A 57671-nucleotide genomic window follows, 5' to 3' on the forward strand; every position below is an offset into this window, starting at 1 on the left:
TCTCCCTTGTCTCCCCCCTCTCCCTTGTCTCCCTGCTCCCAACTCGTCCCTGCTCCCTCACCTGGCATTACCAATTGTCTTGACAGTTGCCAATTATCCGCACCCCATACCCAGGTTGGTACTGGTTCGATCTCAAAACTTTGTAGTAGTTCGTAGCCAGTTGGTTCGACTGTGCCACCACCCCAAAAATTTGTCGATAGAGCAAAGACTTGAGCAGAAACTTCTAAACTGGCATCTAGATGGGACAGTAAAAGGGTACGCTGACTAGGAGGAGTGAGGGCAGCAATCAACCAGCCGTGATAAATTCGAGTCCGAGCATCCGCTACCGTACCGCAGGCAAAACTACCCAACCCATTCGTCAGCAGCCATTCTCTTGTATCTAGATTGCCCATTGCTACTCAAAATCGTTATGACTATGATATATTTGTTACGTAACGTAAAAATCAACTGTACGGGAAGCCGAGAACTTGCCTATAAGCGTAAGGGTGAATCTCAACTAGCTTTCCCTAAATTTGCCAAATAGTAGACACATCAAAGGAGAATTGGTTAATGCCACTAAGTTACGCAAGTGAAGGATGCCTCCGTGTTGGACAACCTGCTCCAGACTTCACTGCCACAGCAGTAGTAGATCAGGAATTTAAGACTATCAAACTATCTGACTATCGTGGCAAGTATGTCGTACTATTTTTCTACCCTCTAGACTTTACATTCGTTTGTCCCACTGAGATTACTGCCTTCAGCGATCGCTTTGAGGAATTCAAGGCAGTTAATACCGAAGTCCTCGGCGTTTCTGTAGATAGCGAATTCTCCCACCTAGCGTGGATTCAAACAGATCGCAAGTCAGGTGGCGTTGGCGACCTCAACTATCCTCTTGTTTCTGACATCAAGAAAGAGATTAGTGCTGCTTACAATGTCTTAGATCCAGAAGCAGGTGTTGCTCTTCGCGGTCTATTTCTAATTGACAAAGAGGGAGTTATCCAACACGCCACGATTAACAACCTTTCCTTCGGTCGTAGTGTTGAAGAAACTCTACGGACGTTGAAAGCAATTCAGTACGTTCAAAGCCATCCAGATGAAGTTTGTCCTGCTGGTTGGCAGCCTGGGGATAAAACCATGACTCCTGACCCCACAAAATCCAAAGTTTACTTCGCTTCCGTGTAGTCATGACGATGTAGAGACGTTCCGTGGAACGTCTCTATAGAAGCTACAATAATCGACGGCGGAAGGCTGCTGCTTGCAGAGGATCGTGAATCGCGGTAGCTAATATTTCGATTAATTCCGATCGCGAAATTTGTGGTTGCGATTTAATTGTATTTTGGATTAAGAAAGTCGCAATGGGACCGATCGCGGCAGATAAAGCTTGCTCGCATTGATGAATAAAATTTTCTGACAAAGTTTCGTGTTGCCAACTTGTAGCACAAGATGACGATCGCGTTTGCGGTTGCGATCCTGGGATTTGTTGTAATAAGGAGATCGATTGTTGACGCAATTGATTTTGTTGCTGCGGTGATAATATTGGCAGCAAATTTTCTACCCAGTGATGCGGTTGAGAATTTGGAGTTGCCACCTGAGAGAGTAAGGTAGGAGCAATTGGTCCTACCAGTTCCCGCAAAATTTTTTCTAACTGAGCGTATTGCTGTGAAAAATATTCTTTCGCCGGTAATGGTATTGCTGGTGCGGGTGCTGGAGGAGGACTGGCGGCGGCTGCTGGTGGCTGCACTTTGGGCGTAGAGTGGCTGACAGCAGGTTTTTCGATCCGTGGTGGTTTTGGTGGCGATGGAACGAATTTTGTGGCTGTCAACGTCGTTGGAGGGAAAATTTCTATGTCGCCGGCGGTTTCTGACAGCCACAGGTGCAATGGCATTCCCATCCGTTCTAACTTTTGCTGTAATTCATCCATCCATGCTGTTACTGACAAAGGTGAGGATGGTTCCTTTGCTGCCAATGTTTCTAGCAAAGCATGAGTAAATTGCTCTGGCGCGCGATCGGAGGGTGCAGCAGCGATAATACACTGTTTTCCACCACTGAGCTGTAATTCTTCGATCCACTCTTGCAGTGTTGCTGACGATCGCTCTGTACCCAGAAAATCGAGAAGAATAATTTGTCGTGCTGTCGCACTACGGCGTAACTCTTGCTGCAACCAAGAACGACTTAGCCGCAGACTGTCGCCCATAACAAGCCAAGCTTCCCCATCTGCGATCGCCTCCATTCTACCGCGCAAGTATAACAAAACTGTTTCTGGTTCTTGGGAGGAAACGGGCGATCGCAAACAGCTTTGAATGGCATATCTGGCATCCGTCCATGCTTTACCGGACTGGGGAAAATATTCTAGGGCAAAATTTCCAGCTGTTTGTAAAGCTCGACTGAAAGCATAAACGGCATTACTATCGGCAAAACCATCGCATACTAAGGCGCGGCGGCTGTGTTTGACTGGTTGTGGGATGCGTTCGTCTACCTTTAACCCTAAAACGAGTTCTCCTACCCCTTCTACAATTCGCTTCGGAGTTTGTAAAGGGTATTCTGGGTGTAAATCTAGTTCTCCTCGGCTGCGCTTTTGCTGATTCATCAGCCGCAGTTGGTGATTTAACCGATCTATATATTGGATAGTTTGGTGATAAACGTATTTATACAGCCCATCCGCATCAATCACACCTTGAGTGTCGGCGGCTTCCCCCCTTAATCCTTGCATCAGGTAGTAAGTAAATAACCCATGCTTCAGTTCGGGAAATTCCCAAGACCTTTGCTTGCGATCGCAGGACAATAAGGCATAAAAGCCCCGACTTTGAGTTGCTCGTTGCCTCAATACCTCCATCAATTGCTGTGCTGGGTTCAGTTCTGGTTGTTCTATCGTCACTTCACCTTTAGCTCCCCGCAAAGTGAGATCCCCACTATGACAAGCATCGAGCCATAGCATTTGGCGATGAACTTGACTCTTTTGCAATAGCTCTAATACATCTGGCAACTTCAAACCTGTTTGCAGTAGGTTATCTTTCGATGTATCTGCCAAACATAAAACGACTTGCCCCGTCTCCCGATCTAAAACTCCATGACCGGAAAAGTAAAGCAAAATTGTATCTTGAGGTTGAGCCGCTGCGACAATTTGTTCTAAACTCTGCCGCACTGCCTCTAGTGTGGGTGGAAGAGTCGCGAAATCGTGATGCGCGATCGGTTCCTTGCGTGGAAATCCTTGAGTTGCTTCTGCCAGCGCTTCTGTCAAGCCTTGGCAATCAGAGGCAGAATAACTCAGCGAAGGTAGCCGAGCGTCTTGATATTGATTCACTCCCACCAGCAAACTCCATAGCTTGGCTTCCCCTGTTTCCAAGGCATGAGTAGAGCGGCTAGTACTGACACTTAATGGACACATCTTTGGAGCTAAGCTAAGGGGTAGGGACTGGAAACTGAGGGAAGAAGTTTTCACAAGTCTTCCCACTGACCAAATAATTGATAACTTAATATTGGTATAGCTACATCTAAAATGATTCCTTTCTCGGAAATTATTAAGTTGTATTAAGGAATCGAAAATATATCAAATCAGGTTAAGTTAACGCGATCGCGCATAGCTTGCCTCCTATTTTATTTATCAGCTCTAATGCAAATCTTTATGCTGATGCTCAATGCCCCGATCGCTAATTTTTCTGTAGATGCCATGTCGTAGGAAGCGAGCTAGATTCGGAGCCATCTAACTTCTATGATAGGGCGATCGCGCTTTTTTTGCAGTCCTCCACTTACGACTTACGGCTTACAACTTACGACTTAGTTTGACTCTTGGTAAAATTAAGTGCGGAGACGGCAAGTAAAGGGAGCGTGGATGCCTACACTGGGAGTAAATATCGATCATATTGCGACGATTCGACAAGCTCGACGCACGGTAGAGCCAGATCCCGTGGCAGCAGCGGTGCTAGCAGAATTAGCGGGAGCTGACGGGATTACAGTTCACCTGCGCGAAGATCGGCGACACATTCAAGAAAGAGATGTGAGAATATTGCGGCAGACAGTTCGCACGCACCTGAACTTGGAAATGGCAGCGACAGCAGAAATGGTAGCGATCGCTCTAGATGTAAAGCCAGATTACGTTACCCTAGTCCCCGAACGACGAGAAGAGGTGACAACAGAAGGGGGATTAGATATAGCAGGACAACTGAATCGCATGAGCGAGGTAGTAGACAAGCTCCAAACGGCAAATATTCCCGTAAGTTTGTTTATCGATGCCGAAGACGCACAAATCCAAGCTTCTGTCAAGACTAAAGCCAAATTTATCGAACTGCATACGGGACGCTATGCTGAAGCACAATCGGAAGCCAGCCGCCAAGCAGAATTGACAGTGTTAGCCAAAGGCTGCGAACAAGCGATCGCCTCTGAATTGCGAGTTAACGCCGGACACGGTTTAACCTATTGGAATGTTTACCCAATTGCCTGCATTCCTGGGATGGAAGAACTCAACATCGGTCATACAATTATTAGTCGAGCGGCTTTAGTTGGTATGGAACGAGCCGTGCGCGAGATGAAACAGGCTATTAGGGGAGCAGGGAGCAGGGACGAGCTGGGAGCAGGGGAAGAAAGGTAAGGGAGCGAGCGGGAGCTGAGGTAGCAAAACCTCTTACCGCTTGCCTCTCACCTCTCGCCAACTACCAACTACCAACTACCAACTACCAATTACCAATTACCATCAAAACAATGAAAACCTACCACTACGTTTTAGCCAGTCAACGCTTTTTAACTGAAGAAGAACCTTTAGAAGAAGTATTGAAAGAACGGACGCGCGACTACTTAGAAAAGCAAAAAGAAATTGATTTTTGGTTAGTCAAACAACCTGCCTTTCTAGAAGCCCCAGAAATGCAGGAAATTAAAACCAAATGCCCGCAGCCAGCAGCAGCAATTATTTCTACTAATTCTCAGTTTATTACTTGGCTGAAACTGCGATTAGAGTTTGTCATTACCGGGCAATTTCAAGCTCCCTCCGATACTATCCCCGATCCTTTAGCTTCGTTAACAACAGTGTAATCAATTATCAGTTATCAGGAAAGAGTGGTGCGTGGTCACTGGTCACTGGTCACTGATAACTGATTAGCCTCCCGCCGCTAGTACTGGGTAGGTAGGGGTGAATAACAAAGTATTGACAAACCAAGCAATGCATACGCCCAACATAGAACCAACAATGACTTGGAAAGGTGTATGTCCCAATAATTCTTTTAAGCGGTCTTCATTCAGTTCAGGATGTTCGCTGAATAACTCGTCCATCATTTGATTGAGAATGCGGGCTTGTTTGCCTGCGGCTTGACGCACGCCAGCAGCATCGTACATAACAATGATGGCAAAAATAGTCGCGATCGCAAATTCTGGACTGTCCCAACCTGCGGTTTGACCGACACCCGTAGCTAAGGCTGTGACCAATGCAGAATGGGCGCTAGGCATACCGCCAGTAGTCAACAAAACGCGAAAATCCAATTTGTGGTTTTTAAGTAATTCGACTGCCAGTTTTGCTGCTTGAGCAATTAGACAAGCTATGACAGCAACTAGCAGCACGCTGTTATTGAGAATGTCGCCAATGTCCTGCATGAGGTTTGATTGAAAGGATGAGGGATGAAGGTTAATAGTTGATAGTTGTTGGTTGTTAGTTGTTGGTTAACAGTAAACGCTGTGCTACACTCCGTGAAGACAGTGCCTCCTTCTCTGCTCCCGACTCCCGACTCCCCTAATTCTTGCGGTTGGTGATGAAGTCAGCTAGAGCAATGAGTGGTTGTGCTTTCTCGCCAAACGGAGTTAGTTCTTCCTTTGCCGTAGCAATTAATGCTTGTGCTTGGCGGCGGGATTCTTCTATACCCCATAGGCTAGGATATGTGACTTTTTGCGCTTGTAAATCTTTGCCAGCCGTTTTGCCTAATTCCTCTGCTGTCGCCGTAACATCTAAAATATCGTCGATGATTTGAAAGGCAAGTCCGATATTTTGAGCATAGCGCGATAGCCGTTGCAAATCCGATTCTTCTAACCCCGCTAAAACACCCCCACTGACAACACAGGCTTCTAGTAGTGCAGCGGTTTTATGCGTATGAATGAAGTGCAAAGTGTCTGCGGTCACGTCTGACTTACCCTCCGATTCCAAATCTACCACTTGACCCCCAACTAACCCCGCCGCGCCAACAGCATGACCCAACTGAGCGATCGCTCGTAGTACGCGCTCTGGTGGTACATTTTTAGTCTGGGTAGCAATATACTCGAAGGCATAAGCTAACAGACCATCTCCAGCCAGAATTGCAATATCGTCACCATAAACCTTGTGATTTGTCAGTCGTCCGCGTCGGTAATCGTCGTTATCCATAGCTGGTAAGTCATCATGAATCAATGACATCGTATGGATCATTTCTAAGGCACAAGCCGTAGGCATTGCCATTTCTACCGTGCCTCCTGCCATTTCGCAAGTAGCCAAGCAGAGAATCGGACGTAACCGCTTTCCTCCTGCTAAAAGCGAATAGCGCATTGCCTCGTAGATTTTTTCTGGATAAGTGACGATAATCGAACTCTCCAGCGCCGCTTCAACTTCTACTTGGCGTTGTTTCAAGTAAGCTGAGAGGTCAAACGGGGCTTCATTATGAGGCATCTGAAGGTTATCCGCTGCTACCATGCCTTGTTTCCTTTAGGTGCTGTCGTCTCCGTAACAATTTTACGAGAAATTGGCAGTTGTCAGTCGATCGTTATCAGTTATCAGTTATCAGCGAACAGGAGTCAGAAGAAAAGAAAGTCGTTTTGACTTTTGACTTTTAACTTTTGACTTTCTTGTCTCCATTACCCATTAACCTTTTGAGAATAGCTCCAGACTGTATTGTGCAGTAGCATGGCGACTGTCATGGGACCAACACCACCTGGAACTGGGGTCAGCAATTCGGCAACTTCTTGCACTGACTCAAAATCTACGTCTCCAACCAGGCGGCTGTTACCTTCGTAGTCGATAATGCGGTTGATTCCCACGTCTATGACTACAGCGTCAGGTTTGACCATTTGGGCAGTAATCATGTTAGGACGACCGACAGCAGCAATGAGGATATCTGCTGTTTGAGTAATGGCTGCAAGGTTATGCGATCGCGAGTGGGCGATCGTGACTGTTGCATCAGCTTCTAGTAACATCAAAGCTAGGGGCTTTCCAACCAAAATACTCCGCCCCACGACTACGGCTTGTTTACCCTGCAAAGAAATCTGGTATTCCTGTAACATTCGTATTACCCCAGCAGGGGTGCAACTGCGTAAACCCGATTCTCCCCTGACTAACCGTCCCATATTCACTGGATGCAATCCATCTGCGTCTTTATTTGGGTCAATTTGATGCAGTAAAGCGACAGAATCTAAATGGTTGGGTAATGGTAGTTGAACGAGAATCCCATCTACTCTTTCATCCTCATTTAAATCTTGAATCGCTTGCGCGACTTCTGCTTGGGTAGCATCGGCAGGAAAATTCTTTCCAAAAGAAGCAATTCCTACTTTAGTACAAGCCCGCTCTTTATTGCGCACGTAGGCAGCACTAGCAGGATTATCTCCTACCATGAGTACTGCTAGTCCTGGGGGTCGTCCGATTTGCGGTTGTAGTGCTTGAATCTGTGTCGTTAACTCTGTCTGAATCTTTTGGGCTAAAGCTTTGCCATCTAGTATCTTCGCTGTTTTTGCGTTCATCGCCGTTGGGGGAACTTTTTTAAAATGGTTTTGTCAAAAGGCAGTTATAACTGTTTTGACTTATATAGTTTAAGCAATCCGTTATCAGTTATCAGTTGTCAGTGAAGAATGGGGTGTATGGTGTAGGGAAATTCTAGATTTTGGATTTCTCCTCTGCTTCCTTGTCTTCCTTGTCTCCCTTGTCTTTCTTTTATGAATCTTTTCAAAACTGCTATTTACTCGCTGCTCATCCTGGGGCTACTTAGTTGTGGTAGATTGCCCCAGTATGCAATGAATGGTATTGGCTTGATGGGTACAACTGCTTTGAAGATTGGCGAACTCAAGCCAGAAACAGGCAATGGAACTACCGTTCGCCTGCAAGGTAAAGTCGTACAACAAATACCTTTGGCTGGTTGGCGGATGTATCAACTGCAAGACTCAACAGGGAAAATTTGGGTGCTGACAAAAAGAACGAATGTGCGGCTGCAAACACCTGTCTCAATCGAGGGTAAGGTATATTTTCAGAGTATCCCGATCGCAGGGCAAGATTTTGGGGAAATCTATGTAGAGGAACAGCAGGTACAGACTCCCACTCGTTAGGTTAATTATTGCACAATTATGACTCATCAACCCGTTCGCGTGGCGATCGCTATCCTCTATCGTGACGATAAATTTCTCTTCCAATTACGCGACGACATTCCCAATATTGTCTATCCCGCACACTGGGGCTTTTTTGGCGGGCATCTCGACCCAGGCGAAACGCCACATGAGGCTGTAATTCGAGAATTACAGGAAGAAATTGCTTATTTTCCCCCTTCTATATCTGAAGTCGGCTGTTACTCGGATCCTCAAGTAGAGCGCCATGTTTTCCACGCACCACTAACAGTAGATTTAGACCAACTCGTATTAAAGGAAGGTTGGGATATGGCTTTATTAACTCCCGAACAAATTCAACACGGGAGTTGTTATTCAGCCAAAGCCGATCGCATTTTACCTTTAGTCCCTGCGGCAAGACAAATTATTTTAGATTTTTTAGAAGTGGGGACGCTCGCAAAATAAATCAAAATAAATGAACCTAGTGTAGAGATGTGGCAAATTGCATTTCTCCAACAGTTAACTCTTATTTGTAAAAAATACTCCGACGACAACTAGAACCCCACCCAAGACTAAACTAACAGTAATCGGTTCCTGCAATAATAAAGCGGCAAATGCGATCGCAGATACGGGAACTAAGTTAATAAAAATTGAGGCTTTGGCAGCACCAATTGCTGCAACTCCCTCATAGTACCAACTAAAACCAATTGCCGAACCCAAAACCCCCAGATATAAAATTCCCAGCCAAGCAGAAGGAGGAAACTGCATGAAATTTTGAACTATTCCCTCAAATAAGGCTGGAATTAACAGCGCGATCGCGCCTATTATACAAGCATATGTAGTAGCAGCTAAGGGAGACAAAGATTTCATCACTGATTTACCAATCAGAGTATAAGCTACCCAGCTCAGGACGCAGCCAAAAACAAAAAACTCTCCCCAACTGATACTACCTTTAAATATATTTATGACTTGACCTTTGCTAATGACAACTGCTGCACCTGTTAGGGAAGTTATAATTCCTAGTAGTTTTAAACCGTTAAATTTCTCCCTGAAAAATAGAGCAGCACCAAGAGCAATAAAAGTAGGGTTGAGTGCCACAATTAAAGCAGCGCGGCTAGCAGTAACAGTTTGCAAACCGAGAAAGAAGAAGGCATTATAACTAAAAACTCCTGTCAAGCCTAATAAAATAACTGTAAAAATTTGATTTCTTTTGAGTTTAGGTAAGCGTCTCTCAATCTTTTGCGTCAAGATTAACAAATAAATTGAAGCAACTGCAAAGCGAAAAAAAGCGGCTGTAAACGGTTCCATAGTTTGCACGACTATTCTACCAGCCACAAACGTGCCACCCCAAATAATTGCAGTTAAAACTAACTTTATGTAAGTTATCATCAAATAATCTCCTATTCTAGCTAAGAGGTCGTATGCGAATGTAAGGGCGATCGCAGTTTAGAATAAACTAAACAGGATTACTGCACTGTCTGCTGAAACATATTTACTCATCAGGAGTATGGGATGGACGGGAAAAGATTTATCCATTCATTAAGGTTACAAAATTTTCTTTCTTTTGGTAGCGAAGGAGAGGAAATCGAATTACAACCCTTAAATGTTCTTATTGGGGCAAATGCATCTGGCAAGTCAAATCTAATTGAAGCTTTCGGAATTCTCAAAGCTTTACCTACAGATTTACTTGCGTCAATTCGTCGCGGCGGCGGCGTGAGTGAATTTTTATGGAAAGGTAGTGATGATATTCCAACAGCAAGAATAGAAGTAACTGTAGAATACCTTACGAATATTTCATTACAATATAGAATTGTGTTTGGCGCACTCCAGCAAACATTTGAAGTTCTGGAGGAGTTCATCAAAATTCAAGGCGTAGAAATAGAACAACAGGATGTATATCATCACCAACTTAATAAAAACGATTCTTCAACTTTTAGTTTTTATGCACTATCCAATTTAGAAAATAAAACACTTCCTATTTCTTATGGTAAAGTTCAACGACAGCAATCTATTCTATCTCAAAGAAAAGATCCAGATCGAATGCTGGAAATTACATATTTAGGAAATCAGTTTTCTAATATCAGTTTATATCGAGATTGGCATATAGGGCGTAACTCTAAAGCTAGAATGCCTCAACAAACAGATTTACCTGAACATCCCTTGTTAGAGGATGGTAGTAACCTAGGAATATGCTTAAATAATTTACAGCACCAGATTGGCTCTAAGAAAATCATTGATAAGTTAAAGAAATTTTATGAAGAAGCTGAAGAACTAACGACAAAAATTTACGGTGGTACAGTACAAATATATATTCGTGAAGCGGGATTAACTCAACCAATTCCAGCAACACGCCTATCAGATGGTACTTTACATTATTTATTCTTAATGGCTTTACTCCTCGATCCCACTCCACCACCGCTGATATGTATCGAGGAACCAGAAATCGGATTACACCCTGATATGATGTCTACCATCGCTGACATGCTTATCGAAGCATCTCAAAGAACGCAAATAATTGTAACAACTCATTCTGAATCTTTAATTTCCTCACTTCCTCCTGAATCAGTATTGATATGTGAGAAAGACTATCAGGGGACTCACTTACGCCGCTTAGATCCTGTAAAACTCAAAAAGTGGATGGAAGAATATTCACTTGGAGATATTTGGCGTATGGGTGAAATCGGGGGAAATAGATGGTAAAAGAGATTCGTATTTATATAGAAGGAGGTGGAGATGGCAGAAATACAAGAGGGTTACTACGAGAAGGATTCAATAAGTTTTTACAGGAATTAAATCAGCTCGCTAGAAGTAGGAAAATTAAATGGAACATAATCATCTGTGATTCTCGAAATAATACTTTCAGTCAATTTAAATCTGCTTTAAAAGAACACCCAGACGCTTTTAACGTGCTACTCGTTGATGCAGAAGCATCTGTAAAAAAAGCACCTTGGCAGCATTTGAAAGAAAGGGATAATTGAAATAAGCCAGAAGTTGACGATACTTGCTGTCATCTTATGGTACAAATGATGGAAGCTTGGTTTCTTGCTGACATAGAGGCTTTAAAACGATTCTACGGACAAGGCTTTAAAGAAAATGCGATTCCTAAAAATCTAAATGTAGAAAAAATTAACAAAACTGAAATATATTCAGCCTTACAGAAAGCCACAAAAGAAACATCCAAGGGAGAATACGGTAAAATTCAGCATGGTGCAAGGCTTTTAGAACAAATATCTGTAGCTAAAGTCCGCGCCGCCTCCCTCTACTGCGATCGCCTCTTCACCACCTTGACAGTTAAAATAGACGAGGCAAGCGATCGCACTGAGTAACAAAAACAGCGTTAGCGTTCACGTAGCTTGCTTCTCCGAAGGAGTAGTGTAGTGCAGCGTTTAGCGCAAACGTTGTTATCATCTCACATCAACCTACGGTAGAGTCGTAAAAGACTGTAGTACGAGCGATTCATGAAAGTTCCTTCCACTCCAACTGCTGCTGAATCTCAAGCACCCATACAACCTTGTACTGACTGTCGGCAGATAGACAAAAACAAGCTATCGCCAATGTACAAGCATTATGTAGAAGTAAAAGAGAAGCATCCCCATTCTTTATTACTGTATCGGTGTGGAGATTTTTTTGAAACATTCTTTCAGGATGCAGTTATAGTCTCGCGGGAATTGGAACTCGTTCTCACCAGCAAACACGGCGGCGAAATCGGACGGGTGGCGATGACAGGCGTACCGCATCACGCTTGGGAACGATACACAACTCAGTTGATCGAAAAAGGCTATGCTGTCGTTATCTGCGATCAAGTTGAAGATGCAGCGGTTGCACAAGGTTTAGTCAAGCGTGAAGTAACGCGCATCCTGACTCCAGGAACTCTGCTGCAAGATGGAATGCTCAAAGCTAGCCGTAATAATTATCTCGCAGCAATAGCGATCGCGAAAAATCATTGGGGTTTAGTTTACGCAGACATCTCAACGGGAGAATTTTTAGCAACGCAAGGGAGCAATTTAGAACAATTAACTCAAGAAATACTGCGACTACAACCATCGGAAGTTCTCGTTCCCACCAAAGCACCAGACGTAGGAGCATTATTTCGTCCAGGGGAAACATCCGAACACATTCCCGAATGCTTACCACCATCATTTTGTTATTGTTTGCGATCGCAATCTAGTTTTAACACGGGTGAAGCTAGACAAAAGTTAATTCAAAAGTTTAAAGTGCGATCGCTTGAAGGTTTTGGTTGTGAAGATTTACCCCTAGCCGTGAGTGCGGCGGGTGGATTATTAGACTATATCGAAGATACGCAAAAAGAAAGTGACGTTCCCCTACAACAACTACGCACTTATGCAATTACCGACTACTTAATTCTCGATCATCAAACTCGTCGCAACTTGGAAATTACCCAAACTGTGAGAGATGGAACTTTTATCGGTTCACTATTATGGGCTTTGGATAAAACAACTACGGCGATGGGGAGTCGTGCTTTAAAACGATGGTTTTTGCAACCACTATTAGATATTAAAGGCATTCGAGCGCGACAAGATACAATTCAAGAATTAGTAGAAAATAGTTCCTTGCGGCACGATTTGCGGCAGCTTTTACGACAAATTTATGATTTAGAAAGACTCAGCGGTAGGGCTGGTTCGGGAACGGCAAATGCGAGAGACTTAGTAGCATTAGCAGAGTCAATGTTGCGTTTACCAGAATTAGCAAGATTAGTCACAGAAACGCGATCGCCATATCTCCGTACTTTACAAAAATTCCCCTCAGATTTGGAACAACTAGGGCATAAACTTCGTAAATATTTAGTTGAATCTCCCCCCATCTACCTCACAGAAGGAAATTTAATTCGTCCTGGGATTAGTTCCCAACTCGATGAAAGGCGACGATTATTAGAAGAAGATTTGCAGTGGGTGGCTAATTTTGAAATTGATGAAAAAGCCAGAACGGGAATTCCGACATTAAAAGTCGGTCACAACGACACCTTTGGATACTATATCAGCATTTCTCGTGCCAAAGCCGACCAAGTTCCCACTAACTACATTCGCAAGCAAACTCTAAAAAACGAAGAACGCTACTACACGCCAGAACTAAAAGAAAGAGAAGCGCGTATCCTTACGGCTGAAAAAGATTTGTACCAGCTAGAGTACGATATTTTTACCGAACTGCGAACAGAAGTAGGAGAACAAGCCGAGGCAATCCGTAACGTTTCCCGTGCCATAGCCGCAGCCGATGTATTGTGTGGCTTTGCCGAAGTTGCAGTATATCAAGGTTATTGCCGTCCAGAAATTGTCTCAGGACGAGAAATTAACATTGTAGACGGGCGACATCCAGTTGTTGAAAAATCCTTACCTGCGGGATTTTTCGTGCCTAATTCTACTGAACTAGGGAGTCGGGAGTCGCTAGGGGAGGGTTTGGAAACCCGCCCGTACGGGAATCGAGAAGAAGAACAAGGAGACAAGGGGAACAAGGGAAACAAGGGGGACGTAAACCAACTACCAACTACCAATTACCAACTACCAGACTTAATCATCCTTACTGGTCCTAACGCCAGTGGTAAAAGCTGCTACTTACGCCAAGTTGGTTTGATTCAATTAATGGCACAAGTAGGGAGTTTTGTGCCTGCTAAATCGGCAAAATTGGGCATATGCGATCGCATTTTCACCCGCGTTGGTGCAGTTGACGACTTAGCAACGGGGCAATCTACTTTTATGGTAGAGATGAATGAGACAGCAAATATTCTCAACCACGCTTCACCACGATCTTTAGTTTTACTAGATGAAATTGGTAGAGGTACGGCAACGTTTGACGGATTATCGATCGCTTGGGCAGTAGCAGAATATTTAGCCACAGAAATTCGCGCCCGCACAATTTTTGCTACCCACTACCACGAATTGAACGAACTCGCCTCAATTTTATCTAACGTAGCTAACTACCAAGTCACAGTCAAAGAATTACCCGATCGCATTATCTTCTTACACCAAGTCCAACCAGGTGGCGCAGACAAATCCTACGGAATTGAAGCCGGAAGACTGGCAGGTTTACCCCCAGTCGTGATTCAACGCGCAAAACAAGTCATGACGCAAATCGAGCAACACAGTAAAATTGCGATCGGTTTGCGCAAAAGTACACAGTCGTAGGGGCGGGTTCAACAACAAACCTTGCTACGAACAGATATTCTACGTAAACCCGCCCGTACAGACGCAGTTTGCAAGAGGATAGTGTGGTATGGGAGAAAAAGCAGGTAGGGGCGCACAGCCGTGCGCCCTCTTACTCGTTCTCCTAGTCCTCCTTGTCCCCAGTCCCTAGCCCCTACTTCCCCACAATCAAAACTCTCCCCTCATGATCCACTACCCCCGCCGCCCCTACGCCATGCACAATGATGCCGTTACCGATTGTGGCGCTATAATGTTCGTGATGATGCCCGTGAAATATAGATTTCACGCCCATTGCCATAGCTAATTCATCCAACGCTCTAAAACCGTAGCGATGAGAAGACGGGGCTTCGTGCGTCACTAAAATATCAGCCCGTTGAGCGCGCAAAGCTTGATATTGTTGCCAAAATATGCTTACGTGATGTTTACGGGGAATTTTGTCGCGCCAGCGTTCGCCGCGACTGCAAGTAGATAGTAGATCTTGTTGAGTCGAAAATTTAGGTGCGGCTGGAGGCATCCAAATTTTGCCTCGAAACACTCCTCCCAACCCAGCAACGCGCCTCCCGGCAATTTCTACAACTCGTCCGTGAAGATTGCGATCGCCCAACTTAGAATTAAACAAATTATCATACCACTCGTCGCGATCGGCATCGTGATTGCCAGGAATAAACCAGATCTCAGTTTTTGCCGCGATCTCCTCTAGTTCTTCGCAAAGCGATCGCTCCAAGTCAAAATCCCCCAGCAAAATTGCTGCTGCGGGAGAGTAGGTTTCAACTGCCTGAATAATCGGTCGAAAATCCCCGTGTGGATCGCCACTAAACAACAGCATGACTTGATGGGGGTTAGGGATGATTGATTCGCCACTCGGAAAAATTTACATTTCTCCATCTTCATAGCTGCCAAGGATTACACTTTATTGCAAAGTGCAAAAGATGGCAAACATATAATGATAATTTCTATTCTGGATATACAGCTTGCCAGCTGAAATAAGGAGAACACAGTTAGCTATGCAATCAGAGGGACTCACAAGCGATTGGGTGCGGGAAGATCTAAGCGAGTACGTTGCCCATCTCCAACTGCATATGGCGCTACAAGCTCGCAATCTCGTGCCTTCTTTAACCCAAACAGTGGTTGATAGTCGCGAACAATTACTCCAGCAAACTCAAGCAACTATTGAAAAATTAGCTTCTCGCCAAATTCTCTGACTAAACTCTTAGATCGGAGAATTTCTCGCGCAAAACACAGCTCTAAAATCTGCAATTCATCAACACATAAAGTTAACAATCGGTAATTGAGATACTCAACCGAGCATTTCAATTACCGATTGTAGTTTGGCACTAAAGACACTTCATACCCCAACATCGGATAAGAACGGTGCTTAAACAATAGTGAAATTTTTTGAGATATTCGGTGAGTCCACGCTGAACTAAAGCGCAAATTTCCTGCTATGCTCGACGGCGATCGCGAGAAAACCGTTAAGATAATGGCAGCACTTCCATTTTTGTTACTCAAAGCTACCTAGTAGCACACCCAACCATGCCTTCAGTGCTTCCCCAAGACTCTAACGTTGTCATTCGTCCCTTCCAATACCGAGATTTGGAAGCAATAGAGCGGCTTTACCAAGAGTCGGTTGAAACGGATAATCCAGATGCTGTCGCCGAGCTGCAAAAGCAATTGCATTGGCTGCACAGTTGGTATTGGTTGCTGAAGTTCTTTCGCCTGTTTCCTAATCCCCTTCAATACCGATTCTGCCTTCATGTCGCGGAGCAACATCGCCAAGTTCAAGGCATGATTCAAGTCTGTCCCTTCAACCGCACTCGCAGTACGTGGAGAGTAGAGCGAGTCGCTGTCACTCCCCAAGTCCGCGCTCAAGGAATAGGCTCTCAACTGCTACGCCACTGTTTCGAGTCAATTCGAGAAGCTCGAACATGGCTGTTAGAAGTCAATGTCAATGACAAGGAAGCACTAGCACTCTATCGCCAAAATGGGTTTCAAACTCTGGCGCAACTTACCTATTGGGAGATTGCTCCCGCTCTGTTACAAGAACTGGCGTTAGGCGAACCAGATTTACCTAACTTATTACCGATCGGTAATGCCGATGCTCAACTGCTCTATCAACTCGATACAGCCTCCATGCCTCCTTTGGTGCGGCAAGTCTTCGATCGCAATGCCGACGACTTCAAAACAAGTTTGTTCGGTGGGTTGATCGAAGGCATTAAACAATGGTTAAGCAAAACGGAAGTTGTCAGCGGCTATGTATTTGAACCGCAGCGCAAAGCTGCGATCGGCTATTTTCAAGTCCATTTGTGCCGTCGCGGTTGCCAGCCGCACGAGGCAACGCTGACCGTTCATCCCGCCTATACTTGGCTTTATCCCGAACTGCTAACTCAACTTGCCCGCATCGCTCAAGATTTTCCTCCCCAAGCCTTGCGTCTGGCTTCAGCAGATTACCAACCAGAACGAGAAGAGTATTTACAACAAATTGGTGCAGACCGCATCGAACACACGCTGATGATGTCTCGTTCTGTCTGGCACAAGCTACGGGAATCAAAACTCGTTTCTTTGGAAGGGATGCAATGGCACGAAGTGCTGCAAGGACTGCAACCAGCCCGTAAACCCGTCCCTGGAGGGATGTCATGGGCAGGACAAGGCAAGCCAGCACCAGAAACCATCCAGCCTAGCAAGCCACCATCCAAGACGGGACAGCAAAATTCACCCACAGAACAAATTAAATACGCCAGCCAGCGGGCTGACGAGATTGTCCAACCAACTGAATCTACTTCACCCAAAACAGAACGAGAGCGTGACTGAACAAATGCGATCGCCGTCCACTACTGTGGTTAAAACGCCTAAAGCATTTGTTTCCGCTTTGGGTCTAGATCTCGGTCGCAAGCGGATTGGAGTAGCTGGTTGCGACGGTACGGGTCTGATTGCGACAGGTCTGATGACGATCGAGCGTAAATCTTTTGCTGAGGACTTAGCCCAACTACAGTCCCTCGTCCAATCGCGCCGCGTGCAAACAATAGTAGCTGGACTACCGTACTCTATGGACGGTAGTTTGGGTTTTCAAGCTCGACAAGTCCAAAAAGTGGCGAAGAGAATCGCCAAAGCGCTCGACCTCCCCTTAGTATTTGTAGACGAGCGACTGACATCTTTTCAAGCAGAACAATTCATGCACGCCGAAAATATCTCCCCCTCGCGACACAAAGCTCTGATCGATCGCAAAGCAGCTGCCATAATTCTGCAACAATGGTTAGATACAAGAAGAAGTGAGCAGGGAGCGCACGAGCGATCGAGCAGTGAGCAGTGACCAGTGACCAGGAACAGTTATCAGACACGCACCACGCCTGAGCGCACCACACACCACTTTTTTGCCAACAACCAACAATTAGCAACTGATGACTCTTCCCATGTCCTCAGCTTTAAGCTAATCTAAAGTTTTCCGTCAGCTATTATGGCTATGTTTTCATCGGCATTTGAAGAAAATAACGAATATTCCAATTCGAGTTCCGTCACGCTCAAAGACGAAGCAGGGCGAAGCTTAGAATGTTACGTAGAGCGATCGCTGTTGGTCGAAGACAAAGAATATCTCTTACTCCTACCCGCAGATGCAGCAGTAGAAATTTTTGCTTGGCAAAGTCATGATAGCGACGAGGAAGAAGCAGTTCCCGTAGAAGATGACGAAACCATCAATAGTATTTTTCCTACTGCTGAAGCCGTTCTCGCCGAGCAAAATCTAGTCCTCAAGCGGACAGCCTATGCTTTAACCGTAGCAGGGGAATTACCTCCAGTGGAAGAATCAGAATTGTTTACGCTGGAAATTGAAGATGACACCAGCGATATAGAACCAGAGCAACTGCAACTGCTAGCTAGTTTCTACCACGAAGACCAAGAGTACTCTGTTTATACGCCCCTCGACCCCTTGTTATTCTTTGCGCGATTGAATAGCTCCGGCAATCCAGAGCTACTGTCTCCAGAAGAGTTTCAAAAGTTACAACCGCTACTAGCAGAGCAGCTGATTGACGAAATGGAAGAATAGCGTAAACTACTGCCTTTAGATAGTAGTTGTCGATACCTATGGGCATATAGTAGTGCAAAAACTATTGAAGTGGCGCATAATTTGGGCTTTAATCCCCTTGACTCTAGGAATAGGCGCTTGGTCGAGCTGGAATTGGTGGCAGCACTCCAGCGCCCCGTCTCAACCTTTAGAGACAGCAAATGCTACGCAAGTGCAGTTTCGCGTTCCTCCAGGCACAGCTAGCCAGCAAATCGGCAAGCAGCTAGAGGCAGAAGGACTAATTCGCTCTAGTCAAGCATGGAATTTATGGGCAAGGTGGCTGCACTGGCGAAATCCCAATGGGGGATTTCAAGCAGGGACATATCAAATCTCTCCCAGTCAGTCTTTAGAAGAAGTGGCAAATAAGATCTGGCACGGTCAGGTAGTGCAGCAGAGCTTCACGATTCCTGAAGGCTGGTCTTTGCGGCAAATGGCGGCTTATTTTGAACAACAGGGATATTTCCCTGCTAGCGAGTTTCTCAATGCCGCCAGTCAAATTAAACGCGATCGCTTTTCCTGGCTACCTGCTGATATTCCCCATCTCGAAGGTTATTTATACCCCGACACGTACAAGATTGGTAGTGGTTCCGTTACGCCAACTCAGGTGGTGAACCAAATGCTGCAACGCTTCGAGCAAGTCGCTTTACCTTTATACGAACAAGGCAAAGATCGGACTGATTTCGACCTGAAGCAGTGGGTGACATTAGCTAGTATTGTCGAAAAAGAAGCTGTTATCCCTCAAGAGCGATCGCGAATTGCAGGCGTATTTGTCAAGCGATTGCAAAAAGGTTATACACTAGGCTCCGATCCTACGGTAGAGTATGCCCTCAACCTGCGCCAAACAGCAGACCAGCCCCTGACTTACGCTCAAGTTAATACCCCTTCGCCATACAATACCTATCGCAATCCAGGACTACCACCTACACCCATCGCTAGCCCTGGCATAGCCAGTCTCAAAGCTGCACTCGATCCCGAATCAACGCCCTATCTCTACTTTGTTGCCCGTTACGACGGCTCTCATGTTTTCAGCCGCACCCTAGCGGAACATAACGCCGCTCAAGCCGCCATCCGCAGGCAGCGGCAAAAAGGCTAGACAGTTATCAGTTATCAGTTGTCAGCGAAGTAGTGCGTGGTGTGGGCTGTGGGTTGTGGGGTGTAGGGAAATTCTGGATTTTGGATTTCTCCTCTGCTTCCTCTGCTCCCCTGCTTCCTTGTCTCCCTTGCCTCCCCCCTCTCCCTTGTCTTCTTTACCCCTCACTCCTCACTCCTCACCCTCTACATAAACGTCACATCCCCGTGTAAAATTCTGTAATGGGAGCGAGGTTGAATCATCATTCAATGAGCTAAACCCCAAGAGTGAAAAAGTGTTTGAAATGAGTGGGGATCTCACCTGACGAAAAACGCATTATAAGCAATTGTTCGCATTTGTTGCCCGCACAAACAAATGTACTCTTGGTAATGAAAGCTAATATTCGCTTGATTGTCACTTGTCTTCACTAGCATTTTTATTGGTTAGATACAGACTTAAAAATTGAGGTTGATCGATGAAGTATCGCGCGCTAATTGTTGCCTTCCTAGCTTTGTGTCTAGGATTTCTTACTGCCTGTAGCGAACCCTCACAAGTAGCAAGCAGAGAACTACTCACATACGAGCAAATTAGAGGCACTGGTCTAGCTAATAAGTGTCCTCAACTGTCCGAAACATCTCGCGGATCGATCGCGATCGATCCGAATCAATCCTACAGAATGGTAGAACTGTGTTTAGAGCCAACATCATTCTTCATCAAAGAAGAACCAGTTAATAAGCGTCAAGAAGCAGAATATATTGCTGGAAAACTGTTGACTCGCTACACTTCGACCATCGACCAGGTACAGGGCGATCTTAAAGTCAATCCTGACAAAAGCTTGACTTTCGTTGAAAAAGATGGTCTTGATTTCCAAGCGATTACCGTACAATTACCAGGTGGTGAAAGAGTACCTTTCTTATTCACAATTAAAAACTTGGTGGCACAAACTCAGCCCGGGTTGACCAGTATTAACACCTCCACTGACTTTGAAGGTAAATTTAACGTCCCATCTTACCGGACTGCTAACTTCCTCGACCCCAAAGGACGAGGCGTAACCACGGGGTATGACAATGCGGTAGCTCTACCTGCATCAGCAGACAAGCAAGGGTATGCCAATGTCAAGAGTGCAGGAATTGAAAACGGGTCAATTTCTCTCCAAGTTGCTAAAGTTGATAACGCCACAGGAGAGGTAGCTGGTACTTTCGAGAGCATCCAACCTTCTGATACGGATATGGGTGCGAAGGAAGCTTTAGATGTAAAGGTTCGCGGTCTATTCTACGCTCGGATCGAACCACAAGCGTAAATTGTTAGACAATTGAATCGGATGCAAGACCTGTAGGGGCGTACTGCTATTGTGCGCCCCTACAAGCGTATTGTATCGAGGAGAAGCGCTATGAAAAGCACAAGCAGGTACGTTATCAATAACTGAACTTATCGGTAACTTAGAAGTGTCGATAAAAACTGCATGTTAAAAACTGTATGGGGGCGTTCAGCCCCTTTTTTTGCATATATTGCTAGCTACTTTATGTAGTTTTTTTTAGGAGGTTATCAGTAGAGCAAAAGTTACGTTAAACAAAGATCAGTGGAATTTCGGTAGCTGCGATTGTGCAAAAGTTAATACCCTGGATTGTTGTCAACCCCTTATTCGTAATCTGTCTAGCGACCTAAAATTAAGCTTTTTTTCGACCGCACAAACAATTTTTCCCTGAATCTCCATTTATGAGTCATTCCAGTTTTTTCTAGCCTTTTCTACAACTTTGCTCCCTTGAGTATTTGTGGCAAAATGCGATGCCGAGTCATAAAACTTGCAGCAGTAGCTTCCGTAATATCGCTTAACAATAAATAAATTATGGTTCTTACTTATACTTTAACGAGTCCCGAACTTAAACGCGAGAGCGCTCAACTGCTACGAGAATATCAACAGTCTCGCTCCGCAGCGATCCGCAATCAACTGGTGACACTGAATCTAGGATTGGTGAGAAAAGAAGCCCACTTTTGGAGCAATCAATGCACGGAAAGTTATGAAGACTTACTGCAAGTCGGTTGTATGGGATTAATTAGGGCAATTGAGAGATTTGACTTATCTAAAGGTCATGCCTTCAGTTCGTTTGCCATTCCCTACATTCGGGGTGAAATTCAACATTATCTGCGCGATAAAGGGGTATTAGTGCGGATGCCGAGACGCTGGCTGGCGCTTCAGCAACAGGCAATGACATTTTCTCAAGAGTGGCGCACGCAACACAATCGCCAGCCCACGGATGCTGAAATCGCCGCCGAGCTGGAAATTTCTATTACGGAATGGCAAGAAATTAAACTAGCATGGACAAATCGCTCCCCTTTAAGTTTGGATACTCCGGTGCAGGATGAAGAAGGAGCAATGTCTCTTGGTGAAATGGTTCCCGATCAACAATATCGTAGCTTTCAACTAGCCCAGGAAGACCAACTGCGCCTACAACAAGCCCTAGTAGAGTTAGAGCAGCGCACTCACGAAGTCTTAAAATTTGTTTTTTTCTATGACTTAACTCAAAAAGAAGTGGCAGAACGATTAGGTATCAGTGTTGTCACTGTTTCCCGTTGTGTTAAAAAAGGACTTGCTACCTTGAAAAGATCGATGGCAGGCAACGATGAATAATTAGTTTTGATAATCAACTGATAGGTACTGACAGTAAATAATTCTGAAAAATTTTTAGTTAAATTAAAAACCTGGCTCGAATTTGCTGCCATTGAGATTGAGGTAAATAAGCAATAAGGACGTGTTTGGTGTCATTCAACGCACTATCTAAATCATAAATAAAGGGTAAGGAAGGGGTATGCATCGACTTTCAACGACCGCTGTAGCAGGAATGCTAGCTTTGACAATAGCCGGATGTAGTTCGGGAGGTGAGGAAACCAGTAGTACCAACGTCCAACCAACGGCTGCCACTCAAGCCTCTGATTCTAGCCCAGAGCCGTCTCAGACACAGAGCCAGCCTATTATCGTGGCACAAAAACCAGATAACGCCCAAAAACTAGAGAAAAAACCAGACCAATCACCGCAGCCAGACCCAAAAGCTAGCCAAAAAACGCCGCCAATAGCTACACCAACAGATGGATTGATTCAGCCAACCAATTCAGACCGGCGCACTCAACAAGTCCAAAAAGGTCGTCCAGACCCGTTTGCCGAACTGTACGATGCGCAGCCAAAAGTAGCAGCAGCGCCAAAACCCCCGAAACCGCCATCAATTCCTGCTACACCAGTCCTAAAGCCAGCTCCATTACCTCCTCCAATGCCAGTCGCGCCGCCACAACCAGATTTAGCTAGGGGTACGACTGTTTTAGGTGTCATTGAAGTAGGCAATCAGTTTCAAGCAATCGTTCAAGTGCCAAATGAGGCAACCAGCCGTTATGTCAGCGAAGGGCAACGGCTAGCTGACGGACAAGTGACGGTGAAAAGAATTGAAATGTACCCAGGCTCCGAGCCAGTGGTAGTTTTAGAACAATTCGGTCAAGAGGTGTCGAGAGTAGTCGGACAAGAACCAGCTCAAGCAAATACTGGCACAACTCCAGGCTCACCCGGGAAAACCTCGTCTTCTATTTCCGTACCATCACTACCCTCTAGCGGTGTTATTCCTAGTGCAGGCGGACAAAATGCATTACCTCCATCTCCGCCAACGATGGAGAATTCAACACCAAATCAGCCGTTACCAGAAACTCCATCTCCAGAAGAACTGAAAAATCGGTTGAGAACCTCTCCGTTACCAACTGACGACCCAAACGCGCAGTCTTCCAGCGAGTCAGTGCCAGCAGTGCAGACAAAAACCTTTTTGCCAACCGTTCAACCTTCAACGGCATTTCCAGAAGAGGCACAGCCTACAGAGGCAAAGAGCGAGGTAAATAGCGAGAAAGCATCCCCACAGCCGGATAATACCCCAAATACCCCAGAAGCAAAACCTGCTCATGACTCGCTGCCGGGAGTAGAAGGTGACAATATTAGTCAATTGCAATCTTCTACCAAACTGCCATCAGCCCAACAATCTAAGCAGCGCTTGGTAGCTATATTGACTCGATCGCAAACTAATCGCACCACAACAGCGATACAATCAAACAGCAAGGCGAGAATATATCGCCAAGAATTGATCGACCGATTGCTGAAAAGCAAATAGCGGCTTGTCTCTCATAGCTCAATGTCAAGATGCAAACACAGCAGGATAGTAAGTTAAGATATGAAATCTGTTTTCCTGGCTTGCCTTTAGCAGTCTATAGGGAAGTTGCTGCCCATTTACGTCAAGTGGAAGGGGTAGAAACAGGTCTGTATCCGGCAACGAACCAGCAATTTGACTACAATCAAAGTCAAGTAGGCGGATTGTGGATTCAGTACGCTCCTACTGCTAGCTCGGCAAGTCGAGAATTAGTAGACCGGATTTTGGCTTACTATCAGGCTCGGTACGAGCAGGGAGTCGGGAGTCGGGAGTCGGAAGTCGGGAGTAGTTAATTTCCAAATCGTCTGTCATCCTGAACTAGATTGCATACTTTACAGAGATTATCGATCGCTGATGGGAGAAATTCAGGCACTACGTGGGACGCGAGACATTCTGCCCGATGAGGTTGTCTTTTGGCAACGGGTAGAAGCAACGGCGCGGCATATTTTAAGTAAAGCCGCCTACCGAGAAATTCGTACGCCGATTTTCGAGCAGACGACGTTGTTTGAACGGGGAATTGGTGAAGCTACAGATGTAGTGGGTAAAGAAATGTATACTTTTGTGGATCGGGGCGATCGCTCGATTACCCTGCGTCCAGAAGGTACGGCTGGAGTTGTCCGCGCTTTAATCGAACATGGGCTATACGCTCAAGGCGGCGTGCAGCGTCTGTGGTATACAGGTCCGATGTTTCGCTACGAGCGCCCTCAAGCTGGTAGACAGCGGCAATTTCACCAATTAGGTGTAGAGGTTATCGGTAGTGCCGATCCGAGGGCAGATGCAGAAGTTATTGCGATCGCTACAGAGATTTTACAAAATCTAGGGCTGAAAAACCTGCATCTCGACCTTAATTCAGTTGGGAACAAAACAGATCGGCACAATTATCGTCAAGCACTAGTAGACTATTTCACGCCCTACAAAGGCGAATTAGATCCAGATTCCCAAGATCGCTTGACCCGCAACCCCTTACGAATTCTAGATAGTAAGGACGAGCGCACTAAAGAGATCGCTCAAAACGCTCCTAGCATTTTAGATTATCTTGGCTCTGAGTCGCAGCAACACTTCGAGCAGGTACAGCAATTACTGAGCGATTTAGGCATTAAATACCAACTCAATCCCAAGTTAGTCAGAGGATTAGACTACTACACCCACACAGCTTTTGAAGTTATCTCCGATGACTTGGGAGCGCAAGCAACAGTGTGTGGTGGTGGGCGTTACGATGGGTTAGTCACAGAATTAGGTGGACCCGATACGCCTGCGGTAGGATGGGCAATTGGTCTAGAACGATTGATTATTTTATTACAACAATTGCAAACGCCCCCAGTTTCGGAATTAGATTTCTACGTAGTTTCACGGGGCGATCGCGCTGAGGCGCAAGCACTGATACTAGCACAGAAATTACGCCAAGCAGGGTTTAGCGTCGAATTAGACCTCAGCGGTAGTGCCTTTAAAAAGCAATTTGCCCGTGCTGATAAAAGCGGCACGGTGGCTTGTCTAATTTTGGGCGATGAGGAAGCAGCCAACCAAACTGTCAAACTCAAGTGGATGGCAACTAAAGAGCAAACTGCGATCGCCCAAACTGAGCTTATGACAATGATAGATAGACTACGCGCAGACATTCAATCTTTTAGAGCCGAACGCTAACCGTTGACGGAATAACCGATCTAGCTGGCTAACGAGCGCCAAACTCCAACTACAGCACAGAGGTTGGGCAAGTTTCTGCTGTATAACTTTACACTCTTTTCACTGAACTTTCAAATAACCTTCACATAATCTTAGGTTAAATTTAGGTTAAAATTTTTAAAATATTTCATTATGAGGTTTCATAACTAATTTATGAAACCTCATTGCGTAATTACAAGCATTTTTCTATTTAAAACATAGAAAATCATTTGGAGAATTTGACGTGATAAAACGCAGTCCAGTGCGGGAAGATTTGCCGCAAACTCTCTTATTCGAGCTAACGCCACAGCATACCTTAAAATTTTTGTTAGTGGCGATTACTATACTTGCTATTGCTAGCTTGAGCGTGCAATTTGGACTTTATTATTTACCAGAATATCCCGCCAAGAAGATTTTATCAGGTTTGTTTTTTGTAGACCATGAATCTAATATTCCGACACTGTATTCTGTCTTAACCTTACTTTCTTGCTCTCTTATTTTAGGATTTATTACTAATGCCAAGAGAGCCAATCGAGGAGCATATATTAATTATTGGATGACCTTATCAATCATATTTTTATTTTTAGCTATTGATGAGTTCGCTAGTCTACACGAAAAATTAATTGAGCCATTGCAGATAAGATTAAACGCAAGTGGGTTTCTTCACTCTACCTGGGTTATTCCTGGTGCAGCTTTTGTTGTGATTTGTTTGCTTATTTTTACACGATTCCTCAGCCATCTTCCTACCCAGACTCGTCGCTTATTTCTCTTAGCTGGCAGCTTGTACGTTAGCGGTACGCTGGGAATAGAGATGATAGGAGGCTACTATTCTAGTCTAATGAATGATAGAAATGATATTATTTATACTGTTATTGTTACAGTTGAAGAAAGTTTGGAAATGTTAGGTGTAGCAGTGTTTATTTACTCGTTACTTCACTACATAAGTTACTATATGAAAGGTACAGGCTTACGTATAAATATTGTGACATCTGAAAAAAAGCGCCGTAGTATTTAGCTGTTTGCTATACCAAGGCATCGAACAATTTAATTTAAAACAATTATCTAGCTCAACTTTGCCAATCACAAAGTTGGGCTTTTTTCATGCTGTATTATTGTGTTTAATCAATCTTTATTAGTTTATTTGTACTATTTGCATGTCTTTCTGGCGATCGCATTCAAGTCTAAAAACTAGTAACGAGTCTTTTGTTGTCTGCGTCTAAGTATATTTTCTTAAAGAAGTATAAATTTGTTGTTTTTTACCTTTACTTTTACTTAATCATCTGTTAACTATAAATTAATTAAAAAATAAATTTTTAATAAATTGATGACATAAGGCAGAGCTAGCAGTCTTTTGCCTAATAAATTGACTTGGATGTGAGAAAAATTAATGACCAAAAATGTAGAGCTAAAACCGTCGGTTACAAAACCTTTGGGACAGTATCTAGTTGAAGCTGGAATTATCACTTCAGATCAATTAGAAACTGCACTGGCAGAGCAACAACAGACAGAAAAACGTATAGGAGAAATTTTATCAGTTCGAGGTTGGGTAAAACAGGAAACTATTGAATACGTGATGAAAAATATTGTTTTACCAGAGCGCGAGATAGACGAGCAGAAATTACCAAACGAAACCTTATTTCGCTCGAACAGTCGATTTGCTACCAGTCAGAATATTTATCTTTCTCCTCAAAAGATTGTTCGATTTTTGCTCATTTTAGTATTTAGCATAATTTTTGTCTGTGTTTTAGTTCAAGCTAGTACTTACCTTTTACCCAGCTATCCGTTACAGGATACTTTAGTTTCTCTATTTAATATAGATGGCGAACAAAACGTACCTGCATTCTTCTCGTGGTCGCTCTTGCTATTTTGTGCTTTACTGTTAGGGGCGATCGCGTACAGCAAAAAAGCCAATCGAGAACCCTACGCTTCTCACTGGACGGCACTAGCAATTATTTTTTTCTATTTGTATATAGATGAGGCAATTGGAATTCACGAAAGAATTGGTCTGATCGTCAGGGATAAATTCAATCCGAGCGGTTTTTTCTATTTTGCCTGGACGATACCTGGTAGCATTCTTACAATTATCTGCTTTCTGGCATTTCTGCGCTTCATTAATTCTCTTCCTTCTAAGATAAAGTATTTATTTCTATTAGCTGGAAGCATGTACGTTGGCGGAGCATTGTTGGTAGAAATGTGTAACGGATACTATAGATCCTTGTATGGCGATAGCCCGATTTATTACGCTCTGACCGCTGTAGAAGAAGGCATGGAAATGCTAGGAATTGTTACTTTTATCTATGGACTAATGACATATATTAGTTCATCTATGAAAGGCATACATCTTTCAGTTAGGATTCCGGCTAAGAAAGTCAAAAATTAAAAGTCAAAAGTCAAAACAAGAGTTTTTGAGTTGAGTTCGTGTTTTGGTATGGAGCAAATTCGCTTTAGGTAGAAAACAAATTCCTTGTGCCTTTTTCAATTCCTCAGATTAAATCAAAACTAGATTATCGCGGTGAATTACGTTTGCTGCACCAGCATAGCCTAAAATTGTGGCAATTTCTCTCGAGTGTCGCCCGCGAATGTTTTGCAGTTCGCTACTGCTATAGTTGACAATACCTCTAGCAACTTCTTTGCCAAAGCGATCGCAAATTTGAACGGCATCTTGACTGTCAAATTCGCCTTCAATGGTAGTAATGCCAGCCGCTAGTAAAGATTTTCCCTGCTGGCAAATTGCCTTAACCGCACCATCATCTAAGTAAAGCTTACCCGTAGGAATTAAACCATAAGCAATCCAGCGTTTACGAGCGTTAGTCGGTTGAAGTTGAGGCGCGAACTGAGTTCCTAAAGGCTCTCCCTGGATAATTTTTTCAATATTATGTGGAAATCGCCCTTCAGTAATGACAGTACGGACACCAGCCGCAGTAGCAATTCGTGCCGCTGCAATCTTCGTCACCATGCCACCCGTTCCCCATTGGGAACCAGGAGAACCTACTTGTACTTGTAATTGGGCTAGTTGTTCCATGTGCGTTACCAACGCAATTGGCTGAGCATCGGGAAACGATCGCGGATCGGCAGAATAGAGACGGTCTACATCTGTCAGTAAAAATAGCCAATCTGCCTCAACCAAACTGGCAACTAGGGCAGAGAGAGTATCGTTATCGCCAAATTTTAGTTCTTGAACTGCTACCGTGTCATTCTCATTCACAATTGGAATCACGCCAATTTCCAACAAGGCTTGAAATGTGTTGTATGCATTGACATAGCGACTGCGTTCTCCAACATCGCTACGGGTCAGCAGCACTTGAGCGATTGGCTGTTGCAGAGTTGTAAAAAAATCGTCGTATACGCGCATCAACCGTCCCTGTCCGACAGCCGCTACTGCCTGTTTCATTGCCATCGTGCGGGGGCGCTCTGTCAGCCCCAATCGAGCGCAACCGATCCCTACAGCTCCAGAAGACACTAAAATCACCCGATGCCCCTGACGACGGAGATGAGAGAGAGTTTCTGCTAAAGTCGCGATCGTGGAGAGAGCTAGTAAACCTGTCTGCGATTGCGTCAGACTAGAAGTGCCAATTTTGACAACAATGGTTTGAGTTCGCAACATCTTTAAAGGGCTTAGGGGAGAAGAGAGCTGAGGGAGCAAGACAAGTCGCAAGTCAAAATTAACTGGTCACTGGTCACTGGTCACTGGTCACTGCTCGTGCGCTCCCTGCTCCCTGCTCCCTAACAACTAAACAATCATAAAGCACCAGTCTTCTTAGAGAAGAAGGCTGGCGCTTCATGGGGTTATGACTGATGATTTATGGCTGGGGTCTTTATAAGCGCAACCCCTTATTAACTTTTAGTATAATCTCAGACATTTTGCTCAGCTCCACTCTCTTTAATAATTTCTTAATGTTTGTTTTTCCAAAGATTTACTGATTTTTGTTAATTTTTGTGTGCTTGGGGATCAGGGAGGCTCCGAGAGCTTGAGAAACTAAGACTTCTAAGCCACGAATGGGGTAAGCACGGACGGCTTCACCAGGATCGACATACGGTTCGACCAAAATTGTGAACATACCTAAGCGATTGCCAGCGATCACATCAGTAAAGAGGCGATCGCCTACCATTGCTACCTGTTCCGCTGGTAAGTTCATTGCCTCTACCGCTAGCCTCAGCTTTCGTCGAGAGGGTTTGACAGCGCCGAGAATGTAAGGTAAATCCAAAGACCTAGCAATACCACCAATGCGAGTATCGCTAAGGTTATTACTAACTAACCATAGCTTGACAAATTGTCTTGTTTGTGCAACCCACGCTTGCAGAGCGGCTGACGCTGTTGTGGCTTTAATTGGTACTAGGGTTTCATCCACATCTAATACCAAGCCTTTGAGTTGGTATTGCTGAATCATGTCTGGGGTCAAATTCAGCACAGATCCTTCTAGGATTAAATCGGGTTGTAGTAGTTCGTTCCAAGACATGAAGATAAGCTAGGGGTAGGAAAGGGTTAGGGGTGAAAGACGTTAATTGTCAGTAGCTAATTGTCAACTGGAGAACCGAACTATCAACCATCAACTATTAACACTCCCATCATCTTCTCATCAGCTATTAACTAATAACAGCTGAGAGCGAAATCTAAACGATCGTCAATTAGCGATCGCTAAGCGCAATTGCTCGAATAGTCGAGCAACCTTATCTAAATCTTTATCTCCTGGAGAACGTTCTACGCCACTGGATAAGTCAATGCCATGAGGACGAAGTTGAGTTAAAGCAGCCAGAATATTATCTGGAGTGAGTCCGGCGGCGAGAAACCAAGGACAACTCGGTTGAAATTGTTGTAAGGCATTCCAATCTAGCGTTTTTCCCGTACCACCTAACTGCTGAGGATCGTATGCATCGAGTAGGAGAGCATCTACATACGTGGTGTAATTAGCTGCTTGCTCCAGTGCTTCTGTATTTTTGATTCTCAATGCTTTGACAATCTCTACATCGGGCAGCAAGGATCTTAACTGATGGCAAAAAGCGGGTGTTTCGTCTCCGTGTAACTGTACCCCTGTCAATTTCGTGGCTGCGACAATTTGGCTAATGTCTTTTATGGTGGTGTTGGCAAAAACACCGATCCGGTCTACCGTAGCTGGTAGCTGCGCGATCGCGGCTCGAATTTGGGTGGGATTGACATAGCGAGGCGTGTTGGGAACGCAGATAAACCCTAAAGCAGTTGCGCCAAGAGAGGCGATCGCTTTTCCCTGTTCTGGTTTCGTAATGCCGCAAATTTTGATTCGCATACAAGCCAAGTTTGTGTAGAAAATTAAAGCTAATGTTAACTATTAAAACAAATACTATCTCCTGGCAAAGCAATTTTGATAATCCTGAAATTGCGCTCCATAGTTCGATGTAGGAGAAAAAACCTTGATTAATACAATTTTACTAGCTGCCACACAACCAACTGTTCCCAACACTATCAGCTGGAGTCCGCAAGTAGCACTGATTATCAGTGCTAGCTCCTTATTAATACTGCTAATCGCTAGCCGCAGTATCAAATATCCTCAAGTCGGCGCTAAGTTACCCGTAAACTTACCAGTATTGGGCAGTCCCAGCGTTGGTACATTTGTTGCATCAATGGCATTTGGTCACGTCGTCGGAGCCGGAATCGTCCTCGGACTATCCAACCTCGGTTGGTTGAGCTAGATTTTTGCGGGAGCAGTTATCAGTGACCAGTGACCAGTGACCAGCAACCAGTAAATTCTAACTTCTGACTCCTGACTTTTGGCTCCTGACTCCTACTGACAACTGATAACTGATAACTGACATTAACTCCTAAGACAGATAAAATTTCTTGGCAAAGTCACTTTGATGGAGTGTAGCCAAGCCCTATCGATCTTAGGAGTTAAAGCTTTGTTGGAATCACTCTTGCTTGCAGCAGCCGAAGTTCAACCAACTGTTCCCGATACAGTCAAGTGGAGTTGGACTGGATCGGCAGTCATTGTTGCTACTTGTTTAGTTTTTCTGTTGATTATTCCCCGCACGATTCGCTATCCTCACGTTGGCACTAAGTTTCCTTTAGGACCATTTGCCGGAATTTTCAATAATCCCAGTATTGGTTCTTTCCTTGCTGCCATGAGTGCAGGGCATGTCATCGGCATTCCATTAGTGCTGAGTTTAAATATCTTGGGCATTATCAAGTAGATCGATGAATACGGTTATCCGTAACTAAAAGCAATACACCGAGCATAGGTAGGCAAATTGCCCGCGCAAAGACGCAGATGCACTAAGAATTATTTGCGTCTTTGCTTTTGTATATATAACTTTGAGTATTTCTACAATTGCAGTTGTACGGTTAGCGCGAATTCAATTAAACCTAGTGCGATCGCCAAATCTTTTATCCTAGAAAATATAGGGGCTAGTAAGATTTGTAATTTTTGAGATCGCATCGCAATCCGGCAATCGAATCTTATTTAAGCCATAACCTATAGTTCAGATGGATAGAAATTTGGTTTAGGAAAATCCCATGCAAACAGGTTGGCGAATTGGAGCTTTATGGGGCATTCCACTATTTTTAGACCCCTTGTGGTTTGTTATTTTAACTTTTGTTGCCCTCAATTTTGGGTTGAGTTATTCACCTTGGGGAAATATCTTAGCTGGAAGTGCGGGTTTAACGATCGCACTGCTGTTATTTGGTTCGGTCTTGCTGCACGAACTCGGTCATAGCTTAGTGGCGCGATCGCAAGGAATTAAGGTTAATTCTATTACTTTATTCCTTTTTGGTGGAATTGCTTCGATTGAAGAAGAATCGAAAACCCCAGGCGAAGCATTACAAGTGGCGATCGCCGGACCTTTAGTGAGTATTGGTTTGTTTGGTATTCTTGCTCTGATCGGCTTGGTTTTGCCTGCGTCGAGTTTGGCTAATGTCATGGTGACAGACTTAGCCAGAGTGAATTTAATTTTGGCGCTGTTTAATTTAATTCCTGGCTTACCTTTAGATGGAGGACAGGTATTAAAAGCAGCAGTGTGGAAGGTAACGGGGAATCGTTTTCAAGCGGTGCGTTGGGCGGCAAGAACTGGACAATTTTTGGGTTGGTCGGCGATCGCGACTGGTGCGGCAATAGAATTCTTTACGGGTGAATTAGTCAGCGGTCTGTGGTTGGTGCTGCTGGGATGGTTTGGTATTCGCCATGCTAGTGCATACGAGCGCATCACGAAACTACAAGAAGCCTTGCTGCAACTGCACGCTACCGATGCTATGTCCCGCGATTTTCGCGTCGTAGATGCCGATATGAGCTTGCGGGCTTTTGCCGACCTTTATCTGCTCGAAACATCCGCCCCACAAACTTATTTTGCCGCATCCGATGGGCGGTATCGTGGAATGGTATCGATTGACGATTTGCGCCTTGTCGAACGCAGTCAGTGGGAAACGCAAACTTTACACAGCATCGCTCATCCCCTCACTGAAATCCCCCACGTTGAGGAATCGACATCTTTAGTTGAAGTCATCAACCAGATGGAAAGCCAGCAACTACCCCGTCTAACCGTACTTTCTCCAGCTGGAGCTATAGCGGGAACGATAGATCGAGGCGATATTATCAAAGCGATCGCACCTAAACTTAACCTACGGATTTCCGAAGTAGAAATCAAGCGGATCAAGGAAGAAGGTAGCTATCCATCGGGGTTGCAATTGGGGTTGGTAGCAAAGTCTACTAAAGTGTAGCGATCGCGTATTCTAAGAGAGGTGAATATGGCAGCAACCGCTACTGATGACAGAATGGGCAAAGTTACAACTACAATTACCGTCACTAATCGGATCGATCAAATCTTAGCTGAAAGAGGATTTGTTCCCCTCGAACAAGTCCGTTCGGTAACGTTAAAAGATGTTTTGGTCGATATGGGCGCAACTAGACTCTGCCTACCTGCGAATATTATCAACGATTTGGGTTTAGTGCTTCAGGGAGAAGTAGACGTAAAAATTGCTACGGGAGTGCAAAAACTGCGTATTTTTAGAGAAATTAACCTCACTGTTGAAGGTAGAGAAGGTACGTACAATTGCATGGAATTACCATCTGGTGCAGATCCTTTGTTAGGTTTGCTGCCTTTAGAAGACTTGGGCTTAGAACCGGATTTACAAAATCAAAGATTGCGAGTTTTACCTGTTGAGGGAAAGGATACATATTTAACAGTTTTGTAAGTCATTTATCTCAGTAGAGACGTTACATGTAATGCCTCTACACTAGTAAACAATTATCTATTACCAATTTCTAATCTTTGCTGTAATATAAACTCTGCGATCGCCAAATCCATTGGTGTCGTCAATTTTAAATTTGTCTCTTCGCCCTCAACAATGTGTACGGGTAAGCCACACTTTTCAAACAAAGCTGCATCGTCTGTAACTTCCCAACCTTGCTCCAGACCTTTTGCGTGACACTGCTTCAATAATTGCACGTCAAAAGCCTGTGGAGTTTGCGCCGCCCAAAGCTGGCTGCGGTCTGGTGTATCTTGAATGAATCCAGCATCATCGACGACTTTAATCGTGTCTTTGACTGGGATTGCGGCAATTAAGCCTTGGATGGGGGAGTCGGGAGTCGAGAGTCGGGAGTCAGAAAATTTTGAATTCGGAATTCGGAATTCGGAATTCCGAATTCCTACCGCGCAGCGATCGAATAATTCTGGTGTAGCGAGACATCTTGCACCATCGTGGATGAGGACTTGTTTAGCGTCTGCTGGCAAAGCCTGTAAGCCATTGTAAACAGACTCTTGGCGGGTGGTTCCCCCTTGAATGAATTCCACAGGTTTATTCAGGGATAAACCCCCCAGGATCTCCTTCAAATCTACCCAATCGGCGGGTTGAGAGATAATGCCGATCCAACTAATTTCATGAGATGCTTCGGCTGCGCGTAGCGTCCAAGCGATTAGAGGTTGCGATCGCAGCGTCAACAGCAGCTTATTGCGATCGCTGCCCATTCTTCGTCCCATTCCGGCGGCTGGAATTAATAAATACACAGTTTCTTAAGAAAGTGGTGAGTGGTGCGTGGTGAAGCGGGCGGAAGCGGAGGTTTCCTCCGCAATGAAGCCGCGTCGTGATGCGTGAAAAGAGCTTGCTATTTCCTGTTGCCTGTTTCCTGTCCCTTGTTCCCTATTTCCTGTGAACTGAAAAAATGTACGCTTTTATCGTTTCGCATAAGTATATGTTCCCCTAAAATAGGAGCGAGTAAGCGTAGAACAGTAAATATGCGAATAGTAGCCCTAGTCCCTGGCGGGATTGGCGACCAAATTCTATTCTTTCCCACCCTGGACGATCTGAAGCGAAATTATCCCGACGCTGAAATCGATGTGGTGGCAGAGCCTGGCTCTTTGGGAGCGTACCGAATCTGTAAGTCCGTGTCCAACGTGCTAAAGTTCGACTTTAAAGACCGTAACAGTTTGACCGAATGGGTCGATCTAATCGGTAATATCCGCGATCGCGAATACGATATCGCGATTTGTGCCGGAAAGCGCCCTTTTGTAGGCATGGCGCTCTGGCTGAGTGGCGTTGCAGTGCGAGTCAGCTACCAGGGGGGAGGAAATCTGTTTCTGACGAACTCCGTCCCCCTCAAAACCGAGCAGTATGTCGCGGCAATGTATCACGATCTGCTCAAAGGATTGGGGATTTCTACCCCCTGTCCCGATTTAACGATTAACGTCCCCAAATCAGACCTAGAATGGGCAGACAAAGAGCAGCAACGACTGGGAATCAAAGATAGCGGTTACATATTAATTCACGGCGGCTCTAGCCAACTTGCGGCTGCGAAAACCAGCATCCAAACCTACCCCGTCCAAAGTTGGCGACAAGTGATTCAAAATTTGCAACAGCGTCAGCCGGATCTACCAATTGCGATCCTAGTGCAAACAGCAGAGGACGAGCAGTTGGTGCGATCGCTACAGGAAGCATTTCCCGATCTGAAGGTGACAAATCCCCCAGATATTGGGAAAACAGCAGCGATCGTTGCTGCTGCCAATTTATTGCTATGTACTGACAGCGCGCCCATGCATCTAGCAGTAGCAGTGCAAACCTATACGATTGCGTTGTTTGGAGCTACAGATCCCAAGAAGTTAATCCCACCGAGCGATCGCTGTATCGCCATCAAATCTCCTACAGGCAAACTCTCAGACATCGCACCGCAAACTGTTTTAGAACGAGTTTGGGGCGGCTGATTTAGGCAGGGAGCAGGGAGACAAGGGGGACAAGAGAGACAAGGGAGAACTCGCTCTTCCCCGCGACCGAAGGGAGTGGGGATTAGGGGGCGAAGGGGGACAAGGGAGACAAGTGGCAAGTCGCAATTCAAAATTTCCTGACTCCTGTACGGGCGGGTTCAATTATACTCTCTGTTTAGCACGGAGTTTTTTGGTAAACCTGCCCCTACAACGTCTGACTCCTTACAAATAACCAATGACAAATGACAAATGACTATTCATAACATTCCAAACAAGTCATCGTCTAAGTCGTAGCCTAGCATTTGACCCATAGATTTCAACCGTGCCGTGCTGGGGATCCCCATTTGTTGTAGCCAGTCATGCAGAACAAATACTTTTTGCATGAGGAAAATTTCTAGGGCTTCGGGATTGAATTGAATTCCTTCTTGGCGATGGAACTGATGGGGAACCAGCATAGCAGTGTAGCGGGACAGTTCGCCTGCTTTCCAATCTAAGAGAAAAGGTAGCCAGGGATAGCGACTGTCAAGGCGAATAAACCACATCCGTACTTCGGGAATTTCAGACAGTTCCCGTGGATCGTCTGAGGGACGAGGATAATCGATCTCGAAGCGAAGTTGCTGCTCGTAAGTGGCGATCGCCGATTTTTCTTGCGATATATTTTCGATCGTCTTGGCAGCTGGCAATACATCTAAGCTGTTGAAGTTGTCAGCCTTGAGAGAAATAGTGATAGTCATGGCGAAGTCAAAAGTCAAAAATCAGGAGTCGTAGGGGCAGGTTGATTTGTGCTGACTGTAGCTAGACGAGTATGTTATTAGTCAAACCCGCCCGTACAGAAGTCAGAAACCGGATAAAACGCTGCAAAGAATCTAGAGAGGCTTTACAACGTTTGCGCATGACATTCGCGCTGTTGATAATTTGTGCCTTGTGCCAGCAGTTTACGACCTTCATTCTCTCAAAATAGCGATCGCCTGCCGTAACAATTTTGGTAAATGCTAGATATACCTACAAAATCGTTGATTTATGCAGGAAGTTTTGCGAATCCAACTGCTAGCAACTGTATAGGTAGATGGTGGTGCGATCGCTCGGATAATCTATTTTTTAGGACAAATCTTGACTACAAGACTAATCTATGAATATTCAAAAGTCTAATTTCTCGATGAGAATTTGGTGGAAATTAGCTGGTTTGGCGGGAGTTGCTGGAGTTTTTGCCCTAGTTGCTGCTCCTGTGGCTGCCAGATTTTATCCTCGTTACGCGCTATTTCAACCTTCTGCTTATAGTAGCTATCCCTATCGCAGTTTTAAGAGCAGTATTGCCGATACTCTGTCCAAAGAAGCTAAATTTGCCAATCTCGTTGATGAGCTAAAAGAAGCTGGTTTACTGGATACTTTAAAGCAATCGGGACCATTCACGATTTTTGCTCCTACTGATGATGCTTTTAATGCCTTGCCTAAAGACATCTTTCGGCGTTATAGCCAGCCAGAAAATCGGAAGAAAGTACTGCAATATCACGTCGTCTCAGGTCATGTTACCCCCGATCGCGTCGATAGTGGTGCGATCGCCACAGTTGAAGGCAATGCTGTCAAAATTGCGATCGCTTCTGATGGAACGGTGAAGCTCAACGATGCTAATGGCAAGCACCCCTCGATTGTCACTCAAAATGGCGTGATTATTGAGGTCGATCGGGTCCTGCTACCACCTGATTTTTAGGTAATACACTTGTAGGGGCGCAATTCGGAGGGGACGCAATTCGTAGGGGCGCACAGCTGTGCGCCCCTACGTGTATTTTATCTACTGCCAATTACCGACTAAAACAAACGGACTCCAAAAGTGAGGATGGCTGTACCGCTTGTCTTGCAGCAGCGATAGTTGCGCCTGACGCATTGCTTCGGCGCGACTACCGATTTTTGTCTTCCTGGTTTGTTCGATCTGGCGATAAAATTCGCCCATAAACTTAGCAGTGCTTTCATCCTGTACCGCCCACAGCGTTGCTAGCGTACTCCTTGCCCCTGCTCTTACTGCAACTCCTGCGAGTCCCAAAGTCGCTCTTTTATCCCCGCTGGCTGTTTCGCAGGCACTTAGCACTAATAATTCAATCGGTTCGCGTCCTATTGGATTATCTTGCAGTAAATTACCTAGCTGTTTGACGTTAATTCGGTGATCCCAGGCAAGGATAAAAGTATCGTCAGCTACAGAACTAAACTGGGCGTGAGTCGCCAGGTGGACTATGGGAAACCGAAAATCGCTAATTGCCTGCTTAATTTGGTTACTGGTAAATTGTTCGTTGAGAAATTCCTGGGCTGCTAACCCTAGTTTTTGAATCTGGGCAAGTTCTACTTGCACGTTGTTCAGTGGTTCAAAACCTTGGTGAGGAGCAAAGTTAGGACGAATTTTGCTAATTCCTGCTGCTAAAGCTTTCGGCTCGACATCTGCAATCGGTTTGGGATCGAGTAGTTGTAAGCCTGGAGTTAAGCCCAAGGCATATTTTTCAATGAGATATTTATTGCTGCGGCGATCGCGCAAAATAGCCATTGGGATGTTTCGCAAATCTCCGTCGAGGACGAAAACTAAGGTTTTAACCTGAGATTTGGCTAACTCTGTTTCTAGGGGTTGAATCAGCCAATCGTACAGTTGTTGGTATTGGGGTAAAAATTCCTGTACGACGCTCTGAGGCTCGATCAGCGATTGCTGTACGCTTTCTATGGTGTTGGCTAGCTGTGCAGGCGGAATTTTTTGCGTATGCAGGCTGGGATCTCGATTGGGTAAGCTCAGCAGTACTTCTAGCCGATCTGGGAAAATAATCGGATAAATTACTGCTGCTTTGGGATCGATACGATCGATCTGTTGGGGATTTGCTTCGACACAGGCTTCGCGGAAAAAATTGTTAAGTTCTGCCAGTTGTAGAGATTCGATCGCATTTCGTGCTTGGGTAAGATATTTCGTGCCATCCTTTGGCTTGCCCGTTTTTTCTAAGCTAGAGGCATATTCTAAATCGAGTTCTACCAACTGACGATAGACTGGTTCGACGCTCTCGCGAAACGAAAACTGGACTTCTGGGTTAATGGCGACGAGATCGCTACGTATTGATTGCAAGGCATCGTAGGCTTTAGTATAAGCCGCGATCGCCTCTGGAATATTGCCATTTGCTCTATGGATGCGTCCTAATTGCCAAAACATTTGGTAGGCAATATCTGGGGTTTCAAAATTGGTGGCGATACTGAGGGCTTGTCGAGTATACTGCTCGGCTAGTGATAAATTCTGTTTTCCTGCCAGTTCGTGCAATTCACCTCGATACCCCAAAGCGTAGGCTTGAGCGCGTTTATCTCCTAAAGTTGTAGCTTGTGCGGTTGCTTGGATTAAAAGTTGCTCGATTTGCTCAAATGTTGGTAGTTGTATTTTTGCATTTCCTGACTTTTGGATGGGCAGGTTTAGCTGGATTATTGGTTTGTTTCCAGACATATCTGATAAACCCGCCCCTACAAAGGCTAACTTAATTAAACTTTGGGCAAAATTCAGCTGTTGATAAACACCTGTATGACTGGGGGTTAAAGTAGTTAGTTGGGGAAAGAGCGATCGCCATAATTGAGCAGCGCGATCGAAGTCCTGAAGTTTTAACAATAAAGTCAATTGATTTAGCTGTGCTTGCTGACGCAGGGTTGACGAGGAAGTTAGCCTGATGACTTCATCGTAAGCAGTTAATGCTTTTTCTTGGTTGCTCTCGCGTTTGCGGCGAACTCTTTCTGTTTCTGATAAAGTTTGTGCTGTATTACCAATGCTGAGATGAGTTGCAGCTACTTCTGCGGAAGAATTCAATTTTTGCGCTAGTTCTAAACTCGTTTCTAAAAATATTAGCGATCGCTCTGGCTGGGCGATCGAGCGAAGTAATTCGCCTAAACTTCGCAATCCGACTATTTGAGTTAGAGTCGGTGTTTTTGTCGCTACGGCTTGTAGTTTATTTGTTAATTCTTCTGAAGATATCAAACTTATGTCTTGACAATTATCAGCTTTTATATTCACATTTACTACTTCTAATAAAGTCTTGCAAGCACGGGAATAAAGTCCTAAATCTTGCATCGCTTGAGCTTGGTTAATTTTGCTTTGAGCTGCTAGACTTGATTCAATTTGCTCGTAAATTTTCGTTGCAGCTTGCCAAGTTGACAAAGCATCTGTTGCTTGCCCCATCTCCCTTTGCAAATTTCCGTGAATGTCTAAAGTTTGAGCCAGATTTTTTTGTTCTTCTTTACTTTGAGATTGATTTTTTAAGAGAGCTAAACTGTTAGCGATCGCTTTTTTTGCTAGTTCCCATTGTCCTAATTTTTGGTGAGCTAAAGATAGATTGCTCAGCGCCATTGCCTGATTTAAGCTATCTTTTTGAGCTACAAATGCACTGATAGCTTGCTTCCATGCATCTACTGCTTCTTGATATCTTTCACTCTGATATAATTTGGCTGCATTATTAGTAAGTTGCGTAGTAGTTTGTTGAGCTTGGATAACAGAATTCGATAAATTTGAAGCAATAACAGGTGTAACTGTTGCCGACAAAAAAAATAGTAACACTACCAGAAATAACTTCAATCTAATAGCCCCCCTTTTTAAGGGGGGTTGGGGGGATCTGCGAAGACTGGCAAACAATCGGGGCGAATCAAATTCGCGTCTACACAAACCAAGTCCGCCTGCGCGGACTAAGAAAAAAACTAGACGCAATGTGCAACTTTCACTTTTTCCTCCCTTAAAAAGGGAGGCTAGGGGGGATCTCTTCATGAGTAGCGTAGTTCTGCGATCCCCCAACCCCCTTAAAAAGGGGAGCCACTTGCATGGGCGGGTTTCCCGACTTGAGCAAAGTGGCGTGGCTAAGAAAAAAATCGTACATCGCATAAATAGAATTTTAAATAACCCGCGCAGGTGGGTTTTGCCCGCATAGCTACAATTTCCGATCGCCCAGCTCTTTTTCTTGTCCATATTTAATTTGAAAAATTCCCAAATTTTGACTTTTGACTTTCAACTTTTTAAATCATCTTGCCGTACAAGTAGCAGGATTTTGCCTAGAACGCTCAACGCCTTTATTCGTAGGATCGTAAGTTGTGAGCATCACCTCACCTTTGTTGTTGAACACCCATCCTTGAGCAGGTACGATTTCTTGAGTATTAGAATTTACGGATGGTAAGTTAATATTTGTTGTCGCAGTATTAGCTTTACTAGGAACAGGTGAAACTATACCAACTCGCACGTTATCGCTGCTGAGGGTTTGGTTGGGACTAGGTGGCAATCCTCCCCGTCCTGTCACGGTAAATTCACTTCCTACACCGCGCTGGCAGGGGTTCTGAGCAATTTGTGTCGAAGGATCGACTACATTTTCCGGCAATTCAATCAACCCGCGACTAGGATCTACATCTGGAGTATTGAGATCGACAGTACCGCTGAAATCCGTTCCTAGTGTGGAAGAAGCAGTAATATCGCTCTCTGGAGTTGGTTGTTCTCGAAACCTAATGCCAAAAATACCATCAGCAGCAATACTTACTCTGCCACCAAAGCTTTCTTCAGCATTAGCAGTGATGTTACTATCTTCTCTGGGCAAAGCAACGAGATTTCCAGTATTAATCGTGATATTTCCTCCAGTAACATCACCTTGGGCATTGGTCGTGATGTTACTTTGGCGGCGTAAGATTAGATCGCGCGATTCCAGCTCGATATTACCTTGACCACCTTGAGTATCAGCAGCAATTAATGCTTGGTTATCCAATCGGATATCTTTAGCAATAGTTAATTTTATGTTGCCTGCTTGATAGTTCTCTACATTGCTATTGGTATTGAGTTGACCACCATTTATCAAAGATAGAGAATCAGCAGTGAGTCTGATACTTCCTGCATTTCCTCGTCCACGGGTACTAGCATTGATTTGCCCGCCATCAGTCACTGTGAGCAAGCCAGCGATAAATTCAATGCTGCCACCGTTGCCCTGCGCTCCGTTTTCTACAGTACTGAAAATGCCGCTACCGATACCACTGTTGCTGATTCCAGCAATCGTCACAGTATCTCGAATATCGAGCTTGACATTTCCTGCGTTGCCGTTACCACCAGGCTGTGTGCGAGAGGCATCACGAATGAAGGTGTTGAGCGAACCGCCATTTGTCAACGAGAGTGACCTAGCGGCAATGTTAATATCCCCGCCTTTGCCTACACCTCCTGCTTCTACAGTACTGAAGGCAGCACTGGGAAAATTACCTGTTCTATCCGTACCATCGAAGGAAACGGTGTCGCGAGCAGTAATCTTAATGTTTCCTGCATTTCCCTGTCCAAAGGTGCTAGCACTTATCGATCCGCCACCAATCGCCGTAAGTGACCCAGTAAAAATCGTGATGTCTCCACCATTACCCTGTCCTCCAACTTCTACATTGCTTCTAACAAAACTGTGGTCGAGAGAGACTAGATTACCAGCAGAAATCGTCACATTTCCTGCATTTCCTCGTCCAAATGTATTGGTTATTACACTAGCGCCATCACTCACGAAGAGGTTACGAGCATTGAGAGTAATATCACCACCCTGACCAGTTCCTACAAACTCAACTCCTTGTATGTTGCCTCTGCCTACAGAAGTACTGGCGAAACTTCCTTGCCCATCAAAAGAGACATCGGCATTAGCAGCTTCAATACTGATATTACCTGAATCTCCTGATGTATAAGTAATAGCCTGCAAATTTGAGTTACTACTTACGGAAATGGAATCAGTTGCTTTGATTTGAATATTTCCGGCATTCCCTTGTCCTAGAGTGGAAGTAGTGATTAAAGCAGAGTTAGATAACGAAAGAGAGCGCGTATCGATAATAATGTCATTGGCACTGCCTCTAGCAGATTGTCCTACAGCACTAGCAATTCCCCTACCAAGTCCTGCTAAACCTTCTAGAGAAACGCGATCGCTGGCTGTAATAACCACCTTACCAGCATTTCCTTGTCCAAACGTAGAGGAGCCAATCGCAAAATTGCCTCTTCCTTCAAGGATTTCTGTGGTGATGATGACATTGCCTGCATTTCCGATTGCTGTATCTCCTACTAGTTGCCCACCTACCGAGTTGAGAATCGTACTAGGTGAAGGTGAATTGGCTTCTCCAGCAATTCTTACTCTATTGGTTGCATTAATTGTAATATCCCCTGCTTGAGCGCTAATTGCCCCTTAATTTGGCAGGATTCCAGCGAATAAGCCACTTCCTGAAAATATATCTAGGTTGCGGGCATTAACTGCGATACTACCTTCCCCAACACCATTGACACTGACAAAAGCATTATTAGTCAGCGATACATCTCCTCGCGCTACACTATTGGGAAAACTCAAGCTACTGTCATTATTTATTCCAACCGTTCCTGTTGCTGAGAGTCCCCCTAACTCAATTCGTCCTCCTGGTGCTGCTAGAAATCCGCTATCAAGGGTAACGTCACCGCCTATCAGTGCTAGAGTTCTTCCTGGGACTACCTGAAGTCCAACTAGATTAGTATTAACATCCCGCGTTACGTTAATACTCCCAGGATTATCTCGAAATCGTAGCCCAGTGGGAATATTTACAGTCAACAACGGTGGCGCAGCCCGATCGCTAGCACTAAATTCAAAATTATTGTCAAATACTAAACTATCTGCCGTACTCGCAAAAAACGATCCCCTTAAATCCAAACTGGCATTGCGTCCGAAGAAAATTCCATTGGGATTAATCAAAAATAAATTGGCATTACCTAATACTCCCAACCTACCCAAAATATTTGAGGGATTTGCCCCTGTAACGCGACTGAAAATGTTGGCAATACCATCAGGATTAGCAAAATAAGCTCCTCTTCCCTCATCTATATTAAACTCGCGAAAACTGTGAAAAAGATTGGAGCCGCGAGTCGCACCACCATTAATCAAATCGACTCCATCAACGATATCAGGCACTACTTGAGAGTTTTCCGTTCCTAAAGTATTATCCGGTTCGATCTGGGCTTTGACGCTAGCCAGCGGAAATAAACTAACCAAACTCGCAATCAAAAACGAATAGAAAAAGAGCGATCGCCACACTAATTTCATAATTAAAAAGGACTGTAATTTACCGAGAAATACCAACCATTGTCTTGCCAAGTGCGATTTCGCGAATCAACATCCGTCAGCGGAATACCATAATCCAAACGAGCATTCAAGCGATCGCCCATTTGCCATTGCAAACCCAAACCAACACCCACCAAACTATTAGGATCGGGATCGGGATTGTCAGAACCATTCCAACCCAAACCAAAATCAACAAAAGGAACAACCTGCAAAACTCCTTCAATATCTTTTGCTCGTAGCACTGGCAATCTCACTTCTGCCGAAGTAAACCAGCCATTATCAGTCAACAACTGGTCTTGCCGATAGCCTCGAACGCTCTGAAAACCACCAATGCCAATCTGTTCCAACGGTACGAGGGTTTCAGAAGCAAATTGTAGGTCGGAACGCAAGACAAACAACATATCTGGTGCTAACTGTCGCACGTACTGCCCTTGTCCTCGCCAAGAGAAAAATCGACTATCGGGCGGATCGCTGTTAATCGTTGCATCAAACAGCCCCACCCCTAAACTGAACTGAGAACGTAGGGCAAAAACTTGTTGAGGGCTGCGTTGGGTATATTCCTGAAAAAACCGAATTGCAGATACCTTGGTTTCCCCATCCTCATCGGCTCCAGGCGAAATCGGAATCTCTTCCCCACCAATTTTGGTCTGACTCTGCTGGCGAGATAAAGTTAAACCTAATGCTAGCTCTCGCGTTGGCGTTTGAATAATCGGTTGGCGAGAACTCAGTTCCAAGTAAAACGAGTCTCCCGTAATATCAATCCGGTCGAAAGGCGGCTCGACAACATTGGTATCGATAAACCCACTCGCTAGGGTAAACGTCCCATTTCGAGGATTAAAGGGTACTGTATAACTCAGGTCGAAAGCATTACTACCCTCAGTGTTGGTGTATTTCAAATTCAAGCCATCTCCAATCCCAAATAAGTTAGCTTGCCTGAAATCGATTCCCCGCCGAAAACTACCCACACTGGGAACGCGACCGTTATCGGCAAATAATTCCGTCCGCAAAGAATCTGCTTCTGTCACCCTAACTTCCAACAAGCTTGTTTCTGGACGCGAACCAGCCGACAATTCCGCTGACAGATTTTGAATCAGGGGGTTGAGCTGCAATAGTTGCAGTGCTTCCAACAGTTTGAATCGGTTCAAAGGTTTAGTAGTTGCGATCGCTAATCGACTGCGAACATACTTGGGATTCAGTCGCCGCGTCCCCGTGACGCGAATGTCTTCCAGTCCACCTTCAACAATCTGCACTTTGACCGTTGCTGCTTTCGAACGACCCAAAAATCCTAGTTAATAAAGGCAAAGTCTTATATAAGCTAGGCGGAGATGCATATAAACGAGCATTAGACATTTATACAAAAGTCTTAAAAATTAATCCAAATAATGTGGAAGCTTGGAGTGGAAAAGGTTTAGTCCATCTAGGCTTAAATCAATCTCAGCAAGCTTCAGAATCTTTTGAAAAAGTTAAGCAACTTAGACCTAGCGATCCAAGTATTTGGCAGCAAATAGGTTTGACAGTCGAACAGATGAAAGGAGGGCAATCTGCCAGACCGTATTTTGAAGAAGCGTTGTCATCCTATGACGATCTTCTGGCGAGAAAACCGAGAGATATAATTAGTTGGACTGACAGAGGAACTGTTTTACTAAAATTAAATCGTCCTCAAGAAGCGCTTGATTCTTATCAAAAAGCAATAGATATCGATGTCAATTTCTATGAAGCCTTAATGGGCAAAGCTAATACGCTAGTTTTATTAGGAGAAAACAATTATTTAGATGCGCTAATAGCATACAATCAAGCAAGTAAAATTCGTCCTAAAGATTATCAGGTTTGGTACAATCGTGGGATGCTGCTATCGCAACATTTAAAGCGCCAAGGAGAAGCGATCGAATCTTTTGACCAAGCCATACAACTCAGAGATAACTTTCATCCCGCTTGGCTAGGAAAAGGTATCGCGTTAACAGAAATAGCACGCCATCAGCCAGCCCTCGAAGCCTTTGACCAAGCAATTAAACGGCAACCACAAGATCCTTTTATTTGGGCGAATCGAGGAGATACTTTAACAGAACTAAAAAGATATCGGGAAGCACGGGATTCCTATCAACAAGCGATCGATTTAGGATTTCCCCGTGCAGAATTAGAAACTCAGTTAGCAAATGCTCAAAAACTAGCAGCAGACTGATGAGAATTCGGAATTCGGAATAAATGCTGACGCTACACTACATGAATGGAATTCGGAATTGAAGACACACTAACAACCAACTACCAATTACCGCTCACTTACTAAACTCCTGGTAAGCAGCACGCGAGACCTGCCGGATCAATTCTTTTGCTTGCACGTTATTGTGGGGGCGCTTGACCATAGCAACGGCAACATAGCGTTTACCGCTGAGCAGATCGACTAAACCGACATCCCCTACCATTGAACCAATATCTCCAGTTTTGTGAGCAATTGTCGCCCCTGGTCCCAATCCTTTTGGTAATAGCGTAGCTGTCTGCGTGCGGCGCATAATATTGAGTAGGCGATCGCGCGATTTGACGGAAATTAGATCTCCTTTTTGCACTGCTACCATCAATTGAGCTAAATCTTTAGGACTGGTCGTGTTTGTCCCTTCCAGGTCTGGTAACAAGTTCCGCAATTCTGTTACGGTTAAACCCCAGTTTTTGAACCGCTGATTCAAAGCTGCAATGCCACCCAAACGCTCTATGAGTAAATTAGTTGCCGTGTTATCGCTGACAATAATCATTTGAGTTGCCGTTTCTAAGGCAGTAAACTGACTACCCAACGGCTTGTATTGAAAGCCTCCCGCACCACCACCAACTAATTCTTTTTTTAAAGTTAACTTTTCGTCTAATCGAATCTTGCCCGCGTCTACATCTTGAAAAAAAGCAACCAAGATGGGAAATTTGATCGTACTTGCAGCCGCAAAAGTTGTATCTCCATTCCAATTTAGATAAGTGCCTGTCTCGGTATCGATAAAAAACATGCCAGGAAACAACTGAGTGTTGTTCGCTGCCAATTGTTGCATCAGCGTTTTTAGTGCTGTAATTTCTTGGGTTGGCTGAAGTGGTGCAGCATGGGCAATAGTTTCTCTGGCTTGTAGCTGCGGCATAACTTCCATCGCCGTAATTGGTATTTCTTCAGAGGTGATGCGTGTGGTAGGGTCTAAAGCCGATAGCACCGTACCCGCGATCGCGCTGATGCCAATTCCCAGAATTAACAACCGCAAGGCGTATACAATCAATTTATTGTGACGCTGCGGGTGTTGTCTTTGCTTACTCTGTTTTCTAGTTGGTGTTGGCAGTGTCTCGCCAGTAACTCTTCTGCTACCATTATCTCCAGAAGAAGTCACTGTTTGGCTACGGTTTTTCCTATCGCTGTTTCTAGATTCCCCAGAGACTATACGAGCGTCTTGTGGTGAGAAACGCCCACGTGGATTGCGCATCTTAGCCTGTTCGCGCTGCTGCGAACTACTTAGACCTTTTTTATGCCCAGCGTTTGACCGCTTACCTGAATTTGACGACCCGCTTTCTAATACCATTGACTTACAGAAGACAACAAGGGCGAACTGGACTTGAACAATAACCTAACACTGCTTGCATGAGTTGTAAAAGCAAGTAGTATTGGGTCAAAGTTTATCTCAACCAATTTGTAATGGCGATAAATCTTCAGATGAAATATAGCCTAGAAAAGCACTAATAAGCGATCGCTATCACCGATCGCTTCCGAATTCCGACTTCCGCGCTTCCGAATTCTTCATAGCCCACTCCATCTGAGTTAATATCCCCCGCAACATTGATACTTCAGTATTTTCTAACTGAGTGCGGTTAAATAGTTGACGAAATTTTTCCATGCGGCTAGTAGCAGTATGGGGGTAAAGATAGCCAATTTTGAGTAGTAGCGCTTCAAGTTGTTGGTAAAACCCTTCTAAAGCTTCTACAGAGGCGTAGTCAACCGCGATCGCGCTCTTTTCATCGTTGACTCCTAGTTGGCTGTATTTCGCCAGTTCGTAACAGCAAATCGCCACAGCTTGAGCTAAATTCAATGAAGGATAGGCAGGGTTGGAGGGAATGCGGATAAAGCGCTGAGCGTAGTACATTTCCTCATTACTCAATCCTCGCGACTCGGGACCAAAGATCAAGGCTGTTGCTTGTTCTGAGGTTGAAATTAACCAAGGTAAAGCCTCTTGCGGCTGCTCTAATTGGATGTCTAAGGTGCGAGGACGAGCAGTCGTAGCGATCGCCCTCGTACACCCCTGCAAGGCTGCTGGTAGCGTTTCGACAACTTGGGCGGCTTGCAAGAGATCGAATGCATGGACTGCCATTTGTTGTGCTTCCAGCGACAGCGGATCGCACTGGGGATTGACTAACACCAATTGCTGCAAACCCATATTTTTCATCACCCGGGCGATCGCTCCCACATTCAGCGAACCTGCTGGTTCCACCAGCACGATTCTTACCGCTGCCAAGGGGTAGGCGGGGGCTGCAAGCCCATTTTTACTGTAAGAGGGGGAAGTAGACTCATTCACAATTCCGTAAAATTTAGTTACTCTCTCAACAACTGTATATGGCACGCACTCGATCTAAATCTGACCTACCAACAAAAATTTGTCCAGTGTGTCAACGCCCCTTCACCTGGCGGAAAAAATGGGCAGACTGTTGGGATGATGTGAAATATTGTTCCGAACGCTGTCGCCGTCGCCGTTCTTCAGTGTAGAGACGTTACACGTAACGTCTCTACAAGGCGATCGCGCGATCGAAAATAAAAAACCGCCAGGAGATGGCGGTTGTTGAGCAATCGGAGGGTTTTCAACAGCTTACCGATTCAGATTGTAGAGATTTGTAATGTTGTTTACACCAAATACGATTTCTGCCCTCGATTCACCATCGAGTGTCAATATTTAATAGTTTTTTCATCAACTGGCATGAGACAGTCTGCTATTTTTCCAGAACCAGTAATCTCACCAGTCAAATTCCTTGTAAAGAAAGGATCGAATCCAAAAGCAGCAAGTCAAATTATTCTGTTTGCTTTTCTTTTGGAAACAATTTTCCTGACTGCTCTCCTAGCCAAGGATAACGCCGATGACTATTAATTCGATTTTTTTGTTTGGCGATCGCGATCTGTGCTGTTGCCTGTCATGCCAACATGTCATACAAGTTCTTCCCATGATGCTTGTTGACTGACTGCGTGGACAGTCGGTGTTCCGGCGTATGGGAGTCAATCCAGTTGCGTTGCGCTTTCGCCTCCTGCTCCACTCTTGCAAGATACTGTTCGTCGCCTAGATCGCTCGCATAGTGCATGGCGGCTGTTAGCATATGGTAAGCAGCTTCATAATGATTGCTCGTTAAAGCTTGGTTGCTGAGCGCCATTAAGCTTTCGTAGATCTCGTCAGTTTCTCTAAATTGTCGATCTTGCATTTGTCGTTTCCACTTCCATGCAGGCTAGGCTGGTATGTCCCACTACCTGTAGCCGATCGCGCCGATCTTACTAAAATAATAGCTTGTTGCTTACACTTGTTGCTTACACTTGAGCAATCATCTTGAGCTGTAGAAGAATGCACTTACTTGTTTTTCTGGGCGTTCTTAGCTTGCTCCAAAGCAATTTCTTTAACCGTTTGATAAGAATTTACATTCGCTGCCCCTTCAATAGCTTTCACAGCTAAGTCTTGTACTTGTTTGGAAGTTGCCTCTAATTGTTTAGCAAGGCTTTGAATCCGCGCTTCTTGATTTTGAATAGTTTGTTCTAAAGAGTGGACGCGCTGTTCGTAAAATCGCTTTTGTCCTTCGACTTCTTTAGCATATAAATCCGATTTAATCTTTGCCTGATAGTGAGCGATGCCTTTTCCTTCTTCTGTTGCCTTTTTCAGTGCCGCTTCTTTTTCTTTAGGAAAGACTTCCACTTTAGCTTTTGCTTCTGCAAACTGCTTTTCGCGTTCCGCGATCGCTTTTTCTCTTTCCGTCCATTGTTTCTCTTGGGTTTGCTGAAACTCCTCTAATTCTCGATAAATATTTTTTTGAGTTTGTTCGTATTCTTCTACCGCTAATTTACGCTGCAATTCTAAATTATATTTATACTCCGCAGTCTCTCTTTGACGAGTTTTTGCTTGAGCTTCATTTCGTTCTTTAATCTTGACTTTATATTCTTCTTGCTCTTTATTCCATGCCTTAACTTTTGTTTCTACTTCCTGCTCTAAAGTTTCTCGTCTCTGACTAAACTCCTCGCTAAAAGTTTTTGAATTGTCTTCATAGCTCTTAATCAAGCTATCTAAAGTTGTGTCATCGATCTTTTTTAGACTATGTAGAATTTGTAATTGTTCTGTCTCAGTTGCCACATTACGACGAATCTCTTGTAATTTGGAAGCTTCTGTAGTAAGCTGCTCTGATAATTCGCTGACAGCACTACCAACTCCTAGCTGAATTTTGCCTAAGTTATCAATAATAGAATTCATTCTTTGTTGCACGGTTGCAGATTGATTCATATCTAGTTTTGGCTCGGATATTGGTTTTGCTTGAACTACGAGAGTTTCCTTAGCTAATTTATCGAGTTGAGATTTCAGAATGGTTTTTTCTTTCGACATTTCCTCATAAGCCGCTAGGATCTCAGCTTTCGTACTCTTTTCACTTAGTTTTCTTACTACCATAAATAATCTCCTTTTCTGTTTTTAGTTATCAGCGAACAGGGAGCAGGGGAAGAAAGAGGATTCCTGACTTGTCTCCCTTATATCTTCATTCTTCCCCTAACCTCTAGTTCCATTTTGAAAGGCTCTCAATGCTAATTCTTGAGCTTGTTGCTGTGCGGCTTGCATTTGCGCTGTTAAGTTTTCAATTTGCTCTATTTGTCTAGTAATAACTTGCTCTAAAGACTGCACTTGTAATTCGTAACTCTGTTTTGCTGCTTGCCATTCTTTCTCAAATAGATCGGCTTTAACTTTTGCATCCTGGTTGACATCTTTAATCGCTTCTTCTCTAGCTTTTTTAACTGCTTCTTCTAATTCTGTAGGGAAAGCAGCAATTTGTTTTGTATATTCTCCCAGCAATGACTGTTGTTCGGTCAAAATTTTTCCCGTTCTGCCCAATCTTTTTCTTTAGCTTGCGTTGCTTCTTCTATTTCTCTTTCAAGTGTACGCTTTTTCAGTTGGTAAGTATCAGCGTTAATTTTTTGTGTCTGTGCGAGTCGATATTGATACTCTTCTACTTCTCGCTGTCGTTCTTTAACTAACAATTCATTTTGATATTGTAGGTTTGTTTCAAACTCTACTTGCTCTTGCTGCCCAATTTTTCGTGTTTGCGTTATTTCTTTTTCTAAGTTTTCCTGCTGAGTTGTTGCGCCTTGCTCAATTAATTTTAATTTTTCTTGATGCTCTTGATTTAAAATGTACAGAGTATCAGCAACAATTCTAATTTGTTGTAATTCTTGTAAATTTTGAGTCTCTACTTCGATAGCACGCTTGAGTTCGTCTAACTTAGAAGTTTCTTTAGATAATTTCTCTGATAGTCCGTTAACAATTCCGCCAAACTCTAGTTGCAGTTCGGCTAAGCCTTTCACGATGTTATCTACTGTATAGCTAGCAGCAGTTTGAAGAATTTGTTTATTCTTTTCCTTGTCCGCCTCCTCTTGTTTAGTAGCAATTTTTAATGACATATCCTTTCTATCAGCCAGAATGCGTTGAAATGTTAACAAACGATCTGTACTGTCTTTAGCTACGAATCGATTCATATTGCAACTCCTGCAACTAAATTTAAGAGAGATTTAAGTTAAAACGAATACTCGTGGCTATACCCTAAGATATAGATCCTAAGCTAGCCTTCCTTGAGGCGATCGCAAAGCAGTAAAATTGCTGAAATGACCGTAGAAAATGGCAGATAGCGCTTAGCAATTAGCCCAAAGCTACACACTAACCGCAATCCATCTGTTTATAGTACAAGTGTACTGTAAAAAATATATCTGAGTGAATGCAGACTGTCAAGATCTGGATTTCTCTAAATTTCCAGAAATTTGCAGTTGAAAGGATTTCGGATGTCTTCCGATTAGATAATAATGGTGCAAGAACAGATCGATAAAAACGATGTTTACTCGCGAATTGACCAACAGTTCCCCCAAGGTGGAAATCGGGCACATGAGCCGCATTCTGGTGGTAGAAGACGAAAACCTGATTCGGGAAATGCTCGTGATGGCTTTGGAGGCAGAAGGTTTTGCGATCGCTACTGCTGCTGACGGACGTACAGCTTTGACCTTACTTCAGAGTAGCGAACCTACCTTCGGAGATTTTCCCTTCGATCTGGTGATTTTAGATCTAATGCTGCCTCAGATCAATGGTTTAGATATCTGTCGCTTGCTCCGCCACCAAGGAAATCAAGTACCAATCTTGATTTTGAGCGCCAAAGGCAGCGAAACCGATCGCGTCTTGGGTTTGGAAGTTGGCGCAGACGACTATCTGACAAAGCCTTTTAGTATGCGGGAGTTAGTCGCGCGGTGTCGTGCTTTGTTACGCCGCCAGCGCATAGGCGTATTACCACAAGTCCCGATTCTACAATTTAAAGATGTCACCCTTTATCCGCAAGAGTGCCGCGTAACCGTCAGAGCGCAAGAAGTCAACCTTTCCCCTAAAGAATTCCGCTTGCTAGAACTCTTCATGACTTATCCGCGCCGCGTCTGGTCGCGAGAGCAATTGCTCGACCAAGTCTGGGGAGCAGATTTTGTTGGAGACAGCAAAACTGTAGACGTTCACATTCGTTGGTTGCGGGAAAAACTCGAAAAAGACCCCAGCCACCCAGAATATTTGGTAACGGTGCGCGGGTTTGGCTATCGATTTGGATAGGTTGATGGTTGTTGGTTAACAGTTGATAGTAGGCGCTGACGCTACACTGCGTGAAGACAGTTGACCGCTCTTGCTCCCTCAACTCCCTCAGCAACCTTGCGCTCCCTCAGCTCTCTTTTCCCTGCTCCCTGCTCCCTAGTAAGAAGGGTTAAAGTGATAGTTAACCCACTTTTGATCCTGAACCTTTCTGATGGTACTGCTGGCGTTTTTGCTGGGACTAGGGATAGGAATTTGCTTGTGGTTGTGGCAGTATACCCAATTACAAGCTAGATTGCGGCGTTTACTGCGAACAGTATCTAATGATAGTGAGATGGCAACTTCCCTGGGAGCTATCCCTCGGTTGCGGCACGAAATTGTTTCGGCGCGACAGCAACGGGAAGAGTTGCAAGCTAAACTGCAAACCTGGGAGCAGTTGATGCAAGTCGCTCCTGTAGGATACTTGCAAGTAGACGAAGAAAATCAGTTGTTGTGGTGCAACCAACAGGCACAGCAATTGCTAGGCTTGCAAAAATGGGAACCAGGACAGGTGCGCTTACTATTGGAGTGGGTGCGTTCCTATGAATTGGATCAGTTAATCGAGCAAACGCGAGAAAGACAGCAGCCGCAGGTTAAAGAGTGGTTGTTTCATCGAACGAGTGCAGATGCAGCAGCGCTGAGTGAATTGAGAGCGCTGACAGTGAACGCAGCCACCTTACCTCTGCAAAACGGACAGGTGGGCGTATTTTTGGAAAATCGCCAGCCATTGCTCGATTTAGCGCGGACTCGCGATCGCTGGGTTTCCGATTTAGCACACGAACTCAAAACGCCATTGACTTCAATTTTATTGGTGGTAGAAAACTTACAGCAACAACTCGAACCACCATATAAACTTTGGGTCGATCGCCTCTTACCAGAAGTGGAAAGATTGATTAGTTTAGTGCAAAATTGGTTGGAATTAAGCCAACTAGAGTTAGATCCCAGCCGTCAGCTCAAGCGCGAACCAGTGGAATTGCGATCGCTGATTGATTCCGTATGCCACACTATAGAACCTTTAACACAGCGACAGCAGCTCCGTTTATCCTATTCCGGTGCAGAAACTTTGTGGATCGAGGCAGACAAGTCTCGCTTAACGCAAGTGTTATTAAATTTACTCGATAACAGTATCAAATATAGCCCTTTTCAAAGCACGATTTGGGTTAATGTCGAACTAATTAATTCAGAAACTAAATCTAATTACGTGCAGATAAATATTATTGACTCCGGTTGTGGCTTTCCAGCAACAGATTTACCTTACGTATTTGAACGCCTTTATCGTGGGGATCTAGCCAGAGCTAGACAAACAACACCCGACTCAAAGAAAATTTCTCCTTTTACAACTCACGGTAGTGGTTTGGGCTTAGCGATCGTCAAACAAATTGTTTCGGCACATGGTGGCACAGTAAAAGCCATGAACCATCCTGAAACTAAAGGTGCTTGGCTGCAAATTGAGTTGCCAACTCAATGACAGAGCAGATGCTTATAATAGTAAATGTAGATGCTTATATATAGTGAATATAGTTAGTAATTTACGTCACAATCTGCTTTTCCTGCCAGTGACAGATACAGTTAACAAGATTTATAACTAATAATAAAATCCTACCTTTATACTACGGTGTCAGAATTGCTCAACGTAGATGCTGTTCCTTTCCAACCTCACCAACCTAGCCGCACTCACTTTGAGCGTCGCCTCAAACGTCTAGAGCGAGATATTTTGCGCATGGGAGCTTTGGTAGAAAACTCATTTCGCCTCAGTCATCAAGCACTGTTTGCCCGAAACCTATCAGCAGCAGAGGAACTACCACTGCTCGACAAGCAAATCGATCAATTTTATCGCCACGTTGAGATTGAGTGTGCGGCGCTACTAACTTTAGAAGCACCAGTAGCAAAGGATTTGCGCTTACTAAGTGCCTTTATGCAGCTGGTGCGAGACCTAGAAAGAATTGGAGATTATGCTGAGGACTTAGGAGAAATTGCGATTAAGCTATTTCCCTATCCCCCTCATCAATGCATCCCTCAGATCGAGATTATGTCTCACCACGCCCAAGCTATGTTAGCGGCTAGCTTGATGGCGCTAGCGGATCTAGATGCACAAGCAGGGTTAGCAGTCAAGCAATTAGACGACGTTGTAGACGACTCATACGAAAATCTTTATCACACTTTAGCAACAGAAAGAGATATCCAAGGAGTTTTAGAACCTTGGTTGTTATTAGCTTTGGTAATTCGCCACTTAGAAAGGATGGCAGATCACGCTACCAACGTCGGTCAGCGAGTCGCTTACATCGTTACCGGACAACGCTCTTAGCAGTGACCAGTAACTAGTGGCGGTGGAACCAGTGGCTGGTGGCTGGTGAATAGATGCTTACTGACTTCCGACTTCTGTACGGGCGGGTGCGCGCAAATAGATAGACAACTGCGACTGTAAATCTTTGGTCAAAACCCGCCCCTACGACTTACAACTGACAATTCACTTTTTAATGAAAACTTACTGACTTCTTAAACTAAGCGTTTTAATATCTAGCTAACAAGTAGTAATAATAAAAGTTTAGTAATAGAGACGTTTAGTCATAAAGCTTAGTGGTGAGATGTTGTAGGTAAGAGCGAGCATGTGACTGATGAAGCTCAAGTGCCAGAATGCCCTAATGTCTTTGCTAGGGAAAGCGAGTGCGGTTGCACTTGAAAATATGGCTTCAGAAGTGCCAAGTTTCACACTGTCGTTTTTCCCATTGTTGTTTTGGCGATGGTTTAGGCAAAGGCAAGCGCGATCGCAAATCTTACCCGATCTACTACTTAATAATATTTTGATTTGTCTCAACGCGATCGCCATTTGGGATCGCACAGTCAGTCTTTGCTATAGCTATAAATCCCCTCTGTCGCATAACACAACAGGGTCAAGCCACAGAAATTTCCTCACTAACTTTAGAAGGATGATAGCAATTCTCGATTGCGTGCGTGACATTTGTAAGGGCGCACGGCTGTGCGCCCCTACAGATCGTCTGTTTTACCCAATTGAAAACCGCTATGAAGCAGTGGAGAGCTATTTTCTCTCCCCCTTGTCTCCCTTGTCTCAATTTTGAATTTTGAATTCTCACTGTCCCCTTTGTCCTCTCGTCTTATGGCAATCTCTACTACAACTCCTAGCCTTGTTCCTCAGTCATCCCAACGACTCTTTGCCCGCCACGACCTGATTCCCTCTCGTCCAAATATTTTATGGCGGATTGAGCGCGGAGCCGTGCGCACTGTTACTTGGAGCGAAAGCGGCACGTTAATTACTCTGGGTTACTGGGGTGCAGGAGATCTAGTCGGTCAACCTTTATCGCGAGTCGTTCCCTACCAAATTGAGTGTTTGACCAGTGTTGAAACAACTATAATTCCATCTGAGTTATGGCATTTGACTGTAGAGGCAATGATGTCTCACGTTTGCCAAACAGAGGAATTGCTGAGCATTATTCACCGCAAACCCGTTTCGCTTAGATTGTGGCAGTTTTTAATCTGGCTAGGTCAAAAATTCGGTCGCGATGTCGATCTGGGAAGATTAATAGACGTTGCTGTTACCCATCAAGAAATAGCCGAAGTTATAAATACGACTAGGGTATCGGTAACGCGGATGTTACAGCAATTCGAGGAAGAAGGGCTGTTAACAAGACACCAACGACGCATTATTCTGCGTTTACCAATAGGAAAGGCAAAAGTCTAATTCCGGTTCTCATCCGCTTCTAATTTAGTCTACTAGGAGGCGATCGCAGTGAAATTACGGTGAATTTACGATAGTGCATACACGGTTCCAATTTGAGTGAATTGGTGAGAATATTATAGATAGCCAAGAGCGATCGATAGCTGAAATCTCTCTTGAGTTGACAACAGCAACTATGCATTGGTGTGAGTGAGAAGATATATGTCGAAACTTATTTGGAATACTCTCAAACTAAGTCCCATTTTACTAACAGCAACCCTGTTTGTAGCAACTCGGACTCAAGCTGCTGAACCCCTACCTTTGGAAGAAGTACAGCAAACATCTGTTACCCAGTTATCTGAAGAGAAAGCTCCAGAAACTCTAGCCCAAGTCACGTCCGTTTCTCAGCTGTCTGACGTACAGCCTACCGACTGGGCTTTTCAAGCCTTGCAGTCTTTAGTCGAGCGCTACGGTTGTATTGCTGGTTATCCCGATGGAACATATCGTGGCAACCGCGCCTTGACCCGTTATGAGTTTGCCGCAGGTTTAAACGCTTGTTTAGACCGCGTGAACGAACTGATTGCCACCGCTTCTGCCGATATGGTCAACAAAGAAGACCTGGCAACGTTACAGCGGTTGCAGGAAGAATTTTCGGCGGAACTAGCTACCCTGCGCGGTCGCGTTGATGCTCTAGAAGCACGGACGGCAGAACTAGAAGCAAATCAGTTCTCTACCACAACCAAACTGAGTGGGGAAGTGATTGTTGCCGTTTCTGACGTATTCGGTGGTAACGAGCTAGCTGCATCTGGAAGTGGCGAACCTACAGGTGATGACAACGATGTCAACACTGTTTTGGCAGACCGCGCTCGTCTGACTTTCAACACCAGCTTCACCGGAAAAGACGAGTTGAGAACCCGTCTGCAAGCTCGCAACGTTGTACCATTTGGCACGGGTCTGACGGGTACGAATATGACTCGTCTGGGCTTCGATGGCGATGAAGGTAACGACGTTCAAATTGACGATTTCTATTACAAGTTCCCGCTTGGCGAAATTGCTGATATTAAAGTTGACTTTGACAATGGGGAATTCAACGATAACGTCTTCACCTTCAACCCTCTACTAGAAAGCAGCGGTCGCGGTGCTATTTCTCGGTTCGGACGTTTCAACCCCATTTATCGTGCGGGTGATGGTGCTGGTTTAACTATCAACTTAAATCCCAAAGGTGTAATTAGCGCTTCTGCAAGCTATCTAGCTCGGAATGCTAACGATCCGACAAATTCTTTTGGTTTGTTTAACGGTGATTATGCCGCTCTGGGACAGATTGCCTTCCGTCCTAGTGATAACATTGCGATCGGTGCGACCTACGTTCACACCTACGACAACTCCACCGTAAGCGATATTACGGCGACTAACGGTATTAGCGTTTCTGGCGCAACTGGCAGTGTCTTTTCTAACAACCCCTTCAGCGGTGCGTCAACATCCACCAACCAGTACGCCTTACAAGCTAGCTTTAAGTTGGGTGGCTTCACTCTTGGCGGTTGGGGCGGTTATACGGTAGCGCTCAATGAAGACAGCCCTTCACAAACTGCTGATATTTGG

At 44.6% G+C, this 57671-nt stretch carries 54 protein-coding genes and 4 pseudogenes (1 of these 58 running past the window's edge); 36 read left to right on the plus strand and 22 right to left on the minus strand.

Translation table 11 applies throughout. The features are described 5' to 3' along the window. The coding region (locus DSM107010_RS03680) for a glycogen debranching enzyme N-terminal domain-containing protein (protein WP_199755386.1) at window positions 1–392 on the minus strand (392 nt) is incomplete at its 3' end. Between the two features lie 157 nt (window positions 393–549). On the opposite strand from DSM107010_RS03680, the gene DSM107010_RS03685 reads away from it, so the two are divergent. Next, window positions 550–1161 (plus strand): peroxiredoxin, encoded by a 612-nt coding sequence (locus tag DSM107010_RS03685; protein WP_015153457.1) that lies wholly within the window; start codon window positions 550–552, stop codon window positions 1159–1161. A 43-nt stretch (window positions 1162–1204) separates the two neighbouring features. Here the strand turns inward: DSM107010_RS03685 and DSM107010_RS03690 are convergent, their stop codons facing one another. Beyond that, window positions 1205–3364: a caspase family protein gene (locus tag DSM107010_RS03690; RefSeq protein ID WP_127022397.1), complete on the minus strand. Its 2160-nt coding sequence runs from the start codon at window positions 3362–3364 to the stop codon at window positions 1205–1207. A gap of 444 nt (window positions 3365–3808) precedes the next feature. On the opposite strand from DSM107010_RS03690, the gene DSM107010_RS03695 reads away from it, so the two are divergent. Beyond that, on the plus strand, window positions 3809–4564 hold the full coding sequence (locus DSM107010_RS03695; protein WP_106167548.1) for a pyridoxine 5'-phosphate synthase: 756 nt from the start codon (window positions 3809–3811) through the stop codon (window positions 4562–4564). 110 nt (window positions 4565–4674) lie between these two features. Beyond that, a complete protein-coding gene (locus DSM107010_RS03700) occupies window positions 4675–5001 on the plus strand; it encodes an MgPME-cyclase complex family protein (RefSeq protein WP_015153460.1) in 327 nt (108 codons plus the stop codon). A 63-nt stretch (window positions 5002–5064) separates the two neighbouring features. Here DSM107010_RS03700 and DSM107010_RS03705 read toward each other — a convergent pair whose 3' ends face one another. The 3 genes from DSM107010_RS03705 to folD form a co-directional block, all read right to left on the minus strand. Beyond that, the gene (locus DSM107010_RS03705; RefSeq protein ID WP_015153461.1) at window positions 5065–5556 is read right to left on the minus strand and encodes a divergent PAP2 family protein; all 492 of its coding nucleotides are present in this window, start codon (window positions 5554–5556) and stop codon (window positions 5065–5067) included. A gap of 136 nt (window positions 5557–5692) precedes the next feature. After that, the gene (crtE, locus tag DSM107010_RS03710) at window positions 5693–6619 is read right to left on the minus strand and encodes a geranylgeranyl diphosphate synthase CrtE (RefSeq protein ID WP_106167549.1); all 927 of its coding nucleotides are present in this window, start codon (window positions 6617–6619) and stop codon (window positions 5693–5695) included. 161 nt (window positions 6620–6780) lie between these two features. Further along, window positions 6781–7659 carry a bifunctional methylenetetrahydrofolate dehydrogenase/methenyltetrahydrofolate cyclohydrolase FolD gene (folD, locus tag DSM107010_RS03715; RefSeq protein ID WP_015153463.1) on the minus strand — a complete coding sequence of 293 codons (879 nt, stop codon included), beginning with the start codon at window positions 7657–7659 and terminating at the stop codon, window positions 6781–6783. Window positions 7660–7929: 270 nt separating this feature from the next. Between folD and DSM107010_RS03720 the strand changes: the two genes are divergently transcribed. Next, complete coding sequence (locus tag DSM107010_RS03720; RefSeq protein ID WP_106167550.1) at window positions 7930–8238, plus strand: hypothetical protein; 309 nt, start codon at window positions 7930–7932, stop codon at window positions 8236–8238. 18 nt (window positions 8239–8256) lie between these two features. Continuing rightward, on the plus strand, window positions 8257–8697 hold the full coding sequence (locus DSM107010_RS03725; protein ID WP_106167551.1) for an NUDIX hydrolase: 441 nt from the start codon (window positions 8257–8259) through the stop codon (window positions 8695–8697). A gap of 54 nt (window positions 8698–8751) precedes the next feature. Here the strand turns inward: DSM107010_RS03725 and DSM107010_RS03730 are convergent, their stop codons facing one another. Next, window positions 8752–9621, minus strand: coding sequence for a DMT family transporter (locus DSM107010_RS03730; RefSeq protein WP_106167552.1), 870 nt, complete (start codon window positions 9619–9621; stop codon window positions 8752–8754). Between the two features lie 123 nt (window positions 9622–9744). On the opposite strand from DSM107010_RS03730, the gene DSM107010_RS03735 reads away from it, so the two are divergent. From DSM107010_RS03735 to mutS, 4 genes and pseudogenes are all read left to right on the plus strand, one after another. After that, a complete protein-coding gene (locus tag DSM107010_RS03735; protein WP_106167553.1) occupies window positions 9745–10932 on the plus strand; it encodes an AAA family ATPase in 1188 nt (395 codons plus the stop codon). After that, window positions 10926–11210 (plus strand): hypothetical protein, encoded by a 285-nt coding sequence (locus DSM107010_RS39350; RefSeq protein ID WP_199755387.1) that lies wholly within the window; start codon window positions 10926–10928, stop codon window positions 11208–11210. Before DSM107010_RS03735 ends, DSM107010_RS39350 begins: the two co-directional genes overlap by 7 nt. Window positions 11211–11231: 21 nt before the next feature. Continuing rightward, window positions 11232–11558: pseudogene (locus DSM107010_RS39355) on the plus strand (DUF4276 family protein); the annotation flags it as partial. A 132-nt stretch (window positions 11559–11690) separates the two neighbouring features. Beyond that, window positions 11691–14369, plus strand: coding sequence for a DNA mismatch repair protein MutS (gene mutS, locus DSM107010_RS03745; RefSeq protein WP_127022403.1), 2679 nt, complete (start codon window positions 11691–11693; stop codon window positions 14367–14369). Between the two features lie 172 nt (window positions 14370–14541). Here the strand turns inward: mutS and DSM107010_RS03750 are convergent, their stop codons facing one another. After that, window positions 14542–15213, minus strand: a complete 672-nt coding sequence (locus tag DSM107010_RS03750) for a metallophosphoesterase family protein (RefSeq protein ID WP_127022406.1) — start codon at window positions 15211–15213, stop codon at window positions 14542–14544. 178 nt (window positions 15214–15391) lie between these two features. Between DSM107010_RS03750 and DSM107010_RS03755 the strand changes: the two genes are divergently transcribed. The 6 genes from DSM107010_RS03755 (at window position 15392) to mltG (ending at window position 19534) form a co-directional block, all read left to right on the plus strand. Beyond that, complete coding sequence (locus DSM107010_RS03755; RefSeq protein ID WP_015153471.1) at window positions 15392–15589, plus strand: hypothetical protein; 198 nt, start codon at window positions 15392–15394, stop codon at window positions 15587–15589. A gap of 331 nt (window positions 15590–15920) precedes the next feature. Beyond that, window positions 15921–17195 (plus strand): GNAT family N-acetyltransferase, encoded by a 1275-nt coding sequence (locus tag DSM107010_RS03760; RefSeq protein WP_015153472.1) that lies wholly within the window; start codon window positions 15921–15923, stop codon window positions 17193–17195. A 4-nt stretch (window positions 17196–17199) separates the two neighbouring features. Next, the gene (gene ruvX, locus DSM107010_RS03765) at window positions 17200–17694 is read left to right on the plus strand and encodes a Holliday junction resolvase RuvX (protein WP_015153473.1); all 495 of its coding nucleotides are present in this window, start codon (window positions 17200–17202) and stop codon (window positions 17692–17694) included. 3 nt (window positions 17695–17697) lie between these two features. Beyond that, window positions 17698–17820, plus strand: coding sequence for a hypothetical protein (locus DSM107010_RS42015; RefSeq protein WP_255410082.1), 123 nt, complete (start codon window positions 17698–17700; stop codon window positions 17818–17820). 24 nt (window positions 17821–17844) lie between these two features. Then, entirely contained in the window at window positions 17845–18423 is a 579-nt protein-coding gene (locus DSM107010_RS03770; RefSeq protein WP_039715744.1) for a DUF3727 domain-containing protein, read from the plus strand. Between the two features lie 52 nt (window positions 18424–18475). Then, window positions 18476–19534 (plus strand): endolytic transglycosylase MltG, encoded by a 1059-nt coding sequence (mltG, locus tag DSM107010_RS03775; protein ID WP_015153475.1) that lies wholly within the window; start codon window positions 18476–18478, stop codon window positions 19532–19534. A 21-nt stretch (window positions 19535–19555) separates the two neighbouring features. Here mltG and DSM107010_RS38140 read toward each other — a convergent pair whose 3' ends face one another. After that, complete coding sequence (locus tag DSM107010_RS38140) at window positions 19556–19699, minus strand: hypothetical protein (RefSeq protein WP_158631729.1); 144 nt, start codon at window positions 19697–19699, stop codon at window positions 19556–19558. Window positions 19700–19985: 286 nt separating this feature from the next. Between DSM107010_RS38140 and psbO the strand changes: the two genes are divergently transcribed. Together psbO and DSM107010_RS03785 are read left to right on the plus strand one after the other, a co-directional pair. Further along, the gene (gene psbO / locus DSM107010_RS03780) at window positions 19986–20810 is read left to right on the plus strand and encodes a photosystem II manganese-stabilizing polypeptide (RefSeq protein WP_015153476.1); all 825 of its coding nucleotides are present in this window, start codon (window positions 19986–19988) and stop codon (window positions 20808–20810) included. 546 nt (window positions 20811–21356) lie between these two features. After that, the gene (locus DSM107010_RS03785) at window positions 21357–22139 is read left to right on the plus strand and encodes an RNA polymerase sigma factor SigF (protein WP_015153477.1); all 783 of its coding nucleotides are present in this window, start codon (window positions 21357–21359) and stop codon (window positions 22137–22139) included. Between the two features lie 58 nt (window positions 22140–22197). On the opposite strand, the gene DSM107010_RS42020 is transcribed toward DSM107010_RS03785, so the two are convergent. Then, window positions 22198–22323 (minus strand): hypothetical protein, encoded by a 126-nt coding sequence (locus DSM107010_RS42020; protein ID WP_258183847.1) that lies wholly within the window; start codon window positions 22321–22323, stop codon window positions 22198–22200. Here DSM107010_RS42020 and DSM107010_RS03790 point away from each other — a divergent pair. The 5 genes from DSM107010_RS03790 to DSM107010_RS03810 all read left to right on the plus strand — a co-directional run bounded on the left by DSM107010_RS03790 (window position 22318) and on the right by DSM107010_RS03810 (window position 27724). Then, complete coding sequence (locus tag DSM107010_RS03790; RefSeq protein WP_106166725.1) at window positions 22318–23649, plus strand: hypothetical protein; 1332 nt, start codon at window positions 22318–22320, stop codon at window positions 23647–23649. The genes DSM107010_RS42020 and DSM107010_RS03790 overlap by 6 nt on opposite strands. Before the next feature lie 29 nt (window positions 23650–23678). Continuing rightward, entirely contained in the window at window positions 23679–23978 is a 300-nt protein-coding gene (locus DSM107010_RS03795; protein ID WP_015153479.1) for a hypothetical protein, read from the plus strand. Between the two features lie 61 nt (window positions 23979–24039). Further along, the gene (hisS, locus tag DSM107010_RS03800; RefSeq protein ID WP_015153480.1) at window positions 24040–25326 is read left to right on the plus strand and encodes a histidine--tRNA ligase; all 1287 of its coding nucleotides are present in this window, start codon (window positions 24040–24042) and stop codon (window positions 25324–25326) included. Between the two features lie 262 nt (window positions 25327–25588). Then, window positions 25589–26359, plus strand: coding sequence for a hypothetical protein (locus DSM107010_RS03805; RefSeq protein ID WP_015153481.1), 771 nt, complete (start codon window positions 25589–25591; stop codon window positions 26357–26359). 372 nt (window positions 26360–26731) lie between these two features. Next, window positions 26732–27724 (plus strand): cyclic di-GMP-binding domain-containing protein, MshE-related, encoded by a 993-nt coding sequence (locus DSM107010_RS03810; RefSeq protein ID WP_106166726.1) that lies wholly within the window; start codon window positions 26732–26734, stop codon window positions 27722–27724. A 108-nt stretch (window positions 27725–27832) separates the two neighbouring features. Here the strand turns inward: DSM107010_RS03810 and proB are convergent, their stop codons facing one another. From proB to DSM107010_RS03825, 3 genes are all read right to left on the minus strand, one after another. Continuing rightward, entirely contained in the window at window positions 27833–28948 is a 1116-nt protein-coding gene (proB, locus tag DSM107010_RS03815) for a glutamate 5-kinase (protein ID WP_106166727.1), read from the minus strand. Window positions 28949–29258: 310 nt separating this feature from the next. After that, window positions 29259–29801 (minus strand): YqeG family HAD IIIA-type phosphatase, encoded by a 543-nt coding sequence (locus DSM107010_RS03820; protein WP_127022410.1) that lies wholly within the window; start codon window positions 29799–29801, stop codon window positions 29259–29261. 165 nt (window positions 29802–29966) lie between these two features. Next, a complete protein-coding gene (locus DSM107010_RS03825) occupies window positions 29967–30605 on the minus strand; it encodes a phosphoribosylanthranilate isomerase (RefSeq protein ID WP_015153485.1) in 639 nt (212 codons plus the stop codon). Between the two features lie 124 nt (window positions 30606–30729). Here DSM107010_RS03825 and psaK point away from each other — a divergent pair, with 124 nt between their 5' ends. From psaK to DSM107010_RS03845, 4 genes are all read left to right on the plus strand, one after another. Then, on the plus strand, window positions 30730–31008 hold the full coding sequence (psaK, locus tag DSM107010_RS03830) for a photosystem I reaction center subunit PsaK (RefSeq protein WP_015153486.1): 279 nt from the start codon (window positions 30730–30732) through the stop codon (window positions 31006–31008). 165 nt (window positions 31009–31173) lie between these two features. Then, complete coding sequence (locus DSM107010_RS03835) at window positions 31174–31506, plus strand: photosystem I reaction center subunit X-like protein (protein WP_015153487.1); 333 nt, start codon at window positions 31174–31176, stop codon at window positions 31504–31506. A gap of 322 nt (window positions 31507–31828) precedes the next feature. Then, window positions 31829–33025 carry a site-2 protease family protein gene (locus DSM107010_RS03840; RefSeq protein ID WP_015153489.1) on the plus strand — a complete coding sequence of 399 codons (1197 nt, stop codon included), beginning with the start codon at window positions 31829–31831 and terminating at the stop codon, window positions 33023–33025. A gap of 27 nt (window positions 33026–33052) precedes the next feature. Continuing rightward, window positions 33053–33499, plus strand: coding sequence for an aspartyl protease (locus DSM107010_RS03845; RefSeq protein ID WP_106166729.1), 447 nt, complete (start codon window positions 33053–33055; stop codon window positions 33497–33499). Window positions 33500–33552: 53 nt separating this feature from the next. Here the strand turns inward: DSM107010_RS03845 and DSM107010_RS03850 are convergent, their stop codons facing one another. After that, window positions 33553–34311 carry an IspD/TarI family cytidylyltransferase gene (locus DSM107010_RS03850; protein WP_015153491.1) on the minus strand — a complete coding sequence of 253 codons (759 nt, stop codon included), beginning with the start codon at window positions 34309–34311 and terminating at the stop codon, window positions 33553–33555. 228 nt (window positions 34312–34539) lie between these two features. Between DSM107010_RS03850 and DSM107010_RS03855 the strand changes: the two genes are divergently transcribed. Next, window positions 34540–35502 (plus strand): glycosyltransferase family 9 protein, encoded by a 963-nt coding sequence (locus DSM107010_RS03855; protein WP_015153492.1) that lies wholly within the window; start codon window positions 34540–34542, stop codon window positions 35500–35502. A gap of 257 nt (window positions 35503–35759) precedes the next feature. On the opposite strand, the gene DSM107010_RS03860 is transcribed toward DSM107010_RS03855, so the two are convergent. Beyond that, entirely contained in the window at window positions 35760–36236 is a 477-nt protein-coding gene (locus DSM107010_RS03860; RefSeq protein ID WP_015153493.1) for a CRR6 family NdhI maturation factor, read from the minus strand. Window positions 36237–36631: 395 nt separating this feature from the next. Between DSM107010_RS03860 and DSM107010_RS03865 the strand changes: the two genes are divergently transcribed. Beyond that, window positions 36632–37210 carry a fasciclin domain-containing protein gene (locus DSM107010_RS03865; protein ID WP_106168571.1) on the plus strand — a complete coding sequence of 193 codons (579 nt, stop codon included), beginning with the start codon at window positions 36632–36634 and terminating at the stop codon, window positions 37208–37210. An 81-nt stretch (window positions 37211–37291) separates the two neighbouring features. Here DSM107010_RS03865 and DSM107010_RS03870 read toward each other — a convergent pair whose 3' ends face one another. From DSM107010_RS03870 to DSM107010_RS03880, 3 genes and pseudogenes are all read right to left on the minus strand, one after another. After that, window positions 37292–40075, minus strand: coding sequence for a CHAT domain-containing protein (locus tag DSM107010_RS03870; protein ID WP_241994114.1), 2784 nt, complete (start codon window positions 40073–40075; stop codon window positions 37292–37294). Between the two features lie 436 nt (window positions 40076–40511). Continuing rightward, a pseudogene (locus tag DSM107010_RS43515) lies at window positions 40512–43550 on the minus strand (two-partner secretion domain-containing protein). A gap of 2 nt (window positions 43551–43552) precedes the next feature. Then, a pseudogene (locus DSM107010_RS03880) lies at window positions 43553–44836 on the minus strand (ShlB/FhaC/HecB family hemolysin secretion/activation protein); the annotation flags it as partial. Here DSM107010_RS03880 and DSM107010_RS03885 point away from each other — a divergent pair. Further along, a complete protein-coding gene (locus DSM107010_RS03885) occupies window positions 44827–45747 on the plus strand; it encodes a tetratricopeptide repeat protein (RefSeq protein WP_127022413.1) in 921 nt (306 codons plus the stop codon). The pseudogene DSM107010_RS03880 and the gene DSM107010_RS03885 overlap by 10 nt on opposite strands. Before the next feature lie 94 nt (window positions 45748–45841). Here DSM107010_RS03885 and DSM107010_RS03890 read toward each other — a convergent pair whose 3' ends face one another. Together DSM107010_RS03890 and DSM107010_RS03895 are read right to left on the minus strand one after the other, a co-directional pair. After that, entirely contained in the window at window positions 45842–46918 is a 1077-nt protein-coding gene (locus DSM107010_RS03890) for a serine hydrolase (RefSeq protein WP_241994116.1), read from the minus strand. 360 nt (window positions 46919–47278) lie between these two features. Beyond that, complete coding sequence (locus DSM107010_RS03895; RefSeq protein WP_241994117.1) at window positions 47279–48094, minus strand: RNA methyltransferase; 816 nt, start codon at window positions 48092–48094, stop codon at window positions 47279–47281. Window positions 48095–48132: 38 nt separating this feature from the next. Here DSM107010_RS03895 and DSM107010_RS03900 point away from each other — a divergent pair, with 38 nt between their 5' ends. After that, entirely contained in the window at window positions 48133–48282 is a 150-nt protein-coding gene (locus tag DSM107010_RS03900; RefSeq protein WP_106169315.1) for a DUF2256 domain-containing protein, read from the plus strand. Between the two features lie 419 nt (window positions 48283–48701). Here the strand turns inward: DSM107010_RS03900 and DSM107010_RS03905 are convergent, their stop codons facing one another. The 3 genes and pseudogenes from DSM107010_RS03905 to DSM107010_RS03915 all read right to left on the minus strand — a co-directional run bounded on the left by DSM107010_RS03905 (window position 48702) and on the right by DSM107010_RS03915 (window position 51282). Continuing rightward, on the minus strand, window positions 48702–48983 hold the full coding sequence (locus tag DSM107010_RS03905) for a hypothetical protein (protein WP_106169314.1): 282 nt from the start codon (window positions 48981–48983) through the stop codon (window positions 48702–48704). 143 nt (window positions 48984–49126) lie between these two features. Next, entirely contained in the window at window positions 49127–50206 is a 1080-nt protein-coding gene (locus DSM107010_RS03910; protein ID WP_106169313.1) for a hypothetical protein, read from the minus strand. Window positions 50207–50302: 96 nt separating this feature from the next. After that, window positions 50303–51282: pseudogene (locus DSM107010_RS03915) on the minus strand (hypothetical protein). Between the two features lie 349 nt (window positions 51283–51631). On the opposite strand from DSM107010_RS03915, the gene DSM107010_RS03920 reads away from it, so the two are divergent. The 6 genes from DSM107010_RS03920 to DSM107010_RS03945 form a co-directional block, all read left to right on the plus strand. Continuing rightward, the gene (locus DSM107010_RS03920) at window positions 51632–52384 is read left to right on the plus strand and encodes a response regulator transcription factor (RefSeq protein ID WP_015153506.1); all 753 of its coding nucleotides are present in this window, start codon (window positions 51632–51634) and stop codon (window positions 52382–52384) included. 190 nt (window positions 52385–52574) lie between these two features. Beyond that, a complete protein-coding gene (locus DSM107010_RS03925) occupies window positions 52575–53867 on the plus strand; it encodes a sensor histidine kinase (RefSeq protein ID WP_106166810.1) in 1293 nt (430 codons plus the stop codon). 147 nt (window positions 53868–54014) lie between these two features. Further along, the gene (gene phoU / locus DSM107010_RS03930; protein ID WP_015153508.1) at window positions 54015–54704 is read left to right on the plus strand and encodes a phosphate signaling complex protein PhoU; all 690 of its coding nucleotides are present in this window, start codon (window positions 54015–54017) and stop codon (window positions 54702–54704) included. A 310-nt stretch (window positions 54705–55014) separates the two neighbouring features. Continuing rightward, on the plus strand, window positions 55015–55476 hold the full coding sequence (locus DSM107010_RS03935) for a hypothetical protein (protein ID WP_127022416.1): 462 nt from the start codon (window positions 55015–55017) through the stop codon (window positions 55474–55476). A gap of 38 nt (window positions 55477–55514) precedes the next feature. Further along, the gene (locus DSM107010_RS03940) at window positions 55515–56096 is read left to right on the plus strand and encodes a Crp/Fnr family transcriptional regulator (protein ID WP_015153510.1); all 582 of its coding nucleotides are present in this window, start codon (window positions 55515–55517) and stop codon (window positions 56094–56096) included. A 198-nt stretch (window positions 56097–56294) separates the two neighbouring features. Continuing rightward, on the plus strand, window positions 56295–57671 hold the 5' portion of the coding sequence (locus DSM107010_RS03945; RefSeq protein WP_106166811.1) for an iron uptake porin. Its footprint extends 270 nt past the window's final position; 1377 of the gene's 1647 nt are visible here — the first part of the coding sequence; the start codon lies at window positions 56295–56297; its stop codon lies off the right edge, out of view.

This window comes from Chroococcidiopsis cubana SAG 39.79 (genome assembly GCF_003991895.1).
In the GTDB taxonomy this organism is placed as follows: domain Bacteria; phylum Cyanobacteriota; class Cyanobacteriia; order Cyanobacteriales; family Chroococcidiopsidaceae; genus Chroococcidiopsis; species Chroococcidiopsis thermalis.

Coding starts and splice junctions, on each gene's coding strand:
- DSM107010_RS03935 (WP_127022416.1), top strand. CDS start 55,015: ATGAAGCTCAAGTGCCAGAATGCCCTAATGTCTTTGCTAGGGAAAGCG.
- DSM107010_RS03910 (WP_106169313.1), bottom strand. CDS start 50,206: ATGGTAGTAAGAAAACTAAGTGAAAAGAGTACGAAAGCTGAGATCCTA.
- DSM107010_RS03855 (WP_015153492.1), top strand. CDS start 34,540: ATGCGAATAGTAGCCCTAGTCCCTGGCGGGATTGGCGACCAAATTCTA.
- DSM107010_RS03840 (WP_015153489.1), top strand. CDS start 31,829: ATGCAAACAGGTTGGCGAATTGGAGCTTTATGGGGCATTCCACTATTT.
- DSM107010_RS03820 (WP_127022410.1), bottom strand. CDS start 29,801: ATGTCTTGGAACGAACTACTACAACCCGATTTAATCCTAGAAGGATCT.
- DSM107010_RS03720 (WP_106167550.1), top strand. CDS start 7,930: ATGAATGGTATTGGCTTGATGGGTACAACTGCTTTGAAGATTGGCGAA.
- DSM107010_RS03700 (WP_015153460.1), top strand. CDS start 4,675: ATGAAAACCTACCACTACGTTTTAGCCAGTCAACGCTTTTTAACTGAA.
- DSM107010_RS03725 (WP_106167551.1), top strand. CDS start 8,257: ATGACTCATCAACCCGTTCGCGTGGCGATCGCTATCCTCTATCGTGAC.
- DSM107010_RS03735 (WP_106167553.1), top strand. CDS start 9,745: ATGGACGGGAAAAGATTTATCCATTCATTAAGGTTACAAAATTTTCTT.
- DSM107010_RS03690 (WP_127022397.1), bottom strand. CDS start 3,364: ATGTGTCCATTAAGTGTCAGTACTAGCCGCTCTACTCATGCCTTGGAA.
- DSM107010_RS03730 (WP_106167552.1), bottom strand. CDS start 9,621: ATGATAACTTACATAAAGTTAGTTTTAACTGCAATTATTTGGGGTGGC.
- DSM107010_RS03845 (WP_106166729.1), top strand. CDS start 33,053: ATGGCAGCAACCGCTACTGATGACAGAATGGGCAAAGTTACAACTACA.
- DSM107010_RS42020 (WP_258183847.1), bottom strand. CDS start 22,323: ATGCATACCCCTTCCTTACCCTTTATTTATGATTTAGATAGTGCGTTG.
- DSM107010_RS03705 (WP_015153461.1), bottom strand. CDS start 5,556: ATGCAGGACATTGGCGACATTCTCAATAACAGCGTGCTGCTAGTTGCT.
- proB (WP_106166727.1), bottom strand. CDS start 28,948: ATGTTGCGAACTCAAACCATTGTTGTCAAAATTGGCACTTCTAGTCTG.
- DSM107010_RS39350 (WP_199755387.1), top strand. CDS start 10,926: ATGGTAAAAGAGATTCGTATTTATATAGAAGGAGGTGGAGATGGCAGA.
- DSM107010_RS03685 (WP_015153457.1), top strand. CDS start 550: ATGCCACTAAGTTACGCAAGTGAAGGATGCCTCCGTGTTGGACAACCT.
- DSM107010_RS03810 (WP_106166726.1), top strand. CDS start 26,732: ATGACCAAAAATGTAGAGCTAAAACCGTCGGTTACAAAACCTTTGGGA.
- crtE (WP_106167549.1), bottom strand. CDS start 6,619: ATGGTAGCAGCGGATAACCTTCAGATGCCTCATAATGAAGCCCCGTTT.
- folD (WP_015153463.1), bottom strand. CDS start 7,659: ATGAACGCAAAAACAGCGAAGATACTAGATGGCAAAGCTTTAGCCCAA.
- DSM107010_RS03770 (WP_039715744.1), top strand. CDS start 17,845: ATGTTTTCATCGGCATTTGAAGAAAATAACGAATATTCCAATTCGAGT.
- DSM107010_RS03825 (WP_015153485.1), bottom strand. CDS start 30,605: ATGCGAATCAAAATTTGCGGCATTACGAAACCAGAACAGGGAAAAGCG.
- DSM107010_RS03900 (WP_106169315.1), top strand. CDS start 48,133: ATGGCACGCACTCGATCTAAATCTGACCTACCAACAAAAATTTGTCCA.
- DSM107010_RS03865 (WP_106168571.1), top strand. CDS start 36,632: ATGAATATTCAAAAGTCTAATTTCTCGATGAGAATTTGGTGGAAATTA.
- DSM107010_RS03755 (WP_015153471.1), top strand. CDS start 15,392: ATGCAATCAGAGGGACTCACAAGCGATTGGGTGCGGGAAGATCTAAGC.
- DSM107010_RS03905 (WP_106169314.1), bottom strand. CDS start 48,983: ATGCAAGATCGACAATTTAGAGAAACTGACGAGATCTACGAAAGCTTA.
- DSM107010_RS03760 (WP_015153472.1), top strand. CDS start 15,921: ATGCCTTCAGTGCTTCCCCAAGACTCTAACGTTGTCATTCGTCCCTTC.
- DSM107010_RS03785 (WP_015153477.1), top strand. CDS start 21,357: ATGGTTCTTACTTATACTTTAACGAGTCCCGAACTTAAACGCGAGAGC.
- hisS (WP_015153480.1), top strand. CDS start 24,040: ATGGGAGAAATTCAGGCACTACGTGGGACGCGAGACATTCTGCCCGAT.
- psbO (WP_015153476.1), top strand. CDS start 19,986: ATGAAGTATCGCGCGCTAATTGTTGCCTTCCTAGCTTTGTGTCTAGGA.
- mutS (WP_127022403.1), top strand. CDS start 11,691: ATGAAAGTTCCTTCCACTCCAACTGCTGCTGAATCTCAAGCACCCATA.
- DSM107010_RS03835 (WP_015153487.1), top strand. CDS start 31,174: ATGGAGTGTAGCCAAGCCCTATCGATCTTAGGAGTTAAAGCTTTGTTG.
- DSM107010_RS03695 (WP_106167548.1), top strand. CDS start 3,809: ATGCCTACACTGGGAGTAAATATCGATCATATTGCGACGATTCGACAA.
- DSM107010_RS03925 (WP_106166810.1), top strand. CDS start 52,575: ATGGTACTGCTGGCGTTTTTGCTGGGACTAGGGATAGGAATTTGCTTG.
- DSM107010_RS03790 (WP_106166725.1), top strand. CDS start 22,318: ATGCATCGACTTTCAACGACCGCTGTAGCAGGAATGCTAGCTTTGACA.
- DSM107010_RS03795 (WP_015153479.1), top strand. CDS start 23,679: ATGCAAACACAGCAGGATAGTAAGTTAAGATATGAAATCTGTTTTCCT.
- DSM107010_RS03750 (WP_127022406.1), bottom strand. CDS start 15,213: ATGCTGTTGTTTAGTGGCGATCCACACGGGGATTTTCGACCGATTATT.
- DSM107010_RS03940 (WP_015153510.1), top strand. CDS start 55,515: ATGGCAATCTCTACTACAACTCCTAGCCTTGTTCCTCAGTCATCCCAA.
- ruvX (WP_015153473.1), top strand. CDS start 17,200: ATGCGATCGCCGTCCACTACTGTGGTTAAAACGCCTAAAGCATTTGTT.
- DSM107010_RS03920 (WP_015153506.1), top strand. CDS start 51,632: ATGTTTACTCGCGAATTGACCAACAGTTCCCCCAAGGTGGAAATCGGG.
- DSM107010_RS03860 (WP_015153493.1), bottom strand. CDS start 36,236: ATGACTATCACTATTTCTCTCAAGGCTGACAACTTCAACAGCTTAGAT.